General features: G+C 68.2%; 46 protein-coding genes and 1 pseudogene (2 of these 47 cut by a window edge). 31 read left to right on the top strand and 16 right to left on the bottom strand.

Features of this window, described 5'->3' with window-relative positions:
• Together AZOLI_RS32825 and AZOLI_RS30000 are read right to left on the bottom strand one after the other, a co-directional pair.
• A protein-coding gene (locus AZOLI_RS32825; protein WP_162488549.1) for a hypothetical protein crosses the window boundary here: on the bottom strand, positions 1-21 show its 5' portion. Its footprint begins 138 nt before the window's first position; only the first 21 of its 159 coding nucleotides appear in the window; it begins with the start codon at positions 19-21; its stop codon lies beyond the left edge, outside the window.
• A complete protein-coding gene (locus tag AZOLI_RS30000; RefSeq protein ID WP_014190036.1) occupies positions 8-370 on the bottom strand; it encodes a nucleotidyltransferase family protein in 363 nt (120 codons plus the stop codon). Before AZOLI_RS30000 ends, AZOLI_RS32825 begins: the two co-directional genes overlap by 14 nt.
• 190 nt (positions 371-560) lie before the next feature.
• Here AZOLI_RS30000 and AZOLI_RS29995 point away from each other — a divergent pair, with 190 nt between their 5' ends.
• Positions 561-1,934, top strand: coding sequence for a nucleotide sugar dehydrogenase (locus AZOLI_RS29995; RefSeq protein WP_014190035.1), 1,374 nt, complete (start codon positions 561-563; stop codon positions 1,932-1,934).
• A gap of 89 nt (positions 1,935-2,023) precedes the next feature.
• On the opposite strand, the gene AZOLI_RS29990 is transcribed toward AZOLI_RS29995, so the two are convergent.
• Positions 2,024-2,710 carry a DUF2076 domain-containing protein gene (locus AZOLI_RS29990; protein ID WP_244442702.1) on the bottom strand — a complete coding sequence of 229 codons (687 nt, stop codon included), beginning with the start codon at positions 2,708-2,710 and terminating at the stop codon, positions 2,024-2,026.
• Positions 2,711-3,109: 399 nt separating this feature from the next.
• On the opposite strand from AZOLI_RS29990, the gene AZOLI_RS29985 reads away from it, so the two are divergent.
• A complete protein-coding gene (locus AZOLI_RS29985; RefSeq protein WP_014190033.1) occupies positions 3,110-4,912 on the top strand; it encodes a tetratricopeptide repeat protein in 1,803 nt (600 codons plus the stop codon).
• Positions 4,913-4,984: 72 nt separating this feature from the next.
• Here AZOLI_RS29985 and AZOLI_RS29980 read toward each other — a convergent pair whose 3' ends face one another.
• The 4 genes and pseudogenes from AZOLI_RS29980 to AZOLI_RS29960 all read right to left on the bottom strand — a co-directional run bounded on the left by AZOLI_RS29980 (position 4,985) and on the right by AZOLI_RS29960 (position 8,571).
• Positions 4,985-5,563, bottom strand: a complete 579-nt coding sequence (locus AZOLI_RS29980; protein WP_014190032.1) for a hypothetical protein — start codon at positions 5,561-5,563, stop codon at positions 4,985-4,987.
• A 129-nt stretch (positions 5,564-5,692) separates the two neighbouring features.
• Positions 5,693-6,669: pseudogene (cysC, locus tag AZOLI_RS32110) on the bottom strand (adenylyl-sulfate kinase).
• Between the two features lie 56 nt (positions 6,670-6,725).
• A complete protein-coding gene (cysD, locus tag AZOLI_RS29965) occupies positions 6,726-7,577 on the bottom strand; it encodes a sulfate adenylyltransferase subunit CysD (protein WP_044553845.1) in 852 nt (283 codons plus the stop codon).
• Positions 7,578-7,704: 127 nt separating this feature from the next.
• On the bottom strand, positions 7,705-8,571 hold the full coding sequence (locus tag AZOLI_RS29960) for a sulfotransferase family protein (protein ID WP_014190030.1): 867 nt from the start codon (positions 8,569-8,571) through the stop codon (positions 7,705-7,707).
• 823 nt (positions 8,572-9,394) lie between these two features.
• Between AZOLI_RS29960 and AZOLI_RS29955 the strand changes: the two genes are divergently transcribed.
• The 7 genes from AZOLI_RS29955 to rfbA all read left to right on the top strand — a co-directional run bounded on the left by AZOLI_RS29955 (position 9,395) and on the right by rfbA (position 18,823).
• On the top strand, positions 9,395-10,213 hold the full coding sequence (locus tag AZOLI_RS29955) for an ABC transporter permease (protein WP_014190029.1): 819 nt from the start codon (positions 9,395-9,397) through the stop codon (positions 10,211-10,213).
• A 49-nt stretch (positions 10,214-10,262) separates the two neighbouring features.
• Positions 10,263-11,666, top strand: coding sequence for an ABC transporter ATP-binding protein (locus AZOLI_RS29950; protein ID WP_014190028.1), 1,404 nt, complete (start codon positions 10,263-10,265; stop codon positions 11,664-11,666).
• A 213-nt stretch (positions 11,667-11,879) separates the two neighbouring features.
• Complete coding sequence (locus AZOLI_RS33005) at positions 11,880-15,335, top strand: glycosyltransferase (RefSeq protein ID WP_162488548.1); 3,456 nt, start codon at positions 11,880-11,882, stop codon at positions 15,333-15,335.
• 3 nt (positions 15,336-15,338) lie between these two features.
• On the top strand, positions 15,339-15,890 hold the full coding sequence (gene rfbC / locus AZOLI_RS29940) for a dTDP-4-dehydrorhamnose 3,5-epimerase (RefSeq protein WP_014190026.1): 552 nt from the start codon (positions 15,339-15,341) through the stop codon (positions 15,888-15,890).
• A gap of 73 nt (positions 15,891-15,963) precedes the next feature.
• Positions 15,964-17,046 carry a dTDP-glucose 4,6-dehydratase gene (gene rfbB / locus AZOLI_RS29935; protein ID WP_014190025.1) on the top strand — a complete coding sequence of 361 codons (1,083 nt, stop codon included), beginning with the start codon at positions 15,964-15,966 and terminating at the stop codon, positions 17,044-17,046.
• Positions 17,043-17,948, top strand: coding sequence for a dTDP-4-dehydrorhamnose reductase (rfbD, locus tag AZOLI_RS29930; protein WP_014190024.1), 906 nt, complete (start codon positions 17,043-17,045; stop codon positions 17,946-17,948). Before rfbB ends, rfbD begins: the two co-directional genes overlap by 4 nt.
• A gap of 11 nt (positions 17,949-17,959) precedes the next feature.
• Positions 17,960-18,823: a glucose-1-phosphate thymidylyltransferase RfbA gene (gene rfbA, locus AZOLI_RS29925; RefSeq protein WP_044553756.1), complete on the top strand. Its 864-nt coding sequence runs from the start codon at positions 17,960-17,962 to the stop codon at positions 18,821-18,823.
• On the opposite strand, the gene galE is transcribed toward rfbA, so the two are convergent.
• A complete protein-coding gene (galE, locus tag AZOLI_RS29920; RefSeq protein WP_014190022.1) occupies positions 18,799-19,836 on the bottom strand; it encodes a UDP-glucose 4-epimerase GalE in 1,038 nt (345 codons plus the stop codon). The genes rfbA and galE overlap by 25 nt on opposite strands.
• Before the next feature lie 426 nt (positions 19,837-20,262).
• On the opposite strand from galE, the gene AZOLI_RS29915 reads away from it, so the two are divergent.
• From AZOLI_RS29915 to AZOLI_RS29900, 4 genes are read left to right on the top strand one after another with little or no spacing between them, the layout of a single operon-like run.
• Positions 20,263-21,594, top strand: a complete 1,332-nt coding sequence (locus tag AZOLI_RS29915) for a UDP-glucose dehydrogenase family protein (protein WP_044553754.1) — start codon at positions 20,263-20,265, stop codon at positions 21,592-21,594.
• A gap of 54 nt (positions 21,595-21,648) precedes the next feature.
• Positions 21,649-22,608, top strand: coding sequence for a UDP-glucuronic acid decarboxylase family protein (locus AZOLI_RS29910; RefSeq protein WP_014190020.1), 960 nt, complete (start codon positions 21,649-21,651; stop codon positions 22,606-22,608).
• A 24-nt stretch (positions 22,609-22,632) separates the two neighbouring features.
• Positions 22,633-24,468, top strand: a complete 1,836-nt coding sequence (locus tag AZOLI_RS29905) for a hypothetical protein (RefSeq protein ID WP_162488547.1) — start codon at positions 22,633-22,635, stop codon at positions 24,466-24,468.
• Position 24,469: 1 nt separating this feature from the next.
• Positions 24,470-25,498: a glycosyltransferase gene (locus AZOLI_RS29900; RefSeq protein ID WP_014190018.1), complete on the top strand. Its 1,029-nt coding sequence runs from the start codon at positions 24,470-24,472 to the stop codon at positions 25,496-25,498.
• Here the strand turns inward: AZOLI_RS29900 and AZOLI_RS32105 are convergent.
• The 4 genes from AZOLI_RS32105 to AZOLI_RS29880 form a co-directional block, all read right to left on the bottom strand.
• Positions 25,431-25,877 (bottom strand): GtrA family protein, encoded by a 447-nt coding sequence (locus AZOLI_RS32105; RefSeq protein WP_044553750.1) that lies wholly within the window; start codon positions 25,875-25,877, stop codon positions 25,431-25,433. The two genes, AZOLI_RS29900 and AZOLI_RS32105, sit on opposite strands and share 68 nt — an antisense overlap.
• A 143-nt stretch (positions 25,878-26,020) precedes the next feature.
• Positions 26,021-27,505 carry an HlyD family type I secretion periplasmic adaptor subunit gene (locus AZOLI_RS29890; protein ID WP_014190016.1) on the bottom strand — a complete coding sequence of 495 codons (1,485 nt, stop codon included), beginning with the start codon at positions 27,503-27,505 and terminating at the stop codon, positions 26,021-26,023.
• A 3-nt stretch (positions 27,506-27,508) separates the two neighbouring features.
• The gene (locus tag AZOLI_RS29885) at positions 27,509-29,725 is read right to left on the bottom strand and encodes a peptidase domain-containing ABC transporter (protein WP_014190015.1); all 2,217 of its coding nucleotides are present in this window, start codon (positions 29,723-29,725) and stop codon (positions 27,509-27,511) included.
• A 3-nt stretch (positions 29,726-29,728) separates the two neighbouring features.
• Entirely contained in the window at positions 29,729-30,139 is a 411-nt protein-coding gene (locus AZOLI_RS29880) for a hypothetical protein (protein WP_014190014.1), read from the bottom strand.
• 389 nt (positions 30,140-30,528) lie between these two features.
• Between AZOLI_RS29880 and AZOLI_RS32100 the strand changes: the two genes are divergently transcribed.
• Both AZOLI_RS32100 and AZOLI_RS29875 read left to right on the top strand, forming a co-directional pair.
• Positions 30,529-30,825: a BrnT family toxin gene (locus AZOLI_RS32100; RefSeq protein WP_014190013.1), complete on the top strand. Its 297-nt coding sequence runs from the start codon at positions 30,529-30,531 to the stop codon at positions 30,823-30,825.
• Positions 30,761-31,084, top strand: a complete 324-nt coding sequence (locus AZOLI_RS29875) for a BrnA antitoxin family protein (protein WP_044553748.1) — start codon at positions 30,761-30,763, stop codon at positions 31,082-31,084. Before AZOLI_RS32100 ends, AZOLI_RS29875 begins: the two co-directional genes overlap by 65 nt.
• Before the next feature lie 76 nt (positions 31,085-31,160).
• On the opposite strand, the gene AZOLI_RS29870 is transcribed toward AZOLI_RS29875, so the two are convergent.
• A complete protein-coding gene (locus tag AZOLI_RS29870; RefSeq protein ID WP_014190011.1) occupies positions 31,161-32,645 on the bottom strand; it encodes a mannose-1-phosphate guanylyltransferase/mannose-6-phosphate isomerase in 1,485 nt (494 codons plus the stop codon).
• Positions 32,646-32,751: 106 nt separating this feature from the next.
• On the opposite strand from AZOLI_RS29870, the gene AZOLI_RS32095 reads away from it, so the two are divergent.
• The 3 genes from AZOLI_RS32095 to AZOLI_RS29855 all read left to right on the top strand — a co-directional run bounded on the left by AZOLI_RS32095 (position 32,752) and on the right by AZOLI_RS29855 (position 36,751).
• Positions 32,752-33,921, top strand: coding sequence for an RNA-guided endonuclease InsQ/TnpB family protein (locus tag AZOLI_RS32095; protein ID WP_014190010.1), 1,170 nt, complete (start codon positions 32,752-32,754; stop codon positions 33,919-33,921).
• Between the two features lie 372 nt (positions 33,922-34,293).
• Positions 34,294-35,184, top strand: coding sequence for an S-methyl-5'-thioadenosine phosphorylase (locus AZOLI_RS29860; RefSeq protein ID WP_014190009.1), 891 nt, complete (start codon positions 34,294-34,296; stop codon positions 35,182-35,184).
• 622 nt (positions 35,185-35,806) lie between these two features.
• Positions 35,807-36,751 (top strand): replication protein RepA, encoded by a 945-nt coding sequence (locus AZOLI_RS29855; RefSeq protein WP_012978551.1) that lies wholly within the window; start codon positions 35,807-35,809, stop codon positions 36,749-36,751.
• A 259-nt stretch (positions 36,752-37,010) separates the two neighbouring features.
• Here AZOLI_RS29855 and AZOLI_RS29850 read toward each other — a convergent pair whose 3' ends face one another.
• Both AZOLI_RS29850 and AZOLI_RS29845 read right to left on the bottom strand, forming a co-directional pair.
• The gene (locus AZOLI_RS29850) at positions 37,011-37,511 is read right to left on the bottom strand and encodes a hypothetical protein (protein WP_162488546.1); all 501 of its coding nucleotides are present in this window, start codon (positions 37,509-37,511) and stop codon (positions 37,011-37,013) included.
• A gap of 144 nt (positions 37,512-37,655) precedes the next feature.
• Positions 37,656-38,339 carry an aspartyl/asparaginyl beta-hydroxylase domain-containing protein gene (locus AZOLI_RS29845; RefSeq protein ID WP_014190007.1) on the bottom strand — a complete coding sequence of 228 codons (684 nt, stop codon included), beginning with the start codon at positions 38,337-38,339 and terminating at the stop codon, positions 37,656-37,658.
• 188 nt (positions 38,340-38,527) lie between these two features.
• Between AZOLI_RS29845 and AZOLI_RS29840 the strand changes: the two genes are divergently transcribed.
• From AZOLI_RS29840 to AZOLI_RS29810, 7 genes are all read left to right on the top strand, one after another.
• Entirely contained in the window at positions 38,528-39,829 is a 1,302-nt protein-coding gene (locus AZOLI_RS29840) for a glycosyltransferase family 4 protein (RefSeq protein WP_014190006.1), read from the top strand.
• A gap of 226 nt (positions 39,830-40,055) precedes the next feature.
• The gene (gene pseB / locus AZOLI_RS29835; protein ID WP_044553835.1) at positions 40,056-41,048 is read left to right on the top strand and encodes a UDP-N-acetylglucosamine 4,6-dehydratase (inverting); all 993 of its coding nucleotides are present in this window, start codon (positions 40,056-40,058) and stop codon (positions 41,046-41,048) included.
• Positions 41,048-42,310 (top strand): aminotransferase class I/II-fold pyridoxal phosphate-dependent enzyme, encoded by a 1,263-nt coding sequence (locus tag AZOLI_RS29830; RefSeq protein WP_014190004.1) that lies wholly within the window; start codon positions 41,048-41,050, stop codon positions 42,308-42,310. The genes pseB and AZOLI_RS29830 overlap by 1 nt, the downstream gene beginning before the upstream one ends.
• A 245-nt stretch (positions 42,311-42,555) precedes the next feature.
• Positions 42,556-44,082: a flippase gene (locus AZOLI_RS29825; protein WP_014190003.1), complete on the top strand. Its 1,527-nt coding sequence runs from the start codon at positions 42,556-42,558 to the stop codon at positions 44,080-44,082.
• Positions 44,083-44,370: 288 nt separating this feature from the next.
• A complete protein-coding gene (locus AZOLI_RS29820) occupies positions 44,371-44,667 on the top strand; it encodes a hypothetical protein (protein ID WP_044553747.1) in 297 nt (98 codons plus the stop codon).
• A 99-nt stretch (positions 44,668-44,766) separates the two neighbouring features.
• Positions 44,767-47,313 (top strand): calcium-binding protein, encoded by a 2,547-nt coding sequence (locus AZOLI_RS29815; RefSeq protein ID WP_014190000.1) that lies wholly within the window; start codon positions 44,767-44,769, stop codon positions 47,311-47,313.
• Positions 47,314-47,335: 22 nt separating this feature from the next.
• Positions 47,336-47,932, top strand: a complete 597-nt coding sequence (locus AZOLI_RS29810; RefSeq protein ID WP_162488562.1) for an IMPACT family protein — start codon at positions 47,336-47,338, stop codon at positions 47,930-47,932.
• A gap of 217 nt (positions 47,933-48,149) precedes the next feature.
• On the opposite strand, the gene AZOLI_RS29805 is transcribed toward AZOLI_RS29810, so the two are convergent.
• Positions 48,150-49,106, bottom strand: coding sequence for a hypothetical protein (locus AZOLI_RS29805; protein WP_014189998.1), 957 nt, complete (start codon positions 49,104-49,106; stop codon positions 48,150-48,152).
• Positions 49,107-49,528: 422 nt separating this feature from the next.
• On the opposite strand from AZOLI_RS29805, the gene AZOLI_RS29800 reads away from it, so the two are divergent.
• The 6 genes from AZOLI_RS29800 to AZOLI_RS29775 all read left to right on the top strand — a co-directional run.
• On the top strand, positions 49,529-50,605 hold the full coding sequence (locus AZOLI_RS29800) for a M23 family metallopeptidase (protein ID WP_014189997.1): 1,077 nt from the start codon (positions 49,529-49,531) through the stop codon (positions 50,603-50,605).
• A gap of 191 nt (positions 50,606-50,796) precedes the next feature.
• Positions 50,797-53,388: a right-handed parallel beta-helix repeat-containing protein gene (locus AZOLI_RS29795; protein ID WP_014189996.1), complete on the top strand. Its 2,592-nt coding sequence runs from the start codon at positions 50,797-50,799 to the stop codon at positions 53,386-53,388.
• 135 nt (positions 53,389-53,523) lie between these two features.
• Complete coding sequence (locus AZOLI_RS29790) at positions 53,524-54,492, top strand: hypothetical protein (RefSeq protein WP_162488545.1); 969 nt, start codon at positions 53,524-53,526, stop codon at positions 54,490-54,492.
• A 206-nt stretch (positions 54,493-54,698) separates the two neighbouring features.
• A complete protein-coding gene (locus AZOLI_RS29785; protein ID WP_014189993.1) occupies positions 54,699-55,745 on the top strand; it encodes a lysylphosphatidylglycerol synthase transmembrane domain-containing protein in 1,047 nt (348 codons plus the stop codon).
• A complete protein-coding gene (locus tag AZOLI_RS29780; RefSeq protein ID WP_014189992.1) occupies positions 55,742-57,265 on the top strand; it encodes a bifunctional class I SAM-dependent methyltransferase/glycosyltransferase family 2 protein in 1,524 nt (507 codons plus the stop codon). The genes AZOLI_RS29785 and AZOLI_RS29780 overlap by 4 nt, the downstream gene beginning before the upstream one ends.
• Positions 57,266-57,552: 287 nt before the next feature.
• Positions 57,553-57,671, top strand: partial view of a tetratricopeptide repeat protein gene (locus AZOLI_RS29775; protein ID WP_014189991.1) — the 5' end (the start) only. 1,084 nt of this gene lie beyond the right edge of the window; 119 of the gene's 1,203 nt are visible here — the first part of the coding sequence; its start codon is at positions 57,553-57,555; its stop codon lies beyond the right edge, outside the window.

Raw genomic sequence — 57,671 nt, 5'->3', positions numbered from 1 at the left:
CTTGCGGTCAGTGCCGTTCATAGACGACGACACCTTCCTGATCGGCGGTATGGGACAAGGAACCGACCACGCCCCGCCTGCGCTCGAACACCGATTCCCGGCACGCGACGATGTCGACCGCGCGGTGGTAGGTCTTGCGCGCCTCGTGCTTGCCTCGCCAGGACAGCCGCTCCGGCGGCGTATCGTCATCGACGACGATGAAGAGGTCGTAGTCGCTGTCATCCCCTGCATCGCCACGGGCTTGCGAACCGAACAGGATCACCTTGCGCGGCTGGAAATAGTCCACGACCGGACGAAGAAGCTCGTTCGGCACCTCCGCTGCGGAAGCCCGACTCTCCTGCTTGCCCCTTTCCTGCCCGACCGTCGCCATGACCGCTCCCTTCAGCAACGCTCAACCATAACAAAGATTGCGCAGGACCGGCAGCCATCCGCCGCACCGAAGCACCGTGACACCATAAGGAACGGAGGGTTGCGCAAAGCCGTGCCGGCCGTCACACATTCGACTGCCGCCGGCGGGATGCCCGTCCGGGCGGCACAGTCCTTTCGAACGGAACGGCACGATGAACACAGCGGACACCGCACCCGATCTCCAGGCACCCGACATCCGGTCCCTGGAAAGCGCCTATCGCGGCCGTAGCGCGCGGGTGGCGGTGATCGGGCTCGGCTATGTCGGGCTGCCGCTGGCCCTGGCGCTGACCGGGGCCGGCTTCGCGGTCACCGGCTTCGACATCGACCCGGCCAAGGCGGCGGCGCTGAACGGCGGGCGCTCCTACATCCGGCAGATCGCCGACGGGCGCATCGCCGAGGCGGTGGCGACCGGGCGCTTCCGGGCGACGACCGACGCCGACGAATTCGCCGCCTGCGACGCCGTGATCGTCTGCGTCCCCACCCCGCTGTCGCCGCAGCGCGAGCCGGATCTGAGCTTCGTCGAGGCCTCCACCCGCCTGATCCGCGACCGGCTGCGGCCGGGCCAGCTGGTGGTGCTGGAATCGACCACCTGGCCCGGCACCACCGACGAGGTGATGCGGCCGATCCTGGAGGAGACCGGGCTGGCCAGCGGGCGCGACTTCTTCCTGGCCTATTCGCCGGAGCGCGAGGACCCCGGCAACATCAGCTTCACCACCAGCACCATCCCCAAGGTGGTCGGCGGCGACGACGAGGGCGCGCGGCGGCTGGCGGTGGCGCTCTACGAACAGGTGGTGCCGCAGGTGGTCCCCGTCTCCGGCACGCGGGCGGCGGAGGCGACCAAGCTGACCGAGAACATCTTCCGCTCGGTCAACATCGCCCTGGTGAACGAGCTGAAGATCGTCTTCGAGCCGATGGGCATCGACATCTGGGAGGTGATCGAGGCGGCGAAGACCAAGCCCTTCGGCTTCATGCCCTTCTATCCCGGCCCCGGGCTGGGCGGCCACTGCATCCCGATCGACCCCTTCTATCTGACCTGGAAGGCGCGCGAGTACCAGATCTCCACCCGCTTCATCGAGCTGGCGGGAGAGGTCAACACGATGATGCCGCGCCATGTGGTGGACCGCTTGGCCCTGGCGCTCGACCGCCGTGCCGGCATCGGGCTCAGCCGGTCGCGCATCCTGCTGGTCGGCATGGCCTACAAGAAGAACGTCGACGACAGCCGGGAATCGCCGGGCCTGCGGCTGATGGAGATGCTGCTGGAGCGCGGGGCGGCGGTCGAGTACCACGACCCCTTCATCCCGGTGCTGCCGGTCACCCGCGAGCATGCGGCGCTCGCCGGCCGGACCTCCATCGCCTGGGAGCCGGAGACGCTGGCGGGGTTCGACGCGGCGGTGATCGTCACCGACCATGACGGCGTCGACTATCGAAGCCTCGCCGCCCATTGCCCGCTGGTGGTCGACACCCGCAACGCGATGCAGACCGTGGAGGGCATCGAGGGTTTCGCCGACCGCATCGTGAAGGCCTGAAGAGAGCGGACGCCTGAAGAAATTTGGGCCGCGGGAGAAGGGCGGGTCGTCTCCCTCCCGCGGCCCCTCCCGCGAACCGGTGCGGGACCTTAGAGTTCCTCTTCGCCGCCGAAATCGCCCCAGCCGCTGTCCTCGACCGTCTGTTCGACATGGTCGGTGGCGGCGGTGGCCGCGTCGGTGGCGGCGGTCGCGGCCTCAGCCGCCACCGCCTCGCCGCCGGAGAACATGCTGGACAGCGCGCTGCCGATCAGCATGCCGCCGGCGACACCGGCCGCCGTCTGCATGGCGCCGGCCATGAAGCCGCCGCCGGCCCGCGGCTGCTGGGCATAGCCGGCGACGCGCGGGTCGCCATAGGAGGAAGTGCCGGGAGCAGCCGGCGGACGGCCCCAGGGGGAACCGGCCGGCATGGCGGCGGCAGCCGGGGCAGCCGCCGGATAAGAGGGCTGCGGGGCGGGGCGGCTGGCGCCGCCGAACAGGCTGCCGAACAGCCCGCCACCGCCGGACTGGGCCGGGGCGGCTGCGGGAGCGGGACGCTCGCGCAGCTGGCGCTCCAGCTCCTCGTTGCGGCCCTGGGAGGCGGCGAGCGCCTGCTCCATCATCACGATGGCCTGCGCCATCAGGTAGGGGGCGGCCGGCTGGCGGGCGATCCGTTCGCGGATCAGCGCCTCGGCCTCGGGATCGCGCGGGCCGGATTGCGCCTCGGCCTGATGCAGCTTGGCGAACAAGTCGTCGATGATCTGGCGTTCGGTGTGGTCCATGGCGATGCTCGTCTTCATGAAGAGGTTGACAGAAAGGTTCCGCTGCCGGCGCCGACAGCCCGAAGCGGCGCCGGGCGCGGACGGCGCGCCTGAGGGGCGGCGCGCATCGGGGAAGCGCCGAGGGCTGGGGCGGGGGCGGAAAGGGCCGGAAACCGGGGGCGGTCTCTAAAGAATGGTCCAAGGGGTGAGGACATCAGTCCCTCCAAGTGCGGTCACGCCCGTCGGCGCAAGAGCAGGTGAAGAGATCCGACATCGCGACCACGTCTAAGTCGCCAGAGGGGCCCGGATCCAGGTGTTGAGCACGTGGCCCCGTGCCGCTTTCCTGTCAAGACGGCACCCCCACAATTTGCGCAGCGAAGGGGCCGGGCCTGGAGCGGGGCCTGGACCGGCGATTTCCCCCACCCTATAAGAGTGGCCATGGCAACATTGCAGGAAGCGCTGACCGCGGCGTTGGATCATCAGGAGGCCGGCCGCTTCGACAAAGCCGACATCCTGTATCGTCGTATCCTCCGGGCATCCCCCGGCCATCCCCATGCGCTTCACCTGTGGGGCATCCTGGCGGCGCTGACCGGACGGCCGGAGGAAGCCGCAGGCCGGATCGGGCAGGCCATCGCCGTCGCTCCCGACATCGCCGATTTCCATGTCAATCTGGCGCGGGTCCAGGCCGCGCTGAACCGGCCCGACCGGGCCGCCCGCCATTACGCCCATGCCGCCGCCCTGCGGCCGGAGGAGGCGGAGACGCGCTTCCAACTGGCGGGGCTGCTCCAGGAACTGGGGCAGGCCGCGCGGGCGCGGAACGGCTTCCGCACGGTGCTGGTGCTGGAGCCGGCCCATCCCGGGGCTCTGCTGCGGCTGGCCGCCACGGAACAGGGGCTCGGGCGGGCCGTGGCGGCCGCGCGTATCGACCTGGCGCTCGCCCCCGGCGACCCCATCCTGTGGAATGAGCTTGCCAACCGGCTGAAGGGGGGGAAACGGCGGGCAGAGGCCCTTGCGCAGTCGGTGACCGGCTATGGCCGCGGGCTGGCCCTGCTGCCGGGGAATCCTGTGCTGCTGAACAACCGCGCCGACAGCTGGCTGAGGCTGGACAGGCTGGAAGCGGCGGAGGAGGACGCGCGGGCCGCGGTCGCCGCGGCCCCCGGCTTTGCCGCCGGCTGGAACACGCTGGGCTCCGTCCTGATGGCGCAGGGGCGTGCCGGGGAGGCGGCGGGCGCCTACGAACAGGCGGCCGGCATCGATCCCGCCACCGATCCCACCACCAATACCCAGGCCCGCTTCAACCGCTCCATCGCCCTGCTGACGCTCGGCCGGCTGGCGGAGGGGTGGGACGAGTATGAGCAGGGTTGGGCGGCATCCTCCGGCCGCTTCCCGCAGGTCGGCTTTCCCCAGCCGCTTTGGGACGGGAAGCCCTTGGCCGATGGCGGGCAGGGCGATGGCGCCCTGCTGGTGTGGGGCGAACAGGGGCTGGGTGACGAGGTGATGTTCGCCAGCCTGATCCCGCAGCTGGTCCGGGATGGCTTGCGGGTGGTGCTGGACTGCGACGCGCGGCTGGCCCCGCTGTTCGCCCGCGGCCTGCCGAACGTCACCGTGGTCGCGCGGACGGAACCGTTGTTGAGCAGCCGGCTGACCGCGCCGGATGTGGTCGCGCAAATCCCGGCCGGCAGCCTGCCGCGCCTGATGCGCCGGCGGATCGGGGATTTCGCCGGCCGCCAGCCTCCCTTCCTGAAGGCCGATCCCGGGCGGGTGGCGGAGCTGCGGCGGCGGATCGGGAACGGCCATGGACATCGGCTGGTCGGGCTTTCCTGGAGCAGCAAGAACGCCTCGGTCGGGCATCTGCGCTCCATCCCGCCCGACCGGCTGGCCGGCGCGCTGGACGGTGCGGATGTCAAGCTGGTCAGCCTGCAATATGGCGACGTCGCGGCGGAGGCCGCCGCCGCCGGCATCGCCGATCCGGGGCTGGATGCCTGGGCCGACATCGACGGGCTGGCGGCGCTGATCGCCGCCATGGATCTGGTGGTGTCGGTGGACAACTCGACCGTCCATCTCGCCGGCGGGCTGGGATGTCCGGCCTGGGCGCTGCTTCCCCATGCCGCCGACTGGCGCTGGATGCAGGGGTGCGACGACACGGTCTGGTATCCGTCGGTCCGGCTGTTCCGGCAGGAGGCGCCGGGCGATTGGGACGGCGTGCTGCGGAAGCTGCGCAAGGCGCTTGCGGAGAGCTGAGGGGGCCGGAATCGGAGGGGTGGGACGGCTTCGTCGCCGTCCATCCCTCCCACCTGCTGCGCCCCGCCGGCGTCAGTCCACGGTCCAGCGGCTCATCTGCGGGAAGGGGGGCAGGCCGTTGTTCCAGGCGGCGCCGACGATCCCGGAAAAGCCGGTGATCCCGGCCTGGGCCAGCATCACCGGGCCGAAATGGGTGCCGCTTTCCAGCCAGACATGGGTGGGATGGTCCCCCTCATAAGGCTCGTGATAATAGGAGCCGGGGAAGAACACGCAGGCCGGCGAATAGCCGAGATGCAACGCTGCGGCATAGGACCAGGCCTGTGCCATCAACTCCCCGCTTTCCGCCGCACGCCGCAGATGGACGGCGGCGGGATCGCCGGCCTGCTCGGCCGCCGCGACCTGCGCCCGGGCGTCGCCCTGGAGATCCCTGTTCAGCCGCGGCCAGTACGCCCGCGGCACAACGGCGATGTGCCCGGCCTCGTGCAGCACGTCGCCCGACCCGACCAGCGTGTCGGGATCGACATGGATCACCCCGGCATGGATATTGACGCCGGGCAGGAAGCCCCCCTTCGCCCCTTCGCCATACTCGACGCCGATGCCGATGCTGCGCAGGAAGCCGACCATAGGCTCCAGCGCCTCCGCGTAATACATCCGCCCTCTCCGATTGCATGAACTCGCGCGAAATCATCGCGAAACGGGAGGAAAGAGGCAACAGCAGGCTTCGTGTTTGCGACATCATGAGCATCTTCATCGCCGGGTGGGCCGGAGCGGGGGCACCGATCAAATCACCCCCCGGCGCCGCAGCTCCCCGATCACCTGGGCGACCATCTCGTCGGTGCCGTGTTCGCCGCCCTTCAGCGTGATCTCCGGCGCTTCCGGCGGCTCATAGGCGCTGTCGATGCCGGTGAAGTGGGGGAGCTGGCCGGCACGCGCCTTCTTGTACAGCCCCTTGGGGTCGCGGGCCTCGCAGACCTCCAGCGGGGTGTCCATGAAGATCTCCACGAACTCGCCCTCCTCCACCAGGGACCGCGCCATGCGGCGCTCCTCGCGGAAGGGGGAGATGAAGCTGACCAGCACGATCAGCCCGGCCTCCACCATCAGCTTCGACACCTCGGCGACGCGGCGGATGTTCTCCACCCGGTCCTCGTCGGTGAAGCCGAGATCCTTGTTCAAGCCGTGGCGGACATTGTCGCCGTCCAGGATCATGGTGCGGTGGCCGAGCCGGTGCAGCTCCTGCTCCAGCCGGTCGGATCCCAGCCGACGGCGTCCATCTTGTTGACCGCCAGCACGACATGGCGCACGCCCAAGAGCGAGACGATGGTGCTGTGGCGCCGGGTCTGGGTCAGCACGCCCTTGCGCGCGTCGACCAGCAGCACCGCGGCGTCGGCGGTGGAGGCGCCGGTGACCATGTTGCGGGTGTACTGCTCGTGGCCCGGCGTGTCGGCGACGATGAACTTGCGGCGGTCGGTGGTGAAGAAGCGGTAGGCGACGTCGATGGTGATGCCCTGCTCGCGCTCCGCCGCCAGCCCGTCGACCAGCAGGGCGAGGTCGAGCTGGCCGGCCCCGGTGGTGCCGAAGCGGCCGGAGTCAGCCTCCAGGCTGGCGAGCTGGTCCTCGAACAGGCATTTGCAATCGTAGAGCAGCCGGCCGATCAGCGTCGACTTGCCGTCGTCCACCGAGCCGCAGGTGATGAAGCGCAGCAGGTCCTTGCCGTTCTGGCGGGCCAGATACGCCTGCACCTCGTTGACGGCATCCATGGGGGCGGCATCGGCGGGGGCGGCGGGAGCGGTGGCGGGATCGAGGTCCTTCAGCATCAGAAGTAGCCTTCCTGCTTCTTCGCCTCCATGGAGGCGGCGGCGTCCTGGTCGATCACGCGGCCCTGCCGTTCCGAACCGGTGGACAGCAGCATCTCGCGGATGATCTCGGGCAGGGTGGCGGCGGTGCTGCGCACGGCCCCGGTCAGCGGATAGCAGCCGAGCGTGCGGAAGCGCACCCAGGCCATCTCCGGCACCTCGCCGGGTTTCAGCGGCAGCCGGTCGTCATCGACCATGATGAGGGTGCCGTCGCGCTCCACCACCGGGCGGGGCTTGGCGAAATAGAGCGGCACCACCGGGATAGCCTCCTGGTGGATGTATTGCCAGATGTCCAGCTCGGTCCAGTTCGACAGCGGGAAGACGCGGATGCTCTCGCCCTTGTGGATGCGCCCGTTGTAGAGGCTCCACAGCTCCGGCCGCTGGTTCTTCGGCTCCCAGCGGTGGGTGGCCGTGCGGAAGGAGAAGATGCGCTCCTTGGCGCGGCTCTTCTCCTCGTCGCGGCGCGCCCCGCCGAAGGCGGCGTCGAAGCCGTGGGCGTCGAGCGCCTGTTTCAGCCCTTGCGTCTTCATCACGTCGGTGTGGACGGCCGACCCGTGGCTGACCGGGCCGATGCCCTGGCGCACGCCGTCCCGGTTGATGTGGACCATCAGGTCGATGCCCAATTCCCGCGCCATGCGGTCGCGGAATTCGATCATCTCCCGGAACTTCCAGGTCGTGTCGACATGCAGCAGCGGGAAGGGCGGCTTGGACGGATAAAAGGCCTTCATCGCCAGATGCAGCAGCACCGAGCTGTCCTTGCCCACCGAATAGAGCATGACCGGCTTGTGGAACTGGGCCGCCACCTCGCGCATGATGTGGATGCTCTCCGCCTCCAGCCTTTGCAGGTGGGTGAGGCGGGCGGGCGGGGTCAGGATGGCGGGCAAGCTGGCCTCGGAGCCGGGAAGCTCCCTCGCCGCGGGGCGGGCATCGAGCAGCGGATCAAGAAGCATAGCCGGCCTTCTTCTGCATGTCTCCGGCCACGGCATCGAACACCGTCCGACGCTTGCGCGACCACTCGATCGGGCGCTTCGACGGATCGAAGCCCTTGGGTTTCTCGACGGGCGTCCAGCTGACCTCGCCATTGCTGCGCGAGGCGCGGGACGACCCCAGGATGGGCAGGGTCCCGATCCGCTCGAACGGATAGCGCCCCTCCTCCAGCTCCAGAAAGCGCATAACGTCGCGGACCGTGCCGTCGGGGGCGGCCACCGCATCCTCGAAGCGGACCAGCCGGCAAGCTTCGGCACTCATGCGGCTCTGCGCCTCCAGCGCCGCTTCGGTGCCGAAGCTCCATTCGCGGCAGACGTCGGCGAAGGTCCGGCCCAGGAAGCGCAGCGGCCAGGTGTCGATGGTGGACTGCACGGCTCGGCGGCCGTCGCGCAGCACGATCAGGCAGCGCTCCGCCGGGAACAGGTAGGGGAAATACCGCATCATCCGGGTGTGGGGCGACTTGATCACCACCGTCTTGTCCGCTGGAAACTCGGCTTCGATGCGGCGCAGGAAGCCGCTCACCATATAGCAGAACGTCTCCAGGTCGCCGAACGAGTCCCGGTTGCGCCGGTAGAGGCGCAGGAAGCGTCCCTCATAGGCGCGCGCCTCCTCCACCGTGTTCAGAAAGGGCAACTCCCGGATGCCGAAGGGGTTGACCACCACGTTGGGGTGCAACTCCAGCAGGCTCTGGAGATAGTTGGTGCCGCTGCGCGGCATCACCCCCTGCAGGAAGACGATCCGCGGCGCAGGCCGCGGGCCGGCGCCGCCGGCAGTGGCCGCGGCAGCGTCCTGCGGGAGCCCGCGGACCGACTGCGCCACCGCCCTCAGATGACGGGCGTTCTCTTCCCCGAACCAGGGATCGAAGAAACTCGACCGTTCCGTGCTGGGGAGTCGAAGAAGCCGTTTCCCGACAAAGCCGATCTCCTTCTGAAGTCGATGAACCGCCCCATCTCCGAAATGGTTTCGAAAAGACGCGGCATAATGATCGGCTGTCAGGGTCTTCGCATTCCGAAACACAACGGCCTCCTTTTGCGTCACCTCTGCGCTGGGCATCTCTGATTTTCCTGTTTTCCAACGGTCGATGCGTCGGTTCTGCAAATTCGGCAATCGCCGTCTCCCGCAGCCTGTTATGGTCCCACCGGATTGGCTTTTTTAGTTCTAATCCGGATCTAACCCCATGGTCTTACAAGTATGCGAGTGCGATCCCCAATGGTAGGAGGCGCATGACACAGACTCACCATTGAATTCGATGCCTCTATCTTGCAAGCAGAGAAGACACATTGGAGTAATACTTGGATTCTACTGATACGTATGCAGGATAAATCTCCTGCGCATTCCGTGGAATTAGCTCATACATTCCATAGGCTCGACTTATTTATTCAAATGTTTCTCCTCTGGATAACGGGTTGTCCTGAGTGGAATCGCCGGATCTCCGATATTTCGGGTAAACGGGTGAGGCCGAAGGTTTGTGCCACCGCCCGTTCTTTTTTCCGGGAGGATGGCCGGACCTCTGCCCTGCCGCCTGGCCTGCCGCTTGGCCGGGATGCTTTCGCTTGAACGCCGCCGGAGCGGGGGTTATGGTCGGCCCGCCGTAGACGGGGAATACTCTAAATTGTTTAACTCTCAGTCGGGAAACCCCAAGGTGGCGGGTTTCGGCACCGGTCCCTTTGCCCTTTTCCAGACCGCCTGGCACCACAGGTCGCTGATCCTGCGGCTGGCCCGGCGCGAGATCGACGCCCGCTACCGCGGGTCGATGCTGGGCATCGTCTGGGCGGTGCTGAACCCGATCCTGATGCTGGCGGTCTACACCTTCGTCTTCTCGGTGGTGTTCCAGGCGCGCTGGGGCGTGACGGGGGAGAGCAACACCGAATTCGCCCTGCTGCTGTTCTCCGGCCTGATCCTGTTCAACGTGCTGGGCGAATGCCTGAACCGGGCGCCCGGCCTGCTGCTGGAGAATGTCAGCTACATCAAGAAGGTGGTCTTCCCGCTGGAGATCCTGCCGCTGGTGTCGCTGGCCGTGGCGCTGTTCAACGCCGGCATCGGCTTCGTCATCCTGGTCGTCTTCCATCTGGCCGTCGCCGGGCTGCCGCCGCCGACGGCGCTGCTGCTGCCGCTGGTGCTGGTGCCCTTGTGCCTGACCACGCTGGGCCTCAGCTGGTTCTTCGCCGCGGCCGGCGTGTTCCTGCGCGACATCCGGCAGGTGGTGGGGGTGGGCGTCACCGTGCTGATGTTCCTCAGCCCGATCTTCTACCCGATGACCGCGATCCCCGAGCGCTTCCGCGCCATCCTGCACCTGAACCCGATGACCGCGATCCTGGAACAGTCGAAGGACCTGCTGTTCTGGGGCCGCATCCCGTCGCCGGTCGAATGGGGGCTGGCGACGCTGGCCGCCTGGGTGGTGGCGTGGCTCGGCTATCTCTGGTTCATGAAGACCCGCCGGGGGTTCGCCGATGTCGTCTGAGCCCATGTCGTCTGAGCCCATGTCGTCTGAGCCCATGTCGTCTGAGCCCATGTCGCCTGAGACTCCCGTCGTCATCCGCGCCGAAGGGCTGGGCAAGGCCTACGCCATCTTCAAGCGCCCGCAGGACCGGCTGAAGCAGATGCTGGTGCGCGGCCGGCGCAAGTACTACGACGAGTATTGGGCTCTGCGCGGCGTCGACCTGGAGGTCCGCCGCGGCGAGACGGTCGGGCTGATCGGCCGCAACGGCTCCGGCAAGTCGACCTTCCTGCAGCTTCTCTGCGGCACGCTGACGCCGACCTCCGGCCGCATCGCGGTGGATGGCCGCATCGCGGCGCTGCTGGAGCTGGGCGCCGGCTTCAACCCGGAATTCACCGGGCGCGAGAACGTCTATCTCGCCGCTTCGGTGCTGGGCCTGTCGAACGCGCAGATCGCCGAGCGCTACCAGTCCATCGCCGAGTTCGCGGGCATCGGCGACTTCATCGAACAGCCGGTGAAGCTCTATTCCAGCGGCATGTACGCCCGCCTCGCCTTCGCGGTGGCGGCGCATGTCGATGCCGACATCATGATCGTCGACGAGATCCTGGCGGTCGGCGATGCCTCCTTCACCCAGAAATGCATGCGCTTCATCCACCGCTTCAAGGAGCGCGGCACCCTGTTCTTCGTGTCGCACGATACGGGGCAGGTGGTGAACCTGTGCGACCGGGTGGTGTGGCTGGACAACGGGTCGGTGCGGGCGGTCGGCCCGGCACGGGAAGTCTGCCACGACTATCTGGCGGCGCTCTACAGCGACCAGGACACCTCGCGCGGCTTCCGCATCGGCGGGGCGCGGCAGGCGCTGCCCCAGGCCAGGCGCGAGGAGCCGGTGGAAGACGCCCGCGCCGAGCTGCTGAAGGCCTCGCAGCACCGCAACGCCATCGAGCTGTTCGACTTCAACGACAGCGGCCCCTGGTTCGGCAACCGCGGCGCCACCATCACCAACGTCTCGATCCTCGATGCCGAGGAGCAGCCGCTCAGCGTTCTGGAGGGCGGCGAGGTCATCGTGCTGAAGGTGGATTGCCGGGCCGAGCAACAGGTCCACCGCCCCATCGTCGGCTTCTACGTGAAGGACAAGCTGGGCCAGAACCTGTTCGGCGACAACACCTTCCTCAGCTACCAGCTCGATCCCGTCACCATTCCGGCCGGGCAGGATTTCGCCGCCCGCTTCCGCTTCCAGATGCCCTACCTGCCCAGCGGCGACTTCTCCATCACCGTGGCGCTCGCCGAGGGCACGCAGGAGGACCACGTCCAGCACCATTGGGTCGAGGACGCGCTGTTCTTCAAGGTCCATGCCAGCCATGTCGTGCGCGGGCTGGTCGGCATGCCGATGCTGGCGATCACGCTGGAGGCGGAAGGGGCGTCGTCGCCCCGGACAACTCCCCAGGCAACTCCCCAGGCGGCCCCCGCGACAAAATAGCGACAGGCTGCGGCTCGGCCCGGAGTGAGGCAGGAAAACCGCAGCTCCGGCCATTGTTGGGCACCGCAAAGCGGGTTCCGGTCAGCGGCTTGCATTCCGGCAGGGTGTCAGCGTATGTGTGTCGGCGGCTGTGACGGGGCCGTCCGCCGGGCCTGAAACGGCCTCCCGGTGGACCGCACCCCGCTGCGGAGCCAGGCAGAAGAAGAGGCGCAGGTGGATTCGTTTTTGAAGGACCAGGGATCGGACACTCTCCGTCGCATCTGCCGGCCGATCACGCTCCTGACCCCGGATCTCATCACGGCGCCGGCTTCCTGGCTCGGCCATGTGCCCTTCGCCTTCTGGATCGTCGACGCACTGCGGCCGGACAGCCTCGTCGAGCTGGGAACGCACACCGGCAACTCCTATGCGGCCTTCTGCCAGGCGGTCCGCCATGTCGGCCTGCCGACCTCCTGCTATGCCGTCGACACCTGGGCCGGCGACCCGCAGGCCGGCTTCTACGGCGACGACATCTACAACAAACTCGCCGCCTATCATGACCCGCGCTATGCCGGCTTCTCGCGCCTGCTGCGCATGACCTTCGACGACGCGCTGGTCCATTTCGCCGACGGCAGCGTCGATCTGCTGCACATCGACGGGCTGCACACCTACGAGGCGGTGCGCCACGATTTCGAGACGTGGCTGCCGAAGATGAGCCGCCGCGGCGTGGTGCTGTTCCACGACATCAACGTCCGCAAGGACGATTTCGGTGTCTGGCGCCTGTGGGACGAGATCACCCGCGACTATCCCTCCTTCACCTTCCTGCATTCCAACGGCCTGGGCGTGCTGGGCGTCGGCGAGGATCTGCCCGACGCGCTGCATGAGCTGTTCGCCGTGCAGAAGGCCGGCGGCGAGGGGCTGCGGGCTGTCCGCAGCTGGTTCGACCGGCTGGGCGACGCCGCCATCGAGACCGAGACCATCCAGCGCCTGGAAGAGCAGGAAAAGCACCTGCGCACCGAGGTGGCGATGGTCCGCAAGGTGCTGGACGACCAGATCGCCCACACCGAAGACCTGAAGGGCATGATCGCGACGCGCGACCGCGACATCGCCCTGATCCAGGGCTGGCTCAGCGACCATCAGGCCGAGATCCGCCGCCAGGGCGATGCGCTCGCCGAGATGGCGCAGGAACTGGCCAACCGCGATCACGAGCTGGCCGACCGCGATCACGAGCTGGCCGACCGCGAGCGCAACCTCGCCGCCCACGCCCGCGAGCTGGTCGCCCGCGAGCAGGCGATCGCCCACCTGCATGGCGTGGTGGCCAGCCGCGACCAGCACATCCACAGCCTGGTCAACTCGACCTCCTGGAAGCTGTCGGCGCCGGTGCGCAAGCTGGGCCGCCTGACCCAGAAGGCCGGGCGCTTCTACCGCCGCCGCCTGCACGCCATCACGCTGGAGCCGCTGCACGACGTGGTGCCGAGCCCGCAGGGCGGCTACGAGGCGACCGGCAGCGACCCCGCCTTCCTGCTGCGCTCCGACCGCGGCCGGCTGCCCGGCCACTGGTGCGTGATCTCCTACCGGGTCGTCCGCGCCTCGGCCCCGCTGGTGCCGGTGATCTATGTCGATGACGGCAACGGCTTCGACGAGCGGACAATGATCCGCCTGCCGGTCGACACGGTGGGCGAGTTCCGCCAGCTCGCCCTGCTGCCGCAGACGGTCAAGGCGCTGCGCTTCGACCCGGCCACCCGGCCGGTGTCCTTCGAGATCGCCGACTTCACCATCCGCGAGATCGGCAAGACCAACATCCTGCTCGACTATGTCCGGCAGAACCAGCCGGGGCGCGTGCTGGACTATCTGCGCCGCCACGGCTGGCAGGCGACCAAGCAGCGCGTCCTGCAGGAGCTGCAGCCGAACCGCTGGTCGGCCGACTACAAGTCGTGGGTGCGGATGTACGACACCCTGACGCCGGAGGACGCGGCGGCGATCAAGGCCGACATCGCCCGGCTTCCGGCGCGCCCGCGCTTCTCCGTCGTCATGCCGGTCTACAACACGCCGGAAGCCTACCTGCGCGAGGCGCTGGACTCCGTGCTGGCCCAGTTCTATCCGGACTGGGAACTGTGCATCGCCGACGACGCCTCCACCGCCCCGCACGTAACGAAGGTGCTGGCCGAGTACAAGGCGCGCGACAACCGGATCAAGGTGATCCGGCGCGAGACCAACGGCCACATCTCCGCCGCCAGCAACAGCGCGCTGGATCTGGCGACCGGCGATTTCGTCGCCTTGATGGACCATGACGACCGGCTGCCGCCGCACGCCCTCTATGCGGTCGCCGCCGAGCTGGCGCAGCATCCCGACACCGACATCCTCTATTCCGACGAGGACAAGATCGATGCCGACGGCGAGCGCTACGACCCGCATTTCAAGTCCGGCTTCAACCTGGACCTGCTGCACGGCCAGAACATGGTCAACCACCTGGGCGTCTTCCGCCGCTCGCTGATCGAGCAGGCCGGGCGCTTCCGCCTGGGCTTCGAGGGCAGCCAGGATTACGACCTGACCCTGCGCGCGGTCGAGGCGACGGAACCGGCACGCATCCGCCACATCCCGGCGATCCTCTACCACTGGCGCGTCTTCCCGGACTCCTCGGCCTTCTCCACGGTCGAGCTGCCGCGTGCCACCGCCGCCGCCCACAAGGCGCTGACCGAGCATTTCCAGCGCCGCGGAATCGATGCCACGGTGGAGACCTCGCCGGCGACCGCCCGTTTCACCCGCATCCGCTACGCCCTGCCGGCCAAGCTGCCGCGGGTGTCGCTGATCGTGCCGACGCGCGACAAGGTCGATCTGCTGAAGGGCTGCGTCGACGGGCTTCTGCACCGCACCGACTACCCGGATCTGGAAATCCTGATCGTCGACAACAACAGCGAGGAAGCGGCGACCTTCGCCTATTTCGACACGCTGAAGGACGAGCCGCGGGTGCGGGTGCTGACCTACAAGGCGCCCTTCAACTACTCCTCGATCAACAACTTCGCCGCCGCCGAGGCGACCGGCGAGGTTCTGGGCCTGATCAACAACGACATCGAGGTGATGGAGCCGGGCTGGCTGGCCGAAATGGTCTCCCATGCCCTGCGGCCGGAGGTGGGGGCGGTCGGCGCCAAGCTCTATTACGCCGACGGCACCATCCAGCATGCCGGCGTCGTCACCGGCATCTGCGGCGTGGCCGGCCATGTCCACAAGGGCCTGACCCGCGACGCCTACGGCTATTTCAGCCGGGCCCAGCTGACGCAGGACCTGTCCTGCGTCACCGCCGCCTGCCTGATCCTGCGCAAGGAGATCTTCGACGAGGTCGGCGGGTTGAACTCCGAAAAGCTGGCCGTCGCCTTCAACGACGTCGATTTCTGCCTGCGCATCCGCGAGAAGGGCTATCTGGTCGTCTGGACGCCGTTCGCCGAGCTGTATCATCTGGAATCGGCCTCGCGCGGGCCGGACACCGCTCCCGACAAGGTCAAGCGCTTCATGGGCGAGGTGGCCTACATGCAGGAGCGCTGGGGCGACAGCCTGCTGGCCGACCCCTACTACAACCCGAACCTGACGCTGGACGCCGAGAATTTCGGGCTGGCCTTCCCGCCGCGCACGGTCAAGCCGTGGCTGCGCAAGGCCTGCCCCGAGCTGCGCAAAGAGCGCCTGAAGGAAAGCATCTGAGCCATGGACGTCGTCTCCCTCGACATTCCCGACGTTAAGATCATCCGCCCGAAGAAGTTCGGCGACCATCGCGGCTTCTTCTCGGAGACCTACACCAAGAGGACGTTCGAGGCGGCCGGGCTGCACTACGACTTCGTCCAGGACAACCAGTCGCTGTCGGCCGAGGTCGGCACGGTGCGCGGCCTGCATTTCCAGCTGCCGCCCTTCGCCCAGGACAAGCTGGTGCGGGTGGTGCGCGGCGCCATCCTGGACGTGGCGGTCGACATCCGCAAAGGCTCCCCCACCTTCGGCCGGCATGTCAGCGCGGTGATCAGCGCGGCGGAGTGGAACCAGATCCTGGTGCCGATCGGCTTCGCCCACGGCTTCTGCACGCTGGAGCCGGACACCGAGGTCATCTACAAGGTGACCAACTATTATTCGGCCGAGCATGACCGCGGCCTCTTGTGGAACGATCCGGAGCTGGGCATCGACTGGCCGGTCACCGCGGACAAGGCCCGGCTGTCGGACAAGGACCACAAGCATCCGACCTTCGCCCAGCTTGGCGACTGGTTCTGACGGCGTTATTGGATTTCGGCTCTTTTTTGCCCGGTGGGGCTTTGGGCCCCGTTTTTGGCGGTAAGGTGGTTTGATGACGCGCATTCTCGTCACCGGCGGCGCCGGTTTCATCGGCTCGGCGGTGGTCCGCCAGCTTCTCGCCGAAACCGACGCCTTCGTCGTCAATGTCGACAAGCTGACCTACGCGGCCAACCTGTCCTCCCTGCCGGGGGCCGAGGGCAATCCGCGCTACGCCTTCGAGAAGGTCGACATCTGCGACGCCGCCGAGCTGCGCCGGGTGTTCGACACCCACCAGCCCGACGCGGTGATGCATCTGGCCGCCGAATCCCATGTCGACCGCTCGATCGACGGGCCGGGCGAGTTCATCCAGACCAACGTGGTCGGCACCTTCCGCCTGCTGGAGGCGGCGCGCGGCTATTGGTCGGCCCTGCCGGCGGAGCGCAGGCAAGCTTTCCGCTTCCACCACATCTCCACCGACGAGGTGTTCGGCACGCTGGGCGACGACGGCTTCTTCACCGAGACCACCGCCTACAGCCCCAACTCGCCCTATTCGGCCAGCAAGGCGTCGAGCGACCATCTGGTCCGCGCCTGGCACGAGACCTATGGGCTGCCGGTGGTGCTGACCAACTGCTCCAACAATTACGGCCCCTACCATTTCCCGGAAAAGCTGATCCCGCTGATGATCCTCAAGGGTCTGGCGGGCGAGAAGCTGCCGGTCTACGGCAAGGGCGACAACATCCGCGACTGGCTCTATGTCGAGGACCATGCCCGCGCGCTGCGGCTGGTGCTGGAGAAGGGCCGGATCGGCGAGAGCTACAACATCGGCGGCCACAACGAGCGCACCAACCTGGAGGTCGTCCGCGCCATCTGCGCACATCTGGACGAGATGAACCCGGCCGGCGCCCCGCACGACCGCCTGATCAGCTTCGTCACCGACCGCCCCGGCCATGACAAGCGCTATGCCATCGACGCCGGCAAGATCGAGCGCGAGCTGGGCTGGACCCCGCAGGAGACCTTCGAGAGCGGCCTGCGCAAGACGGTCGCCTGGTATCTGGAGAACCGCGACTGGTGGCAGGCCATCCTGAACGGCTCCTACCAGGGCGAGCGGCTCGGCCTGACGGAAGAAGGCTCGAAGGAAGAGGGGGCCGCGCTATGAAGGTCCTCGTCCTCGGCAGCAACGGCCAGCTCGGCTTCGAGCTGATGCGGGTCAACTGGGCGCCGGGCACCGACGTCGTCGGCCTGCCCTATCCCGAGTTCGACGTGACCCGACCGGGCGACGTGGAAAAGGCGGTGGCCACCCACGCGCCCGACCTGCTGGTCAACGCCACCGCCCACACCGCCGTCGACAAGGCCGAGAGCGAGGTGGATCTCTCCTTCGCCGTCAACCGCGACGGGCCGGGCGCCATGGCGGCGGCCTGTGCGGCGCGCGGCATCCCCTTCATCCATGTGTCGACCGACTATGTGTTCGACGGCACGAAGGACGGGATTTACACCGAGGACGACCCGATCAACCCGCTGGGCGTCTATGGCGCCAGCAAGGCGGCGGGCGAGGAGGCGGTGCGTGCGGCGACGCCGCATCACGTCATCCTGCGCACCTCCTGGGTCTACAGCGCCTACGGCAACAACTTCGTCAAGACGATGCTGCGCTTCGGCAAGGAGCGCGAGGAGATGCGGGTGGTCGCCGACCAGCACGGCTCGCCCACCGCCGCCGCCGACCTCGCCGCCGCCATCGTGCAGATCGCCGGGACCCTTGAAAAAATTGATGGCGGGAAGACCGGCGGCGCCGCCTGGGGCACCTACCACCTGACCGGCAGCGGCTATACCACCTGGCATGATTTCGCCGAGCACATCTTCCGGCGGCTGGAAGAGCGCACCGGCAAGCGGCCGCGCCTGACCGCCATCGGCACGGCCGACTACCCGACCCCGGCGCGCCGCCCGGCCAACTCGCGGCTGGACTGCTCCCGTGCGAAGGAGCGTCTCGGCGTCGCCTGCCCGCCATGGCAGGATAGCCTGGACCGCGTGATCGACGAGCTGTTCACCAACCCGCCGCAGGCGTGAGGACGAAGACCATGAAGGGCATCATCCTGGCCGGCGGCTCCGGCACCCGGCTCTACCCGGTGACGCGGGCGATCAGCAAGCAGCTGCTGCCGATCTACGACAAGCCGATGATCTATTTCCCGCTCAGCACCCTGATGCTGGCGGGCATCCGCGACATCCTGGTCATCACCACGCCGCACGACCAGCCGCTGTTCCAGACCGTGCTGGGCGACGGGTCGCAGTGGGGTCTGAACCTGACCTACGCGATCCAGCCCTCGCCCGACGGGCTGGCCCAGGCCTTCATCATCGGCCGCGAGTTCGTCGGCAACGATCCTTGCGCGCTGGTCCTCGGCGACAACATCTTCTACGGCCATGGCCTGACCAACCTCTTGCGCGCGGCCGGCGAGAAGACCGAGGGCGCCAGCGTCTTCGCCTACGCCGTACGCGACCCCGAACGCTACGGCGTGGTGGAGTTCGACGGCCAGGGCCGGGCGCTGAGCATCGAGGAGAAGCCGGTCAAGCCGCGTTCCAAATGGGCGGTGACCGGGCTCTATTTCTACGACAACGACGTGCTCGACATCGCCGCCGCGGTGAAGCCGTCGGCGCGCGGCGAGCTGGAGATCACCTCGGTCAACGCCGCCTATCTCGACATGGGCAAGCTGGCGGTCGAGCAGATGGGCCGCGGCTATGGCTGGTTCGACACCGGCACCCATGACAGCCTGCTGGAGGCGGCGGAGTTCGTGCGCACCATCCAGCACCGCCAGGGCCTGCAGATCGCCTGCCCGGAGGAGATCGCCTACACCTCCGGCTGGATCGACGCCGAACAGGTGAGCCGTCTGGCGGAGCCGCTGAAGAAGAACGATTACGGACGTTATCTGCTCGGGCTGCTCGGCTGACGGACCGAATGGTCCTTCAGCAACCGCTCCTCCCAGGCGAGCGCCGAGGCGACGATGGTCTCCAGGTCGGCGTGGCGCGGGGTCCAGTCCAGCGTCCGGCCGATCCGCTCCACGCCTGCGACCAGGGCCGGCGGGTCGCCGGCGCGGCGCGGGCCGATGCGCATGGGCAGCGGCTTGCCGGTCACCCGCTCCACCATCGCCAGCACCTCGCGCACCGAATAGCCGCGGCCGTAGCCGCAGTTCAGCACCTCCGACGCGCCGCCCGCCTCCAGATGGCGCAAGGCCGCGACATGGGCGTCGGCGAGGTCGCTGACATGGATGTAGTCACGCACGCAGGTGCCGTCCGGCGTGTCGTAGTCGTCGCCGAAGATCTGCAGCTCCGCCCGCTGGCCGGTGACGGTCTGGGCGGCGATCTTGATCAGGTGGGTGGCGACCTTCGACACCTGCCCCGAGCGGCCCTGCGGGTCGGCCCCGGCGACGTTGAAATAGCGCAGCGCGACATAACGCAGCGGATGCGCCGCCGCGCTGTCGCGCAGCATCCACTCCGTCATCAGCTTGGAGGAGCCGTAGGGGTTGATCGGCTTGGTCGGCGTCCGCTCGTCGATCGGCAGCCGCTCCGGCATGCCGTAGACGGCAGCGGTGGAGGAGAAGATGAAGCGGCCGATCCCGGCCTCCACGCAGGCCTCGATCAGGGCCTGGCTCTTCACCGTGTTGTTGCGGTAGTAGGCGAGGGGCCGCTCCACCGAGTCCGGCACGACGATGCTGCCGGCGAAATGCATCACGGTGCCGATGCCGTGGCGGGCGAAAGTGTCCGCCAGCAGCGCCTTGTCGCCGACGTCGCCCTCGACCAGGACCGTGCCCTCGGGCAGGGCGGAGCGCCGGCCGGTGGACAGATCGTCCAGCACCACCACGGCGCGGCCCCGGTCGCGCAGCGCCAGGACCGCATGGGAGCCGATATAGCCGGCGCCGCCGGTCACCAGCACGGTGGCGCTGTCGCTCTTCTCTCCGGTCATCATCCGCTCGCCTGCATCCAGTTGGCACGAAGCCGCAAAGATAATGGTTCGCGCCTGCAGCAACGCCGGGTTTTTCGCGGGATGGTCCGCCTCATTCGAACAGCTTCGGATGGCTCTCTCCGGAAGCCGGACGGACGGCAGCGAACATGCCCTTCCGTTCGGATATCCGACAATCGACGGTCGTCGCTTCCCGACTTCCCGGAAAAAAGATCGGTCTGCGTAAACCGCACCGGCCCGACCCATGTCCAGCACCTGCCAAGACGATCAATTCCTCGCGGCATTTCACAATCAAACCACCATGATGGCGGCCTCCGCCGGCCAATCCGACCACCGCGGTGACTTGACAGCGCTGACTGGACTTCGCCGCCGGAGGCATTGTAATTCTTCCCCCATTGAAGGGCGGCGGTCCATTCGAGGGAGACGACCATTCGTATCGCAATGATCGGAACGGGCTATGTCGGACTGGTGTCCGGAGCCTGTTTTTCGGAATTCGGCGTTCATGTCACCTGCATGGACAAGGACAAGGGCAAGATCGACCAGCTCCTGCGGGGAGAAATCCCCATCTACGAGCCCGGCCTTGACGATCTCGTGGCCAAGAACGTCAAGGCCGGACGGCTGACCTTCACGCTCGACCTGGCCGAGGCGATGAAGGGCGCCGACGCGGTGTTCATCGCGGTCGGTACCCCGACCCGGCGCGGCGACGGCCATGCCGACCTCTCCTATGTCTATGCCGCGGCCGAGGAGATCGCCGCCAACCTCGACGGCTACACGGTGGTGGTCAACAAATCGACCGTCCCGGTCGGCACCGGCCGCGAGGTGGAGGCGATCATCCGCAAGGTGCGGCCCGATGCCGAGTTCGATGTCGCCTCCAACCCGGAGTTCCTGCGCGAGGGAGCCGCGATCGGCGATTTCATGCGGCCCGACCGCGTTGTCATCGGCGCCGAGTCGGAGCGCGCGCGCGACACCATGCGCCGGCTCTACCGGCCGTTGCACCTGATCGAAACGCCGATCGTCATGACCAACCGTGAAACGGCGGAACTGACGAAATATGCCGCCAACGCCTTCCTGGCCACCAAGATCACCTTCATCAACGAGATCGCCGACCTGTGCGAGAAGGTGGGGGCCGACGTCCATGACGTGGCCAAGGGGATCGGGCTGGACGGCCGCATCGGCAAGAAGTTCCTGCACCCCGGTCCGGGTTACGGCGGCTCCTGCTTTCCGAAGGACACGCTGGCGCTGGTGCGCACCGCCCAGCAGCACGAGGCGCCGGTGCGCATCGTCGAGACGGTGGTGGACATCAACGACAAGCGCAAAAAGTCGATGATCTCGCGCATCGTGGCCGCCTGCGAGGGCTCGCTGGCCGGCAAGACGGTGGCGGTGCTGGGGGTGACCTTCAAGCCGAACACCGACGACATGCGCGACGCCCCGTCGCTGGACATCGTCCCGGCCCTGCAGGCCGCCGGTGCGCATGTGCGCGCCTTCGACCCGGCGGGCATGCACGAGGCGGCGAAGCTCCTGCCCGGCGTGGACTGGTGTGCCGACGCCTACCAGACGCTGGAGGGCGCCGACTGCGTGGCGATCCTGACGGAGTGGAACGAGTTCCGCGCGCTCGACCTCAATCGCTGCAAGGCCCTGCTCACGCGGCCGGCCATGGTCGATCTGCGCAACATCTACAATCCCGCCGAAATGGCCGCCGCCGGCTTCCTCTATTCCTCGATCGGCCGGGGCAGCGCACCGGCCGGCCGGCAAGCCGGCTGAGCCGGCCCCGCCCGTCCGCCGTCGCCCACCTCCACCCAGAAGAGAAGACCCCCGATGATTTCGCCACGCGGTTACAACAAGCGCATTCTTGTCACCGGAGGAGCCGGCTTCCTGGGATCGCATCTGTGCGAGCGGCTTCTGGCGGCCGGGAACGACGTCCTGTGCGTCGACAATTTCTTCACGGGATCGCGCTCGAACGTCGCGCACCTGCTTCCGAACCCGCATTTCGAGCTGATGCGCCATGACGTGACGTTCCCGCTCTATGTCGAGGTGGACGAGATCTACAACCTCGCCTGCCCGGCCTCGCCCGTCCATTACCAGCACGATCCGGTGCAGACGACCAAGACGTCGGTCATCGGCGCCATCAACATGCTGGGGCTGGCCAAACGGCTGGGCGCCAGGATCATGCAGGCCTCGACCTCGGAGATCTATGGCGACCCGGCGGTCCACCCGCAGCCCGAGGAATATTGGGGCAACGTCAACACCATCGGCCCGCGCGCCTGCTATGACGAGGGCAAGCGCTGCGCCGAGACGCTGTTCTTCGACTATCACCGCCAGCACAAGCTGTCGATCAAGGTCATCCGCATCTTCAACACCTACGGCCCGCGCATGCACCCCAACGACGGGCGGGTGGTGTCGAACTTCATCATCCAGGCACTGAAGGGCGAACCGATCACCATCTACGGCGACGGTCTGCAGACCCGCTCCTTCTGCTACGCCGACGATCTGATCGACGGTTTCATCCGCTTCATGGCCACGCCGGCCGACGTCACCGGACCGATCAACCTCGGCAACCCCGGCGAATTCACCATGCTGGAATTGGCCGAGAAGGTCATCCGCCTGACCGGCTCCTCCTCAAGGATCGAGCACAGGCCGCTGCCCCAGGACGACCCCAAGCAGCGCCGGCCCGACATCGCCAAGGCGCGCTCGCTGCTGGAGTGGGAGCCGAAGGTGCCGCTGGACGAGGGTCTGGAGCGCACCATCGCCTATTTCCGCGGCCGCTTCTTCGCCTGAGAAAGACCGATGAGCCCCCCTTCGATGTCAACACCCGGCCGGGCCACAGCGGTCGGCGGTGAAATGGTATCGACCAGAACGGAACCAAAAGGCAAAAATATTGTGCTCCCGCTCAAGTCGTCGCTCAAAGACAAAATCCCAAAAATCATTTTCCCGCTAATCACGCTCATTGGATTAGCGATAGCAACTCATTCCGTATACGTTTCTCTCCGGGATATGTATATATTTCCGTATTGGGATATGGCTTTCCTGCAGAAGGTTTATTTCTACAATCCCATAGAAGAATTCTTTATATTTCGTGACAATGAGCATCTTCCATTTGTTGCGATGCCTTTTTTCCTTGTGGACAATATTTTTTTCCAGGCGCGCGGGATCTTCCTGGTCATTGTCACTCTGATCCTGACCGCCTTGATCGTCGGCTTGATATTGGACGAGTTGCGCCGCGTCTGGCGGAAGGGTCATACCCTGTCATTCGCAGCGGCGGCGAGCTTTGTCGTCATCTCCATGTTCTGGCTGATCCATTTCGAGAACCTGATTTGGCCCAAGCAGATTCACATGTATCTGTCAGCGGCCTTCTTCCTGCTGGCCAGCCGGATGCTGGCCGGCATGGACGAGCAGGTTGGATCGGGTACGCCGCCGAAATGGACCAAGGTGCTGCTAATGGCAGCATTGCTCAGCGCATCGATGTTCTCGTTCGGCTATGGGGCTATCGGCTGGATCGCGGTCCTGATGCTCACCATAACCGGACGCTGGCCATGGCGGACAGTTGGCGCCTTGCTGGCAATCTTCGCTCTCAACGCCGCGGCCTATGCCGTCTGCTACAATTACTCCACCATGGAGTACCACTCCAACCCTCTGACTTCCTTCGGCTCCCCCGTCAAGCTGGCCGAGTTCACCGTCGCCTATTTCGCGAACCCGGTCTATGGCATCCTTCGCAACCGCCCAGCGGCGGCCGCGGTGTCCCTGGCCGGCTCGCTGGCAGCCCTGTGGATCCTGTTCCAGGTCGTCCTGCTGCGGCGTCGGAGCGCCAGCCGGATCGAGCTGTTTGCAAGCCTGCTGCTGCTGTTCGCCTTCGGCTCCGCGCTGATGACCGGCCTGTCACGCCTGAAATTCGGCATCGAAACAGCCGGATCGCCGCGCTACGCCATCGCACAGATGCCTCTGTGGATCGGCCTGGGGTTGATCGCCGTCACGGCATTGCGCGAACGCTTGCGGCCATGGACCCCGACCGTCGCGGTTGTCGGGCTGATCGTCGCAATCCTGTTCGTGCAGTCCCAGCTCCGCTATGCGCGCACAACCGAAAAGCTGTCGCAAGATCACTGGCAGGGGGTGTTGGCTGTCATCAATGGTGTGGCCGATGACGAAATTCTTTTGAAAACGATCTACCCCGACCGTCAGATGATAGATTTGGTCGCCCCCAAACTGGCCGAACGGCATTGGTCGGTCTACGCCGACCCACAGCCCTGGTGGCTGGGACAGCCGGCGCGCGATCTGTTCCGTGTCGAGACGCCCGACCGCTGCAACGGCAGCCTCGACCTGGTCAGCGACCTCGGTCGGCTGAAGGGCCAGAGCTATGTCGAGGGATGGGCCTGGGACAAGAACGCCGGCCACCCTTCGGACTGGGTCGTGCTGGTGGACGGCGCCGGCATCGTCCGCGGACTGGCCCGCAGCGGCCTGAAGCGCCCGGATGTGGAGCGCGCCATCTCCGCAGCGGCCGGCAGCGCTCCCGGCTGGCACGGCTATGTCGCCGCTCCGGCACCACTGGCGGGAACGGAGGCCTATGCCGTGCTGGCCGACGGCTCCTCGATCTGCCAATTGACCCGCAATGCGCCGCCCAAGGCCGGCGATGGAGTCCACTGACATGGAAAAGCCGACGCTCCGGGAGGACGGGCAGGCGACGCTCGCCATCGTCATTCCCGTGTTCAACGACTGGGAATCCGTGGCGATGCTGATCCGCGGACTCGGCCGCTCGCTGGGAAGCGACGAGCGTGCCGTCCATCTGGTGATCGTCGACGACGGTTCGACCGAGCCGGAGGCTGGGCTGAAGGAGGCGGTCGCCGAGACGCCCTTCACGGGAACCCTGCTGCGGCTGGTGCGCAATGTCGGCCACCAGCGCGCCATCGCCATCGGCCTGTGCCAGGCGGTCGAGCTGGCCGCCGACAGAGTTGTCATCATGGACGGCGACGGCGAGGACCGGCCGGAGGATGTGCCCCTCCTCCTCGCCGGCCTGCGCGACAATCCCCGCTCCATCGTGGTCGCCGACCGCCGCAGCCGCAGCGAGGGGCCGAGCTTCACCCTGTTCTACCGGGTCTACAAGAAGGTCTTCTCGCTGCTGACCGGCACGCCGATCTCCTTCGGCAATTTCAGCGCCATGGGGCTGGCGACGGCGACCCGGCTCGCCTCCATGCACGAGCTGCTGCTGCATGTCCCGGCCACCATGATCCGCTCGCGCTGCCCCATCGTCCGGGTGGGCACCGACCGGGGCCATCGCTATGCCGGACAGTCCAAGATGAACCTGGTCTCGCTGGTGGTGCACGGCCTCAGCTCGATCGCCGTGTTCAGCGAGCGCACCTTCACCCGCATCCTGCTGTTCTCGGCGGCGATCTTCGCGCTGTCCGGGCTGGCGGCGGTCATCGCCGTGCTTCTCAAGATGCTGGGGATGGCGACGCCCGGCTGGACGACGACGGTGGCCGGCATCGTGATGGTCGTCCTGGTCCAGAATGCCGCCGTGTCGCTGGGCGGCCTGTTCGTCGTCCTCAACAACAAGCGCGACTTCGCGCTGATCCCCAGGCAGATCGCCCCGATCTTCCTGGCCGAGGCGATCAGGCTCGGTGGACGTTCCGAAACACAAAATGCTGGTTCAGAAGAAACGTCAGAATTGGCGATATGACGAGGGTGAGGAACAGCGGAGCCAGGTAATGGAGGCCGAGCGTGGCCTCCATCACGTACATCGCCCCGCCGTTGAACCCCATGATCAGCGAATAGACCAGAAGGAAGCGGGGCAGATGGTGGGCGTGCCCGCCCCGCGCCCCGAAGGTCCAGGCCCAGTTCCCCAGATAGGATGTGGCGATCCCGACCACGGTCCCCAGGATGGTGGCAAGCGTCGGGCTCGCCATGCCGATTCCGTCAACCAGCAGGATCGTCGTCCCGGCATGGGCGGCTGTGGCGGTTCCACCGACGAGGATGAAGCGGACGAGACGCTGGGCCAAAAGCGCGCGGACGGCTTCCACCAGACGATGGACGAGCGGCCGGAAAGCAGCGGAAGGCATGGAAGAAGGCTCCGAAGCACCAGGGACTGAGGCGGGGATGAGGCGGAACCGCCAAGCCTTCGGCCTGCGGGGGGCGGCGAACACCCCATCGGTCCCTCTCCGACCCCGCAAGAGGCTCTACTGCATCGTCCCCTCCGCCGCAACTACGGCTCGCGGATGCTTTCGTCGAGCACGCGGATGACCGGATAGAGGAAGTAGGACAGGATCGAGCGGGTGCCGACGCGGATTTCGGCCGAGGCGACCATGCCGGGGCTGAGCCGCGTGCCGTCGGGTACCGCCTCCAGCCGGGTGTCGGCCAGGCGGATGCGGGTACGGAAGACGGCGCCGGCGGCCGGCCGGGGGGCGTCGAGGTTGGCGACGCCCCCTTGGGCGCCCTGGGGATCGTGGGTGAAGGCGTCGGCGCTGATGGTGCGGATTTCGCCGGGCAGGGTGCCGTGGCGCTGGAAGGGGAAGGCGTCCAGCTTCACCCGTACGAAATCGCCGACGCGGACCAGACCGATGTCGCGCGACGGGATCTCCGCCTCCACCTCCAGCGGCACGTCGGCGGGGACCAGGGTGACCAGCGGTTCGGCCTCGCGGATGACGGAGCCGACGGAGCGCTTGGCGACCTCCAGCACCACCGCATCGACCGGGGCGGTCAGGGTGACCAGCGAGCGGCGGCGCTCGGCCTTGGCGATCTGCTCCACCAGGGTGGCCCGCTGACGGGTCTGCTCCACCAGTTCCTCCGCCGTCTTGCGCCGCCATTCGTCGATGAAGGCGGCGCGGTCGGCCTGGATGCCGCGCAGCTCATGCGCGCTCGCCTGCTCGCGGTCCTGCAGCGCCACCAATTCGTCACGCATGCGCAGCCGCTCGACCCGCGCCTCCAGCCAGGTCAGGCGCGAGCCGGTCTGGCGTTCCTGGAGCTGGCGGCGGATGTCCTCCACCTCGCCGGCCACAGCGAGCCGCTCGGCAAGGCCGGCCTGGGCGCGTCGGCTGGCGGCGATGGCGCTGTCCAGCTGCCCGGCCTTCTCGTCCAGCGAGGCGAGGCGGGAGCGGTATTCGGCGCGGCGGCGCTCCAGGATGGCGGCCTGCACCGCAGCGTCAGGATTGCCGGCGGCGGGGGTGAAGTCGCTGCCGTCCAGCTCGGCGCGCAGCCGGCCGATCTGCGCTTCGACGCCGGCGAGCCTGCCGGTCAGGTCGGCCAGATCCGCCGCGGCGAAGGTGGGGTCGAGCGTCGCCAGCCGGTCGCCGGCCCGGACGAAATCGCCGACCTGCACATCGACGCCGCGCACCACCGCGGTCTCCAGCGGCTGGGCCACCACCAGCGGCGCGGTGGTCACCAGCCGGCCGCCGGCGGTGACGATGCGGTCGACCTGGGCGAAGCCGGCCCACAGAACCAGCGCCACCAAGAGCCCGGCCAGCATATAGAGGGTGGAGCGCGCCACCCAGGGCAGCGGCGCATGTTCGATGGCCGCCCCGTCCGGCAGATAGTCCAGCGCGAAGCCCGGCGGCGGGGCCGACGGGGCGGGCAGGGCGGCGTGGCGGCGCGAGGGGGGAGATGCGGGAGCGGGTTTGGCCGGGACGATCTCGCGGCCGGCTTCCACCGCTTCCGAGCCCCGATCCGCCCCGGGCAGGCGTGTGTCGGGCATGGTTCAGCGCCCCCGGTTCTGCTGCTGCCACAGATGCCGGTATTCGGCGCAGCGGTCGAGCAGAAGTGCATGGGGGGCGATGTCGAGCAGGCGGCCCTGCTCCAGCACGGCGATGGTGTCGCAGCCGGTCAGGGTGGAGAGGCGATGGGTGACGATCAGCACGGTGCGGCCGCGGGCGATGCGCCGCAGGTTGGCCATGACGATGGCCTCGCTGTCGGGATCCAGCGCGCTGGTCGCCTCGTCCAGGATCAGGATGCGCGGCTGGGGCAGCAGGGCGCGGGCGATGGCGATGCGCTGCTTCTGGCCGCCGGACAGGTTGCTCGCCCCCTCCTCCACCAGCGTGTCGTAGCCGTCGGGCAGGCGGTGGATGAACTCGTCGGCGCCGGCCAGCCGGGCGGCCTCGACGATCTCCTCGCGGCTGGCCTCGGGCATGGTCATGGCGATGTTGTCGCGGATGGTGCCGCGGAACAGGAAATTCTCCTGCAGCACCACGCCGATGGAGCGGCGCAGATGGGCCAGGTCCAGTTCGCGGATGTCCAGCCCGTCATAGCGGATGGTGCCGTCCTGCACCGGGTAGAAACCCTGGAGCAGCCGCATCAGCGTGCTCTTGCCCGAGCCGCTGCGCCCGACCAGCCCGACGACGGAGCCGGCCGGCACGGTCAGGGTGACGCCATCCAGCGCCGGCGGCCGGTTGCGGTCGTAGCGGAAGCCCAGCCCCTCGATTTCGATCCGCCCGATCAGGGAAGGACAGGCGCCGCTGCCCTCGCGCCGGGGCTCGGCCGGGTGGTTCATCACCTCGCCCAGCATGCGGACGGAAAGCGCGGTTTCCTGGTACTGGTGGATCAGCGAGACGATCTGGACCAGCGGCGTCACCACCCGCCCCGACAGCATCTGGAAGGCGATCAGCGCGCCGACCGACAGCTGGCGGTCGAAGACGTCGAAGGCGCCGACGGCGACCACCGCCACCATCATCGCCTTCTCCAGGAACTCCGTCACCGTGCGGGCGGCGATGGAGATGCGGCCGACCCGGTAATGGCTGGTCACCGCACGCGCCGCCTTGCGGTCCCAGCTGCGGCGCTGCTGCGGTTCCAGGGCCGACGACTTGACGGTGCGCATGCCGTGGATGGTCTCCACCAGCATGGCCTGCCGCTCGGCATCGGCGTTGTAGAGGTCGCCGAGCCGGCTGCGATAGATCGGCACCAGGGCGACCATCACCCCGGCGATCAATCCGGCGAACAGCAGCGCCACCAGCGTCAGCTTGACCGAATAGAAGAACAGCACCGGCAGGAAGACCAGCAGAACCAGGCTGTCCAGCACGGTGGAGAGCAGGTTGCCGGTCAGGAATTCGCGGATGCGCTCCACCTGCTGCATGTGGCGCACGGTGACGCCGGCCGAATGCCCGTCGAAGAAGGTGATGGGCAGGTCGAGCAGATGGCCGAAGGTGCGGTTCAGCAGGCGGATGTCGATGCGGTTGGCCGCCGCCAGCAGGATGAACTGGCGCAGGAAGCGGAAGGCCGCCTCGAACAGCAGGGCGCCCAGCACGCCGATGGTCAGCACCTGCAGGGTGGCGACGGTCTCGTTCACCAGCACCTTGTCGATCACGATCTGGAAATAGATCGGGACGGCAAGGGCGAGCGCGTGCAGCACCAGCGCCGCCGCCACCACGTCACGGAAGGCCGATTTCTGGCGCAGGATCTCCGGCACGAACCAGCGCAGGCCGAAGGGCTGGCGCGGATCGCCGAGGCCGTGGCGCGGCTTGAGGAAGACCAGTTCGCCGTCCCAGCGCTCCAGGAAGCGGTCGCGCGGCACGTCGATCACGTCCAGCCGGTCGGCCAGCGGGTCGACGACGCCGACCACCGGTTCCTCATCGGGACGGGACGGACGCGACAGTCCGACCAGGATAACGGTGTTGCCGTTGGTCAGCCGCGCCAGCAACGGGAAGACGGGGGGAAGGGACTGCAGGGCTTTCCAGTCGAGCCGGCGGGCGGTCGCCTTGAAACCGGTGGCGGCGGCGATGCGCAGCAGGTCGACGGTCGACGGCTCGCCGTTTGGTCCGCTGGGGCCGGGAGCGACGCGGGCACGCAGGGCCGACGGCGAGGCCGACAGGCCGTGATGGCGCGCCACCAGCGTCAGGCAGCGCAGCGCGGTGCTTTCGTCCGGATCGGGGGCGGCATCGGGGCCGGGCGGCGGAGCCGTGGCGGTCGTGCTGGCGTCCGGCATCGGTCAGCCGAAATTCGGCGAGCGGGGCCGTCCGGGCGGGGTGGCCGGGGTCGCGGGGCCGGTGGACGGACCGGTGGGGGAGGCGGGCTGGATCGGGGCCTGCACCGGGCTCTGGAAGGCCGGGGAAGGAGCCGGCGCGGGAGGCGGCACCATGCCGGAATTGGGCGGCAGCACGCCGGCGGCCTCCAGCCGCTGGCGCATGCCTTCCAGCGCGGACAGGCTGGCGAGGAAGCCCGGCAGGCTCATCACCACCCGCTGGCGGATGGCGGGCAGCGGCTGGCCGTTGCCGTCCTTGCGCAGGGCCGACAGGCTGAACAGGTCGATGCGGACCATGCCGTTGCCGAAGCCGATGTCGAAGACCCCGTCGGCATAGAGTTCGGGGATGCGGTCGTCGGGCGGCGGCTCGATGGTCATGATGGTCCCGGCAGCAGAAGACGGGGCGCCGCTGCGGCACCCTCGCATCCTCTTTCTACCGGAAGGCGGCAAGCGGGACCAAGCCGCCATTGTCCAGAACCGCAGGAAGACACAGCCGCCGCCTCAGCTTGGGCGGAGGGGCCTGTCGTTGTCAGGGGTCACTGCACGAAAGCGAGGGAGCAGGGCATTCACGGACAAGGCCTTGACGAAGGCTCAAAGAAAATGTATATACATTTGTGTTTCGCAATGATGCCCTCGCACTCCGCGCAACAAAGAAAAATTCAGAGAATATAGCCAAAGCACCAAAGGCAATCGCAAAATGAAGAAATATTCTACAGAATTCTTTGAAGGCAGATGGCGTATCGCTGTCTACCTGGAGAGAGTCGACTATGAACTTCGAGTGGGACGAGCGTAAACGCGAAACGAACCTTGCCAAGCATGGCATCGATTTTGAGGATGCCATCTACATTTTCGAAGGACCTGTGCGGGAGAAAAACGACCCGCGCGATCATAACGGAGAGACACGCATCATCGCCTATGGCGAGGTGGATGGCCGGTTGCTGGTGGTCGTCTACACTTGGCGCGATGACGCCCGCCGCATCATCTCAGCAAGGAAAGCCAATGGACGCGAACAACGAGCGTATCACGCGACGCTCTCTGGCGTCGCCCCGCAAGCGGACGGCTGACTGGTCGCGGGCCGACCGCCAGACCGATGCCGACCTCGACGCCGCCGTGCGCAGCGATCCCGACGCGGCACCTCTGGCCGACGAAGCATGGTTCGAGACCGCCCGCATCGTCGAGCCGCCGGCCAAGCAGGCGATCAGCATCCGCCTGGATTCGGATGTGCTGGAGTGGTTCCGCACCAACAGTGACCGCTACCAGAGCAAAATCAATGCCGTGCTCCGGGCCTACATGGAGCATGAGCGCGCCAGGAAGCGCGCCTGACCCCCACCCGACCGTCAGCGGCGCGACCGTCAGCGGCGCCCTGGGCAACCCGTGGCGCCGCTGGATTACCGATCGCTCAGTTGCGGCCGTAGACGTCCTCCAGCCGGACGATGTCATCCTCGCCCAGATAGGAACCGGACTGCACCTCGATGATGGTCAGCGGCACCTTGCCGGGGTTCTCCAGCCGGTGGACCGTGCCGATCGGGATGTAGATCGACTGGTTCTCGTAGACCATCACCTGCTCCTCGCCGCGGGTGACCAGCGCGGTGCCGTTGACCACCACCCAATGCTCGGCGCGGTGATGGTGCTTCTGCAGGGACAGGCGCGAGCCGGGGGCGATGGTCAGGCTCTTCACCTGGAAACGGTCGCCGGTGTGCAGCGACTGGTAGGAGCCCCAGGGGCGGTGGACCCGGCGGTGGCTGACGGACTCGCTGCGCCCCTCGGCCTTCAGCCGGTCGACGATGCGCTTGACGTCCTGGGCTTGGCTCCGGTCGGCGACCAGAACGGCGTCGTCCACCACCACCACCACGGCATTCTCCACCCCGACCACGGCGGTCAGGTGGTTGTCGCTGCGGACATAGCAGTCGCGGGCGCCCTCCAGCAGCACGTCGCCGACGACGACGTTGCCTTCGCCGTCCTTGCTCCCGACGTCCCACAGAGCCGACCAGGCGCCGACATCGGTCCAGCCGATCTCGCAGGGGACGACGGCGGCGCGGTCGGTGCGCTCCATCACCGCATAGTCGATGGAGATGCTGGGCGCCTTGGCGAAGGCGGCGGCGTCCAGGCGGAAGAAGTCGAGGTCCTTGGCCCCCTGCTCCAGCGCCTCGCGGCAGGCGGCCAGCACCGCCGGGGCGTGGCGCTCCAGCTCGGCCAGCAGACGGGCGGCCGGGAACAGGAACATGCCGCTGTTCCAGGCATAGCTGCCCTCGGCGAGGTAGCGCTCGGCCACCTCCAGCGACGGCTTCTCGACGAAGGCGGCGACGTTGTAGGCACCGTCGGCCTCGTCCATCGAATGGCCGCGGCGGATATAGCCGTAGCCGGTCTCCGGCCGGGTCGGGGCGATGCCGAAGGTGACCAGCCGGCCGGCCTGGGCAGCGCGGGCGGCGATGGCGACGGCGCGGCGGAAGGCGTCGGCGTCGCGGATCTCGTGGTCGGCCGGCAGGATCAGCAGCAGCGCGTCCGGATCGTCGGCCGTCACCGCGAGCGCCGCGAGCGCGCAGGCGGCGGCGGTGTTGCGGCCGGCCGGCTCCAGGATGATGCCGCGGGGGATGCAGCGCGACTGGCGCAGCTGCTCGGCGGCGAGGAAGCGGTGTTCCTGGTTGCAGATCACCAGGGGGGCCGAAAAGGCCACCTCCGCGGGCGCGCCGGACTGTGTGGAACCGGGCGCCGTGGAACCGGGTTGCGCGCTGACCCGCAGGGCGGTGTCCTGGAGCATCGTCCGGTCGGAGCAGAGCGGCAGGAACTGCTTGGGATACAGTTCGCGCGACAAGGGCCACAAACGGGACCCCGTACCGCCGGACAGCAGCACCGGGACGATCTTCTGCGCGGAATTGCCGTTCATCAGGCTCTCCGTATAGAGGGCACCGCCTCTCGGCGGCGGAGGAAGTATGCTTGCTTAGCGGAGGAACGAAAGTTGAACACAGCCGCAACTCTTGATATAAGATGCTATGAACCTAGTCGAGTGTTCCTACCGTTTTCGTTTCTACCCCACGGCGCAGCAAGCGGAGTTGCTGAACCGAACGTTCGGCTGCGTGCGTGTTGTCTATAACCGGGCTCGCGCACTGCGGAAAGCCGCATGGACGGAGCACAAGGAACGATCTGGATTCCTGCAGACCAACGCGATGCTGACGGCGCTGAAAAAGGATCCTGCTTTTGCTTGGCTGAAGGAGGTTTCCAGCGTCCCGCTTCAACAGTGTCTGCGTCATCTTGAGGCGGCTTACCAAAGGTTCTTTCTGAAACGTGCCCGCTATCCACAATTTCGCCGGAAAGACAGCCGGCAATCGGCAGAGTTTACCAAATCCGGCTTTACCTATCGCAATGGAACGCTCACGCTCGCAAAGATGACGGAACCTTTGGCCGTAATATGGTCGCGTGCGCTTCCTGGAGAACCGAGTACGGTCACAGTGATCCGGGAGCTGGATGGGCGATGGTACATCGCTTGCCGTGTTGTTGCCTCCATCGAACCTTTGAGCGGTGGCAGCACAGTTGGAATTGATCTTGGGCTGACGAGTCTGGCTGTCCTCAGCACCGGAGAGAAAATTGCCAACCCGCGTCATCTGTCCAAACACCAAAAGCGGCTGACCCGAGAGCAGCGCCGTCTGGCGCGCAAACAAAAAAGCTCCAGGAACCGAACAAAGGCAAAACTGAAGTTGGCACGCGCCCATGCAGCCGTGCGCCACGCTAGACAGGACTTCCTGCACAAGTTGTCTCGCCGGCTGATCAGCGAAAACCAAGTGATCGCGGTTGAGACACTGTCGATTGGAGGTATGCTGCGGGCAAAACGCCACAGCCGTGCCATTGCCGATGCCAGCTGGGGAGAGCTTCTCCGTCAGTTGACTTACAAAGCAACTTGGTATGGAAGGACGCTGGTGCAGGTTGATCGGTTCTATCCGTCGACTAAGACATGCAGTGCGTGTGGGACGACCGGACACGCACTGACACTGGCTGATCGAGCATGGGTATGCCCCCACTGCGGTGCTCATCATGACCGGGACCATAACGCCGCGCAAAACATTCTGGCCGCTGGACTGGCGGTGACTGCCTGTGGAGGGGATGTCAGTCCTGGGGTGCCTCGGCATCCTGGGCAGTCCTCGATGAAGCAGGAACTCACGCCGTGAGGCTTGAGAATTTGCCGTTTATGGACGGTAAAGAAAGTCAACCTGCCGCCATTCATTGTGGTGAGCCTGTGACCGGGCGCCGGAAAAGCCGAGGGTCGAAGCCAGCGGCCGGCGCCATGGCGGTTCGTTATAGACCGCGCTTTCCGCCCTCCACAAGCACCCCTCCGAGACCCATCCGACATTCCGGCCGGGGGTTACCGCCTTCAGGCAGGGCGAGGAAAATCAGGAGGGAGCGCAGGCGCCAGGACGCCGCCGGCCGGTCGAAGCGGCGGTGCGGCCGAACGGGCGGACCCGTCCTGCCTGCGGTCCGCGGTTGCTTTCCACCGGTGCGCCCGAAATAGTCGGACGAACTTCAGCAGGGGAGAGCGGGACATGAGCGACGACGCAGTTGGCGAAACGGTTCTGGGGGTGATCGGCGGCAGCGGCCTGTACGACATCGACGGGCTGGAGAACACCCGCTGGGTCAAGGTGACGACTCCCTTTGGCGACCCGTCCGACGAACTGCTGACCGGCGAGCTGGCGGGACGGAAGCTGATCTTCCTGCCGCGCCATGGCCGCGGCCACCGCATCCCGCCATCGGAGCTGAATTTCCGCGCCAACATCCATGCGCTGAAGCAGCTCGGCGTCACGGAAATCCTGTCGGTGTCGGCGGTCGGCTCGCTGAAGGAGCATCTGCCGCCGGGCACCTTCGTGGTGATCGACCAGTTCATCGACCGCACCTTCGCCCGCGAGAAGAGCTTCTTCGGCAGCGGGCTGGTCGCGCATGTCGCGCTGGGCCATCCGGTCTGCGGGCGGCTGGGCGACCTGATCGAGGAGACGCTGGCCGAGTTGGACATCCCGCGCCAACGGCGCGGCACCTACATGGTGATGGAAGGGCCGCAATTCTCCACCATCGCCGAATCGACCCTGTATCGCGGGTGGGATTGCGACGTCATCGGCATGACCAACATGCCGGAGGCCAAGCTCGCCCGCGAGGCGGAGATGTGCTACGCGACCGTCGCCATGGTCACCGATTACGACTGCTGGCACGAGGAGCACGACCATGTGTCGGTCGATGCGGTGATCCGGGTGGTGGTCGCCAACGCCGGCAAGGCGCGCGCGCTGGTCTCGGCCCTGGCGCCCAAGCTGGCGCTGCACGAGGGTCCATGCGCCCAGGGCTGCCACACCGCGCTCGACAACGCCATCATGACCGCGCCCGCCCACCGCGATCCGGCGATACTGGAAAAGCTGTCGCTGATCGTGAAGCGGGCGCTGGGCCGATAGGCTGCCGCGATCCGCACCACAGTCCGGTCGGGGCTGTCCGGCCGACCGGATTCCCCGTTCGAGACGGGGCGAGACAAGACTCCAAACCGGCCGGCCTCATCCCTCCACGGCAGCGGTCGAGGTTGGAGTCTTGTCGCGCCCCCCCGATCCATCCCTGCCCGCCGGACCCGGATCCGGGTCCGGCGACACCCGTAGCCCCGGATCGGACGGGCGGAAAGGGAGAACCCGGGCGGAAAGGGGCGCGACAGAACTCCAAACCGGGCCTCGGGCCGGATCGGCGCAGGGGGCGTGAATCAAGGAGGAGTCGTGGCCGATTCACCTCCACGACTCGGAAATGAGCGAATCGGAAGCGATTCGGGGCCGAATCGAAATGTCCCGCCTGGAGTCTTGTCGCGTCGGCCGAAAAATCCACAGGCAATGCGGACTATCCGCTGGAGTCTTGTCGCGGGAGTTCTGGAGTTTTGTCGCGCGACTCGCGATTCTCTACTGGAGTCTTGTCGCGCAAACTATTAACTGAATCAAATAACCGTACAAATAGTTTGAGCGACAAGACTCCAAATTGCTGGCACTAACCGGCCGTGATATAGGGTTCCTCGCAAAGTCGTGCCAAGGTCAGCTCGCTATGGGACAGATACACACCCTGATCACCCAGCTTGGACGCGACCAGGCGAAGGCGCTCCAAACCGATCCGGATCAGCGTTCGCTAGTCGACGTCGCCGCTGCCGTCCTCGAAGAGGAGCGGCAGGAGCTTGGCATCACCTATTCGGGTTTTGCGCTGACCGCGCTTCCCCATCGTCGTCTTCCCGACGACCAGCCGTGGGAGCGTCGCGGACATAAGATCCGCTTGCTGATCGAGCCCGGACGACTGCCGATCCGCAACGGTGGCTTTAAGCTTTACGGCGTTCCCTACGGCAGCCGCGCGCGGATGATCCTGCTGTATCTGCAGACCCGCGCGATCCAGACCGACAGCCGCGAGGTCGAGCTGGGCCGCAGCATGCACGAATGGCTGGACCGCATGGGCCTGTCGGTCGGCGGCCAGACCTATCGCGACATCCGCGAGCAGGCCTCGCGCATCGCCGCCTGCAACCTGACCTTCGCCTGGGAAGACGCCCACAGCATCGGCTTCGAAAAGGGGTCGATCGTCAAGGGCGGCATCCATTTCTCGGCCAATGCCGGGGCGGAGCCGGGCCAGGGATCGCTCTGGGAGGACCGCGTCCTGCTGTCGGAAGCCTTCTTCCGCGAGCTGAAGGCCCATCCGGTGCCGATCTGGGAACCGGCGCTGCGCCACATCCAGAACAACAGCACCAGCATCGACATCTATATCTGGCTGGCCTACCGGCTCCACAGCCTGAACCGCTCAACCCCGATCACCTGGCCGGCGGTGTTCGAGCAGTTCGGCGCCGGATACAGCCGCCTGCGCGATTTCCGGAAGCGGTTCATCGAGGCTCTGCAGCTTGCGCTTGCGGTTTATCCCGACGCACGGGTCGATGTGGAGGAACAGGGGCTGATGCTGCACCCCTCGCCGCCGCCGATCCCGGAGCGCAAGTTCGCGCAGCTTTGCCGGTGACGTAGCCTTCGGCGCGCCGGCTTGTCGGCCTTCCGGCCGGCCGGACCTGCGCTTCGTCTGCACGGCTCTTACGGCAACATTAAGTCTCTGGAACCAAAGGAACTTTTTGTCATTCCCGCGAAGGCGGGGATCCAGGAAGCGCCGCAATCAAACGGCTGAAACGGATGGATTCCCGCTTTCGCGGGACCGTGGGCTTGCAGACGGTCGAGCCTGCGGCGACGGTTTCTCTCCCCTGCGACAAGACTCCAAACTCCGCCTCTCAGGGATTGGCGCGCAGCGCCCTCGCCAGCGGGCCGAGCAGGCGGTGGAGCATTGAATCCAAAAGGCTTTCGTCCAGGCTGCCGGACAGTGCCAGAGCCTGCGGCGGCATCATGAAGAAGGGCGGGCCGCCGGCGGATCCGGTACGCTGGAGGGTCGCCGCGAGCGACAGGAGCCGCCCGTCCTGCCCCTTGTCCTCGGGCCGCAGCGTGGCATGGACCAGCAGCAGCAGGGTAGCGGGATCGGCGATGCGGGCATCGTTGGGGGCGAGCGCCGTGACGGCCGGTCCGGAGGCCAGCAGCCCCGACAGCACCGCGGCGGCCCGGCCGCACAACGCTTCGTCGGCAAGGCCGGCCGCCGTCCCGCCGTCGGCATCCACGGCGCAGAGCAGGCCGACGCGCTCGACACGCTGGAAGAAGGACAGGGGCGACATGGCGGCGGCCTCCGGGATGTGAAGGAGCAGGCTGGCGGCGAGCAGCAGCGCCGGGCGGATCCGCATCATCGCACCTCCTCGGGGTCGGCGGTGGGCCGGCATCGTCCGGCGGGCGGACAGCATATGGGCGCAAGGCGGCAGGGACGGAACGGATCCTTCCTGGAAGGGCCGAGAAGGGTAGAGAAAGGCCGAGGGGCTCCGAAGGGGGACTGCTCAGGCCGACACCGGCTCCCGGTTCATCAGGAGACTGTTGACCGCCTGCTCGGCCAGTGCCAGACGGAGCATCGGCTGGCCGTACAGGTCCGCCGGGACAAGCGAGCGGGCACGGTCGTCGCTGACCACGTCCACCAGCAGGACGATCCGCTGCTCGTCCGGGGCGTTCTCCACCTGATGGGGGAAGGTGAAGTCGCCGACCCACGGCGTGCCGGCCGGATAGGCGGCCGGGCTGTCGCCGATCCAGGTGACGGCGGCGGGCGGGGCGATGATCGGCACGATCAGCCGGGCTTCGGACAGGTGCAAGCCGGCATTGTCGTAATGCCAGCGGAGCAGGCCGCCCGGCTCCTGCCGATGGACGTAGCAGGACAGGATGCGGCAGCCCAGCCCCTCCAGCAGGGTGCGGGCGCTCGGCATCGTATCCAGCGCCGGGGTCGGTCGGCCGGTGGCGCGCCGGCCGTCGGGGCCGAGCCCCTCCTCGACCAGGGTGATCGACGACCAGCTGCCGTCGCCGGCCATGAACATCCGCCCCTTGTCCCCCGTCGCCGCGTCGAGGGCCGCGAACTCGCGCTGGAGCGGGGCCGGGTCGGCACGGACGGTCAGGGGAGCATGCAGCATCAGGCCGCTGCCGACGGTGACCTGCTGCCAGGGATGGAGGGGACCCGGCTGGATGGGGTGCTGCATGGCGGGAAGGGCGTGCGGTTGTGGTTTCTTTAGGTTATTAAACTTTTCTGCAGGGGGATGCCACCCGTTCCCTCATGCCGCCCCGTCATAGGGCTGTCGGCCGGGCTGTGGTGTTATCCATCGACAGCGGCGCCGGATGCCCGCAGGCTATGGCCCCCCTTCCCCGTTTTCCAGGCAACGCCTTATCCATGCGGATCCTGTTCGTCCACCAGAACACCCCTGGCCAATACAAGCATCTCGTCCGTCATTTCGCGGCGGATCCGGCCCATCAGGTCGCCTTCATCGGCAAGACCAGGCGCGAGCTGCCGGGCGTGCGCATGGCGCTCTACCGGCCGACGCGCGAGCCGGGCGAGGCCACCCACCCCTATATCCGCATGTTCGAGGGGCAGGTCCTGCACGGGCAGGGCGCGGTGCGCGCCGGGCTGGCCCTGCAGAAGGCCGGCTTCACCCCCGATGTGATCTGTGCCCATCCCGGCTGGGGCGAGGCGCTGTTCCTGAAGGACCTGTTCCCGGCCGCCCGCCTGCTGCTCTATTGCGAGTTCTTCTACCGGGCGGACGGCTCCGACGTCGGCTTCGACCCGGAGCGGCCGGTGACGCTGGAGACGCGCTGCCGCATCCGCACCAAGAACACCGCCCTGCTGACCGGGCTGGATGCGATGGACTGGGGCGTCAGCCCGACGGAGTGGCAGCGTCGCCAGCATCCCGACGCCTTCCGCCCGCGCATCTCGGTGATCCATGACGGGGTCGACACCGCGCATTGCCGGCCGGATCCGGCCGCCACCGTCACCCTGCCCGATGGCCGCAGCCTGTCGCGCGAGGACGAGGTGGTGACCTATGTCGCCCGCAACCTGGAGCCCTACCGCGGCTTTCCCACCTTCATGCGGGCGGCGGCCGAGCTGCTGCTGCGCCGGCCCAGGCTGCACATCCTGGTGGTGGGCGGCGACGAGGTCAGCTACGGCGCCCCGCCCGAGGGCGGCGGCACCTGGCGCGAAGCGATGTGGCGGGAGACGATGCTGGACGCCGCCGGCGCGCCCAGGCAGGAGGCGGCGCGGCTGCATGTGCTGGGAAAGCTGCCCTATGAGGACTATCTGTCGGTCCTGCGCGTCTCGCGCGCCCACATCTACCTGACCTTTCCCTTCGTCCTGTCCTGGTCGATGCTGGAGGCGATGGCCTGCGGCGCCGTCATCGTCGGGTCCGACACGCCGCCGGTCGCCGAGGTGATCGAGGACGGGGTGAACGGGCTGCTGACGGATTTCTTCGATCCCATGGCGCTCGCCGACCGGGTGGAGACGGCGCTCGACGACCCGGACCTGCGCGCCACCCTGTCGGCCGCCGCAAGGCGGACGGCGGTGGAGCGCTACGACCTCGCCACCGTCTGCCTGCCGGCGCAGATCCGCCTGCTGGAGGATGTGCAGGCCGCCCGCCCGCCCGTCCATGACCTGCCGCCGGGGTCCCGTCCGTTGAGGACCTTGCACCGGGGGACGGAGTGAATTAACCCGATTGTCAGAAAGCACCGGTTACGGTCGGGTTCCATTTCGAACCCGATGCCGCGCCCGTTCCGGACCATCCGGACGGCGGATCCCGGCCCGGTGGCTTCGAGCGATGCGGCTTCAACGGACGGAACCGGCGGTGACGACACATTCCAGCAAGGCCAGCGACCCCAAGCCATGGCATCCGGATCCCGACGCCGGCACCGGGCTCGAGGCCGGCCTGCGCATGCTGGACGGCCGGTCGATCCTGGTGACCGGAGGAACCGGCTCCTTCGGCCGCCGCTTCGTCGAGACGGTGATGCGCCACGCCAGGCCGCGCCGGGTCATCATCTTCTCCCGCGACGAGTTCAAGCAGTACGAGATGCAGCAGCGCATGCCGGCGGAGTGGGCGCCGACGCTGCGCTACTTCATCGGCGACGTGCGCGACCGCGAGCGGCTGGAACTGGCGATGCGCGGCGTCGATTTCTGCGTCCATGCCGCGGCGCTGAAGCATGTGCCGGCCGCCGAATACAACCCGATGGAATGCATCCACACCAACGTCTACGGGGCGGAGAACGTGGTGCGGGCGGCGCTGTCGACCGGGGTGCGTCGCGTCGTCGCACTGTCGACCGACAAGGCGGCCAACCCGATCAACCTCTATGGTGCCAGCAAGCTGGCATCGGACAAGATCTTCATCGCCGCCAACAACCTGTCGGGCGCGCTCGACACCCGCTTCGCGGTGGTGCGCTACGGCAATGTGGTGGGCTCGCGCGGCAGCGTCGTGCCGCTGTTCCGCAAGATGATCGCCGGGGGGGCCGACCATCTGCCGGTCACCGACGAGCGGATGACCCGCTTCTGGATCACGCTGCAGCACGGCGTCGATTTCGTGCTGTCCTGCTTCGCCATGATGCAGGGCGGCGAGATCTTCGTGCCGAAGATCCCCAGCATGCGCATCGCCGACCTCGCCCGCGCCATGGCGCCGGACCTGCCGCAGAAGATCGTCGGCATCCGGCCGGGCGAGAAGCTGCACGAGGTGATGATCACCGAGGACGATTCCCGCCAGACCTACGAGCTGGCCGACCGCTATGTGATCGAGCCGGCCTTCACCTTCTGGCAGCATGCGCCGTACGAGCGGCTGAACGCCCGCCCGGTGGCCGACGGCTTCCGCTATGCCAGCGACGGCAACGACGACTGGCTCGACGGCGAGCGGCTGCGCGCCCTGCTGGCGGAAGCCCCCTGATGACAGGGCCCCTGCCGGGGGATCTGCCCTTCCTCCCCTATGGCCGCCAGTCGGTGGAGGAGGAGGACATCGCCGCGGTGACGGCGGTGCTGCGCGGCGACTGGCTGACCCAGGGGCCGGCGGTCGCCGCCTTCGAGCGGGCTTTGGCCGCGCGGGTCGGGGCGGCTGAGGCGGTGGCCTGCGCCAACGGCACCGCGGCGCTGCGGCTGGCCTATGCCGCACTCGGCATCGGTCCGGGCGACGCGGTGGTGGTGCCGTCCAACACCTTCCTCGCCACGGCTTCCGCCGCCCGCCATTGCGGGGCCGAGGTCGCCTTCGCCGACGTCGATCCCGACAGCGGCCTGATGGGCGTCGCCGAGGCCGAGGCCGCCGTCGCGCGGGCGCGCAAGGCCGGCTGGCGCGTCCGCGCGCTCGCCCCCGTCCATTACGCCGGGCAGACCGCCCCGATGGCCGCCCTTGCCGCGCTTGCGCAGGCCGAAGGGCTGGCGCTGGTCGAGGATGCCTGCCACGCCATCGGCACGGTCGATCTGTCCGAGGGACGCGAGAGGCCGGTCGGCGCCGGCCGGCCGGAGGTGGAGGCCGGATCGCTGACCGTCTTCTCCTTCCATCCGGTCAAGACCATCGCGGCGGGGGAGGGCGGGGCGGTCACCGGCAGTGACCCGGCGCTGATGGCGCGGGTGCGGCGCCTGTGCAACCACGGCATGATGCGCGTGCCCGAAGCGGGGGAGGGCTTCGCCGATCCCGACGCGGGCCTGGATGCGGAGGGCAACGCCAACCCCTGGTACTATGAGATGGCGGAGCCCGGCTTCAACCACCGCCTGTCCGACATCCATGCGGCGCTGGTGCTGAGCCAGCTCGGCCGGCTCGACCGCCTGATCGGGCGGCGGGCGCGGCTGATGGCGCTCTATGCCGAGCGGCTGGCCCCGCTGGCGCCGCTGGTGAGCCCGCCGGCCCAGCTCCCCTGGTGCCGGCCGGCCTGGCACCTGTGCGCGGCGCGCATCGACTTCGAGGCGGCGGGGCGGACCCGCTCGGCGGTGATGGCCGCCCTGCGGGCACTGGGCGTCGGCACCCAGGTGCACTATATCCCGGTCCATCGCCAACCCTACTGGCGCCGCCGGTACGGCGACCTCGACCCGTCCGGCGTCGCCTTGCCCGGCGCCATGGCCCATTACGCCCGCACCCTGTCGCTGCCGCTGTTCCCGGCCATGGCCGACGGCGACGTCGACCGGGTCGCCGCGGCGCTGGAGCAGGCCCTGTCCTGACGGCCGTTCCCGGATACGGGAGGTCAGGATCCGGACTGCTTCGTCAAAGCGATTCCGTTAGCGTTTTGGACAGGATGGACGGATAACAATGGCGTCGTCAGGAGGGCATAGGCCTAGGTCCAACGGCTGAAGAGCCGCATGGCCGTGGTCGGGTCATCCCGAACGCCGCTCCACAGTGCTTCGCGTACGGACCTCCGAATTTGCTTCGCAACACGCTCTGGAATCTGCTTGGCGAGGGGCTCCCCATGTTGGCGGCCCTCCTGTCGATTCCGTTGCTCATCTCCGCCGTCGGGATGGAACGCTTCGGCGCGCTGACCCTGATCTGGGCGCTGCTCGGCTATCTGGGGGTGCTCGACCTCGGGCTCGGGCGGTCGCTGGTGCAGGTCGTCGCCGACCGGATCGGCCATGCCGGTCATGCGGGAAGTCCGGAAAGCGAACCCGGAGAGGACAAGGCCGGACAGGACAGGATCGGAGAGGACAGGGGCAGCGTCGGCACGGCGGGCATCGCCGGTCCGGCCATCGCCCTGATGGGAGCCATCGGCCTCTTGACCGGCGGGGCGGTGGCGCTGGGCGCCGGGCTGCTGGCCGACCGCTTCCAGCTCGATACCGGCACCTCGCCGGACGAGATCCGGTCGAGCCTGCTGATCGCCGCCGCCATCGTGCCGATCGCGCTGGTCTCCGCCGGCCTGCGCGGCGTGCTGGAGGCCTACCAGCGCTTCCGCCCGATCAGTCTGGTGCGGATGACGGTGGGGGTGCTGAATTACCTGAGCCCGCTCTGCGTGCTGCCCTTCAGCCAGAGCCTGGTGCCGGTGATCGCCGCCATCGCGGTGGGGCGCTTCATCGGGCTGGTCGGCTATGGCGTGCTGGCCGTGCGCCAGATGCCGGACCTTCTCCATCCCGGTCGCTGGGGCCGTCCGAGCCTGCGCGGGCTGTTCACCATGAGCGCCTGGATGATGCTGAACAACCTGATCGGTCCGGCGATGCTCTATGCCGACCGCTTCATCCTGCTCAGCCTGGTGCCGGCGGCGATGGTCGCCTTCTACACGACGCCGTTCGAGCTCTTGTCGCGGCTGATGGTGATCCCCGGCGCCCTGTCGCTGGCGCTGTTCCCGCTGGCCTCCAGCCTGTTCCGGCGCGATCCCCCGGCGCTGGGCCGCATCCTGGACGCCGGCGGCCACCTGACGCTGGCGGTGTTCCTGGCGATGCAGGCCGCCACCATCGTCGGCGGCGAGACGGCGCTGGGGCTATGGCTGGGTCCGGCCTTCGCCGCCAACAGCGCCACGGTCCTGTCGATCCTGATGCTGGGCGTCTTCTTCAACGCCACCGCCTATGTGCCCAACACCCTGATCCAGAGCGTCGGCCGCGTCGACGTGACCGCCCGGCTGCAGCTGGCCGAGCTGCCGGTCTATCTGGGTGTGCTGTGGCTGCTGGCCGAGCGTTACGGCGCCGTCGGCGCCGCCGCGGCCTGGAGCCTGCGCACGGCGGTCGATTGCGGGCTTCTGCTGGTCCTGCTGCCGCGCGTGGCGCCGGGCACGGGGGCGGTGGCGCTGACCATCGGCCTGCGCGCGCTGCTGGCCGGGGCGGCGGGAACGGCCGGGCTGCTGGTCGGCGGGCCGGTGGGTGCGGCGATCAGCCTGACCGGCCTGCTGGCGGTCGGGCTGGGGGTGGCCGGCCGGCTGCTGCGCACGCGGTCCTGGGAGAAGCTGTCCGCCCCGCTGCGAAAGTCCCGCGCCGCCCGTCTGATCGACGGAACCGCGGCGGACCGCACGTAGTATGACGTGACGGCTTTCGATGGCGACCCATCGAAAGCCGTTGCCTCAATCGCCGGCGCGGGCATCCGCCCGCTTGGCTTTCGCGGGCATGTGCCCGCGGGGCTGCGGTTGCGGCCCTCCAGCGGCATCGGTCATGGGACCGGTGCCGCCGGTGACATCACCTTTTCAGGACACGGCCGGGTGGTCCGGGCGTGCTCGACCGTCACGGTGCGCGGGTGGTTCCTTTGCCGCCGGAAATGCGCTATGTGAGCGGAAACTCTGTGCAACGCTGGTTGGAGTTCGAAGGCCATGGCCGAGGGTACTGTGGACTATTACGCGATGGTCGAAGAGGCTTGGCAGCTCAGCGACACCGCGCGCGACTATGTGAAGAACGCCGGCCGCGAGGTGGACAACACCGAGCTGTGGGAAAAGGTGTTCGCCTCCTCGCCGCTGATCGACCTGGAGCGCACCCGCGCCGAAGGCGGGCAGCCGCTGCAGAAGATCTTCTTCAAGAACCCCTACGGCCTGCAGTACCGCGCCGACCACAAGGACTGGATCCCGTTCCGCCACGGCGCGCTCGATCCGGCCTATCTCCAGGTGATCTGAGGGCCTGGTCAGCTGACGGCCCGTTCCGCCGACCGTTCCCGAGCCTGACAGGCCGGGAGCGGGAGTGCCGGGACGAGGGGCGCGAGCAGGGGAGCGAGCATGGCGCGGCTGGTGGCGGGGCAGGGCTTCGCCCTCGATCTGGATGAGGCCCGGCTGGCGAACGGCTTCGTCGCCGATGCCTTCACCACCGTGCCGGCCGTCTCCTCCATCGCCTCCGGTGCCGGCAGCCTGACCGTCACCCGCACGGTCGCCGGCCGGGCGCACGCCACCCAGCTGGATTATGCCGCTTCCGGCAGCGGGTCGACCGCCGCCGTCCGCTTCACCGGGTTGAGCGACCGCGATGCGGGCGGGCTCTTGCGCTACCGGATCGAGGGGTTCGACGTCGCGCTGAACGGCGGGACGCTCGACCGGCTCGGCACCCGCATCTTCCAGCAGATCGACGGTTTCGCCGGTGCCGACGCCAACGACAGCGTCTATCTCGGCGTGGCCGGCGGGCGCAGCTTCGACGGCGGCGGCGGCGTCGACCGCGCCATCTACACCGCCGACCCGCGCCGCTATGCCCGGCAGGACGGAATCTACCGCGCGGAGACGCCGGTGGTGGTGGCGCTCGACGGCAGCGGCCGGCGCTATGCCGTGGTGTCGAGCCGCAACGCCGATACGTTGACCGACGTCGAACTGGTCACCATCGACGGCCGCACCGCCGCCCCGGCGGCGCTCGCCTTCGACGCGCGGAGTTACCTCGCGGCCAACCGCGACCTCGCCGTCGCCTTCGGCGACAATGTGGTGGCGGCCGCCGCCCATTATTCCTGGCACGGCCGGAACGAGGGGCGCAGCCTGGGCGGCTTCGATGCGCTGGGCTATCTGGGCGCCAATCCCGACGTGCTGCGCGCCGTCGGCGTCGACGCCGGCGCCGCCGTTCAGCACTATCTGGCCTATGGCGCCCGCGAAGGGCGGACGGCCGGTTTCGACCCCTACGGCTATCTCGCCTCCAACCCCGATGTGCTGGCCGCCTATGGCGCCGATCCGGCGGGGGCGCTGACCCATTATGCCCAATATGGCCTGCGCGAAGGGCGGACGGCGTCCGGCTTCGACGCGCTGGGCTACCTCGCCTCCTATTCCGACCTGATCGCCGCCTTCGGTGCCGACAGCCGGGCCGCGACCCGCCATTACCTGAGCAACGGCCGGCAGGAGGGGCGTGCCGTCACCTTCGACGCGGCGGCCTATCTGGCGGCCAATCCCGACGTCGCCGCGGCCACCGCCGGCAACGCCTTGGCCGCCGCAGCCCATTACATCGCCTATGGCCTGCGCGAAGGGCGGGCCCTGCGCCCTGCCGCTGCTTCCGCCGCTTCCGCCGCCGCCCCGGTGGCGGATCTGCCGCCGCAGGCGGCCCCAATGGGCGCTGCCTTGGGAGCGGCCTTGGGAGCCGCGGCGGCAGCGGTCGCGGTGACCGGCACGGCCGGTAACGACACGCTGAGCGGCAGCGCCGCTTTCGATGCGTTGGGCAATCCGATATCGGACGCGGTGGACGGGCTGGGCGGCATCGACAGCTTCGTGCTGACCGGCGCGCTCGCCTCCTATTCGCTGGCCATCGATGCCAACGGCAACCTCGTGGTCAGCGGCCCCGACGGCACCGACACGCTGACCGGCATCGAGATGCTGCAGGCCACCGACGGGGTCTATCCGGTGGGGTTGCTGGTCGGCTTCTCCCAGCCGTCGCTGACCGGGCTGACCGCTTCGTCATCGGCATCCTCGGGCGACGACTATCTGGTGGGCGGGGTGCAGCGCGACGCCATCGGCGGCGGGACGGGCAACGACACCATCACCGGACTTCTCGGCACCGACACGCTGTTCGGCAATGCCGGCAACGACCTCCTGCTGGGGGGCGACGGTGCCGACCAGCTGGAGGGCGGGGCGGGCAACGACCTGCTGTTCGGCGGGGCGGGGGACGATCTGCTGCGCGGCGACATCATCGACGTCACCGGCAACGACACCCTGCTGGGCGAGGACGGCAGCGACTGGCTCGATGCCGGGGCCGGCAACGACTGGCTGGACGGCGGCGTCGGCAACGACACGCTCTATGGCGGGCTGGGCGGCGACGTGCTGCGCGGCGGTGGCGACGACGACATTCTGTTCGGCGACATCTATTCCGACCGCAACCGCGAGATCGCGGTCAACGCCGACGACACCGCCACCGTCTATGAGGACGTTCTGCTGGGCGGCGCCGGCAACGACACGCTGGTCGGCGGCTATGGCGCCGACCTGATGGACGGCGGGGTGGGGGTGGATGTCTTCTCCATCCGCAACCTGAACGAATCCACCCTGGCGGCTCCCGACGTCATCATCGCCTTCAACGGAGCCGTGGTGGCGGAGGAGGCCCTGCAGGGGCTGGCGAGCTACGCCACCGTCGGGGCCGAGGGCGACCGCATCGACGTTTCGGAGATCGACGCCATCACCGGCACCACCGACAACGACGGCTTCACCTTCGTCGAGACCGCCGGCTTCACCGCGGCCGGCCAGCTGCGCTACCAGGCGTCCGGCGCGGTGACGCTGATCGAGGGCGACGTGAACGGCGATGGGGCGGCCGACTTCCGCATCCAGGTCAACATCGCCAACTACAGCTTCTCCGCCTTCGACTTCGTCCTGTAGGCGCGCGGCGGCCATCCTCATGATGTTCACCCTCACCAGGACCGAACGGTTCGAGCAGGAGATCAAGAAGAGCCGCTTCCTGGCCCACGCCGCCCCGGCCGGCAGCGAGGAGGAGGCCCGCCGCGTCATCGCCGCCGGCAGCAGCCCGGATGCCGGCCACAATTGCTGGGCGTTCCGGATCGGCGACATCTACCGCTTCAGCGACGACGGCGAGCCCGGCGGGACGGCGGGGCGGCCGATCCTGCAGGCGATCGAAGGGCAGGGACTGGACCGCGTCGCGGTGGTGGTCAGCCGCTGGTTCGGCGGCATCCTGCTGGGCGCGGGCGGGCTGGTGCGCGCCTATGGCGGCACGGCGGCGAGCTGCCTGAAGGCGGCGGAACGCGAACCGATCGTCGACTACGCCGCCCTGTCCGTCGCCTGTGCCTTCGCCGACGAGGCGCGGATCCGCTCCAGCCTCGGCCCCTTTCCCGGCACCCAGGTCGAGACCACGGGCTTCACCGCCGACGGCGTCCAGCTTCGCGTCACGCTGCCCCGCGACCTTGCGGAGGATTTCACCCGCATGGTCACCGACCTGTCCCGCGGTCAGGCGGCGATCGGGCCGGCCGGGGATCGCGGCTGAACGGAAGCGAGGCTGTTTTTCCATAAGGATGCTTATGTGTTTTTAATGTCATGAAATCATGACAATTGATGATGTGTTCTTGGTTTGGAAACTTGTCGCGGTGCCGGCGGGCCTGCCGTCCGGCGGACAGGGTCGAGAGACCATTTGGAAAGGTTTGGTCTTGAACGCTCTGCGTTATGCCAGCGGTCCCGGTGCCGTTTTCCGTTGGCCCGATGCGTCAGCGGCCGCCGGGAGTCCTGGCGCGGTCCGCCTTCGCCATGGACGGCAGGGCCACGTCGATCACCAGCCGGTGGCCGCGGTCCTTGTCCGGAGGCAGGGTGGAGACGGCGAGCAGGCGCACGGGGCCATCCTCGCCCGTGCCGTCGTCGTCGCTGAACAGCAGGCGGGTGCCGCTGCCATCCCGCTCGGCCCGATAGCCGAGCGCCGTCGCCGGCAGGCGGCCGGACGGGGCGGCCTGCCACAGCGTGCCGGGCAGCCTCACCTCCAGCCGGCCGTCGGGGCGCCGCACCGGCGTCTCGTAACGCGGGTCCTGGTCGAGGTCGAGCACGACGCGCAGCCCGTCCCCGCCGTTGGCGGTCCGGATCCGCTCCACATGACGCTGGGATTCCGGACGCTGGGGGCCGGACGGCGCCGCGGGCTGGAACCTGACGGGCTGGGCTGAAGAGTCGGGGACCGGCTTGACCGCGGGCCGCAGGACCTCCACCGCGGGTTCCGTCCGGGCGGGTGCCGCGTCGTCCCGGGGATCGGGCTTTACCGCCGGGACCGGCGCTGCCGGAATTGGAATTGCCGGAGACGGGGGCGCGGCGGGCTGCTTTGGCGGCAGGACGGCAGGTTGGGCGGCCGGCTTCGCATGAGGGACGGCCTTGGCCGCGTCTTCCCTGCCCGGTTCCGCGAAGCCGCCGGGGCGGCCTTCAGCGCGGCCATGCTGGACGTAATGGGCATAGCCGCTGGAAATCTGCCCGGTGCGGACGGCGGCGGCCACGTCGGGATTGGCGGCCAGATAGCCCCGTTCCCGCCAGCCGGTCGGCGGTGCCAGGGTGCTGTCGACCGGCGGCGTGCGGCGCAGGCCGGACATCAGCGACTCGTGCAGGCCCAGCCCTTCCACCGCCAGCGACAGCCACATGGGCGTCAGCAGCAGAAGCAGAAGGCGCAGCAGCTGGGGGATCTGCGACAAGGCGGGCGCGTCCGGCAAGGAGGGAAACGGCACCGGTCCCGTCGGCCCGGCGTTCCCCGCATGCCTACTCCCAAGCGCGCCGTCCGGTCCAGGAAAAGCCGCCAGCCGATCCGGCACGAGCCCCCTCCCCCCTCCCCTCCAATGGCCAGCCAGATCGGTCAGCCGGATGTCGGTGCCGCCGGCGCACAGGTCGGCGACCAGCCGCTGTCGATGACGACGACCGTCCTGCCGCTGCCGGTATGGGTACTGTGCGCCATGCTGTCGATCCCCGCTGTCTGCCGTCGATGAAGATGCGGGACGGATTGTGGGTGCGCTACCCTTATGCGCCGTCGCATAAGGATGGGTCTGGCCCTCTCCGTCCCGCATCCCATCTGTAGAGGGATGGCCGGGCAAGATGGAGCAGTGCCGTGCGAGGGGTGTGGATGAGGGTGCCGGTCCATTATAGCTGGGGGTTCGCCGCCCTGCTGTTCCTGTCGTCCGCCGGAGCCGCCCAATCCCCTGCCGCCCCTCCTCCCGCCCTTCTCCCCGGGGCGCCGGCGCTGGAACTCCCGGTGCGCTGCCGGGTCGGGGCGGACTGCTTCGTCCAGAACTATGTCGACACCGATCCGGGGCCGGGGATGCGGGACTTCGCCTGCGGGCGGCTGACCTATGACGGGCATAAGGGAACCGATTTCCGCCTGCCCGACCTGGAGGCGATGCGGCGCGGGGTGGCGGTGGTGGCGGCGGCTTCCGGCACGGTCGCCCGCGTGCGCGACGGCATGGAGGATGTCAGCATCCGGCAGAGCGGCGGCTCCCCCGCCGGGCGGGAGGCCGGCAACGCGGTGGTGGTCGACCATGGCAACGGCTGGGAAACCCAGTACAGCCACCTGAAGCGCGGCAGCATCGCGGTCAGGCCGGGCGACCGGGTGGAGGCGGGCACGCCGCTGGCTCAGATCGGTCTGTCCGGCAACACCGAATTCCCCCATGTCGATTTCGGCATCCGCCATCACGGCCGCACGCTCGACCCCTATACTGGCAAGGAGGCGGGAACCGGGGAGGCGCCCGCCTGTGCCGCCGATCGGGGCGCCGTGCCGGTTCCATCGGACACGCTGTGGAGCGACGATGCGCGCCGGACGCTGGCCTACCGGCCGAGCGCCCTGCTCGGCGCCGGTCTGGCGCCCGAGGCGCCGAAGGCCGAGGTCGCGCGGGACGGCGGCTATGGCGGGGGCAATGACGGCAGGCCCCTGCCGGCCGGCACGCCGACGCTGGGCGTCTGGGCGGAGCTGATGGGCGGACGGCAGGGCGACCGGGTGACGCTGGAGGTGGCCGGCCCCGACGGCCGCCGCCTGCTCCGCAGCGAAGGGGCGGTGCCGCGCCCGCTGGCCGTGCTGTTCTTCGGCACCGAGGTGAAGAAGCCCGCCCCCGGTCCCTGGACGCCCGGCCCCTACCGGGTGACGGTGACGCTCCGCCATGGCGACGAAACGGTGCTGCGGGAGGAACGGCGGGTGGAGTTGCGCTGAATGGGGGTCGAGCCGGATTCGGCCAAGACAACGGGAAGGCTGTTGCAAGTGACAACTGCCTGCTGCTGAACATTTGTCACGAAATTAACACGGGATCCCTGCGCAAAAGTGCATATCCGAAAGGATGAGAGTACCTCCTTATTAAGTGTTTTCGCCGTGAGATTGCCCTGTATCGGCAAGGCAATCCGGCAATGACAGACACTCAGCAGGCTTTCTACGTCGCGACCAACGGCAACGATTCCTGGTCGGGGCGTTTGGCGGCACCCAATGCCGACGGGACCGACGGTCCCTTCGCCACGCTGGAACGCGCGCAGGGCGCGATGCGGGCGACCGGCATCCGCGACACCTATGTCCGCGGCGGCACCTATGCCATGGCGCGCACGGTGACGCTGACCGGGGCCGACAACGGCGTCCGCATCATGGCCTATCCGGGCGAGACGCCGGTCTTCAGCGGCGGCGAGCGGGTCGGCGGCTTCACCGCCATCGGCGGCGGGCTCTATGCCGCGGCGACCTCCGCCACCGGGCTCGACCTCTCCATCGGCGGGGTGCGGCAGAAGGTGGCGCAGACCGGCGACTGGAATGCCGGCGACGCCCGCTCCGGCTGGTCGATCCTGGAGGAGGCTTCCGGCGGCGCCAGCAGGACCAGCCTGCGCGTCGGGGCCGGCGACGGGGCGATGGCGGCGGTGCTGGCCGCCGGGGTCCAGCCCGGCACGATGGTCCAGACCTTCGACACCGAACGGCTGTCCGACACCATCGTCGGCGTCGCCTCCACCGATGCCGGCAGCCGGACCGTCACCTTCACGCAAGGGGTGAAATACGCCCTGCGCAGCGGCGGCACCTATCGCCTGCTGAACGACGACGCCTTCATCCGCGATGCCGGCGAGTTCGCCTGGCAGGCCGAGACCGGCCGGCTGGTGGTGAAGCCGCAGGACCCCGGCACCCTGCTGTCCCAAGGCGCGGTGGTGGCGCGGCTGGGCACGCTCCTGTCGCTGAACGGGGCGAGCGGCGTCACCCTGCAGGGGCTGACCTTCGCCGACACCAGCTGGGACGGCTCGGCCCTGACGCTGACCAATGCGTCCGGCAACAGCATCGCCGGCAACCGCTTCGTCAATGCCGGCACCGCGATGACGCTGACCGGATCGTCCGGCAACGTGATCGAGGCCAACCGGCTGGAGCATCTGGGGGCCGGCGGCATCGAGCTCGCCTACGGCAGCAACGGCAACCGGATCAGCGCCAACAGCATCGACGGCATCGGCGAGGTGCTGAAGGACGTCGCCGGCATCCAGCTCTACGGCACCAGCGGCACGCTGATCTCCGGCAACGACATCCGCAACAGCACGCGCTACGGCATTTCGATCAAGAACTGGGACGGCGCCACCGTCAACACCGACACGGTGGTGGAATTCAACCGCATCTACAACACGATGACCGAGACCGCCGACGGCGGCGCCATCGAGATGCTGGGGCGGTCCAACGTCGACACCCGCACGATCATCCGCGGCAACGACATCCGCGGCGTCGGCGGGCTGGCGACCGACGGGTCGGGCTGGCTCGACCGCCACAAGAGCTTCGGCATCTATCTGGACGACATGGCCAACGGCGTCACCGTCCAGGACAACTTCATCCAGAACACCGGCTGGGCCAGCGTCTTCATCCATGGCGGCGATGCCAACAGCGTCGCCAACAACTTCGCCGTCCTGTCCAACCCGCGCGAACGCTTCATCCGGCTGGAATGGGTGCCGAGCGGCGGCGCCATCGGCCTGCTCGCCAACAACAGCGTCACCGGCAACGTCATCTCCTCCTCCACCGGGACCGATTACTGGGAGTTCTGGACCCCCGGCTCCTACAGCGTCACCGGCAACCTGCTGCAGGGCACGCGCGGGCTGAACGGCGGCGACAGGGTGTCGTCCAGCCTGTTCGTCGACCCGTCGGCCGGCGACTTCCGGCTCGGCAGCGACGCCGCGGCGGGGCTCGGCATCCATGACCTGGATTGGGCGCGGATGGGCAGCGCGCCGCTGACGGTGCCGGGGATCCCCGCCCCCGGTGCGGGTGGTGGCTCCGGGAGCGGTTCCACCGCCGCGACCGGCACGGGCGTCCCGTCGGGTCCGGCCTTCTCGCCGCTGGCCTACATCGCCTCCTACGCCGACCTGTCGGCCGCCTTCGGCACCGATGCCGCGGCCGGCGCCGCCCACTACATCGCCAACGGCAGGAACGAGGGCCGGACGGTCGGCTTCGACCCGCTGGCCTACATCGCCTCCTACGGCGATCTCGCCAATGCCTTCGGGCCAAACGGCGATGCCGGTGCGGCCCACTACATCGTCAACGGCAGGAGCGAGGGGCGGACGGTCAGCTTCGACCCGCTGGCCTACATCGCCTCCTACGGCGACCTCGCCGATGCCTTCGGCACCGACCGCAGGAGTGCCGGGATCCACTACATCGCCAACGGCAGGCGCGAGGGGCGGACGATCAGCTTCAACCCGCTCGCCTATCTGGCGGCCAACAGCGACGTGGCCGCCGCCTTCGGCACCGATGCCACCCAGGCCGAACTGCACTACCTGACCTATGGCCGGAAGGAAGGGCGGATGACCGGCTTCGACGCCTCCTCCTATCTGGCGGCCAACGCCGACGTGGCCGCGGCCACCGGCGGCGACCTGACGGCGGCGATGCGCCATTACATCGTCTTCGGCCGGTTGGAGGGCCGGGCGCTGAGCCCCGCCTCCGCCCCCCGCGCGGCCGGGCTGCTGCCGGAAAGCGCCATGCTGGCAGCATCCGGGATGGGGTGAGCATGGCCCGATCCCAGGTGAGGATGCTCCGGCTCCGGCCGGAGCTCTTCCTTATCCCAGGTTGTGCAAATTAATGGATCATTAGTCGATAACGGAATTATCCTTCTTCAGACATATCCTGTCGGGAGGGGGAGCATGGTCACGAAGGTTGCGCAGGAGGGCGCCATGTCGGCGCTCTCGTTGCTGGCGAAGCTGAAAGCCGCACCGGCTTCCCAGCTTCCCTCCGCCACTCCTTCCGCAGCATCTCCCGCCGCGGCCCCCTCGACCGCGTTGCCGGCCCCGGCAGGGAAGAAGCCGGTGAGCGATACGGTGTCGCTGTCGTCACAGGCGGTTTCGAAGATGAACGGGGTCGCCGACACTCCGGCCAAGCCGCCGGTGCAGCTGAAGATCGCAGGCGATGTCAGCTTCGCGGATTTCCGGGCGATGAGTGCGCGCGTCGAAAAGGTCATGGAGTATCACTCGGCGCGCATGGACTTCGTGCGAGACGCCATGAAATCCCTGCGCAGCCAGTTCGGTTTCGAGGCGGAGGGCGAAAACGCCGGCAATGTCTCGTTGAGCGGCGAGATCGGCAAGGTGGTCGAGCGGCAGGCGGCGTCGAGAGGCGGCGCCATGCCGGAAAAATCCCAGGAGGTGAAGGAGTGGGAGGCCGAACACCGGTCCGAGGCGTCGCCACCGCCGGAGGGCTGGGACACGACATCCCTGATCACGCTGTTCCTTCCGGGATCCCAGGGAACCGACGACAAGCAGGTGGAGATCTGGCTGGACAACCGGGCTTTCGAGAAGCTGGGCGCCATGTCGGCCGACGAGGTCAAGGCCGGTCTGGTCGACATGTTGAAGGGGCCCGATGCCGCTGCGTCCCAGGCGGCGGTGGACAATGGCGCGTTCGGCGCCGCGATGCGGCTGGACAGCCAGCACCATCCGGAATTCCAGCAATCCAAGGCCCGGCTCGGCTTCTTCGATCCCGAGCAGGGGACGAACGCCCAGCCCTGGCTGATGATCCAGTCGCGAAGCGAGCCGGGCTATGTCCAGGAGAATGCCGGCAAGCTGGTCGATACGGTCATGTCCATCCTCAAGGAAGGTGCCGCCGGGCGCGCCGCCGGCTGAGGCACCGGTTGCCTTGCGTCATTTCTCCTCTCCCGCCTGCCCTCTGCCGTTGGTTGGGTGACAAGCCGGGCGTGAGCCGTTAAAACGGCCCGTTCGGCGCCGCTGTCCCGCGGCACCCGGATTTCCATGCGGGGATGATGGCTCAGGCTCTTCTCGACACCCCCTTCGCCCAGCGGACCGGGCCCGGCCCGTTGGGCGAAGGCCCATTGGGAGAAGGTTCAGGCAAGCCGGCCGGCCGGCGGTGGCCGCTGCTGGTCAAGCTGGCGGTGACGGTCGTGGTCCTGGGCGCGCTCGCCGCCGGAGCCGACTGGCCGGGCATCCTCGCGCGCCTGTCGGGCGCCGACCCGCTGCTGTTCGCCGCCGGCTTCGCCGTAAAGGCGCTGACGCTGCCCTTCGCCTCGCAGCGGTGGCGGGCGGTCGGACGGGCCGCCGGATTCAAGCTGACCCGCTGGACCGCCTTCCGCCTGCAGATGGCCAGCGGCTTCCTGGGGCAGATCCTGCCGGGATCGGTCGGGGCCGACCTGCTGCGCGGCTGGTTCACCTGGCGGCTCGGCCATCCGGCCGGCCCGGTGATGCTGGCCCTGCTGGTCGACCGTCTGATGGCGCTCCTGGGCGTGGTGCTGATCGGGCTGGTCGGGCTGCCGCATCTGGCCGCGGTGGCGCCGCCCGCCGTCGCCGGCACCGTGCTGGCCGGTGCGCTGGTCCTGGCCGTGGCCATGGGGCTGCTGTTGCTGGCCGGCCGCCTCCCGCGCGACCGGCTGCCGATTCCGAAGCGGCTGCGCGACGGGGCGCCGGTGCGGACCGCCTGGGGGGCGGTGGCGCAGCTGCGCGCCATGGCCGGCAACCCCGCCGCCTGGGCAGCGCTGGGTCACAGCGTCGGCGTCCATCTCGCCACCATCGCCGCCACCATCCTGTTCGCCCGCTCGGTCGGCCTGCCGCTCGGCTGGCTGGATGGGCTGGCCATCGTGCCGGCCGCCATTGTCGCCGCAGCATTGCCCGTCTCGCTCGGCGGCTGGGGCGTGCGCGAGGGGGCGATGGTCGCCGGTTTCGCGCTGCTCGGCTTCGACGCCGACGCGGCGCTTCTGGTCTCGCTGCTGATCGGGCTGTCGATCGCCGTCCTGTCGCTGCCCGGCGGCCTGTTCTGGCTGCTGCTGCGCAACGAGACCGCCTCGCAGCCCGATCCTGTCGAACCCGGCCCTGCCCAGCCGGGTATCGCCGCGCCCGCTGCCCTTTCCACGGATTCCTCCCGATGACCGACCAGCCCCTGCCGACGCTCGACCGGACCGCCTCCCCGGAATCCGCCGCCCTGGAATCCGCTGCCGCGCCCCGCACCCTCTCCCCACGGCAGGAGCGCATCCGTGGGCTGTTCGATGCCATGGCCCCCCTGCGCGACCGCTGGGCCGAGCGCAACCGCGCCTTCCATGAGGCCGACCGCGCCTATCTGCGCTTCCTGATCCCGGAAGGGGCGGCGGTGCTGGAGATCGGCTGCGGCGTCGGCGACACGCTGGCGGCGCTGAAGCCGTCGCGCGGCGTCGGCATCGACCTCAGCCCGGCGACCATCGCGGTGGCGAAGGCGCGCCACCCGGAGCTGGAGCTGATCGCCGCCGACGCCGAGAATCCGGCGACCATCGCCGCCGTGGAAGGTCCGTTCAGCCACATCCTGCTGTCGGGCACCATCGGCTTCCTCGACGACATCGAGGAGACGCTGCGCCTGTTGCGCCGGGTCGCCACCCCGAAGACCCGCATCGTCGTCAGCTATCACTCCCGCGTCTGGGAGCCGATCCTGTGGGCGGCGGAAAAGCTGGGGATGCGCATGCCGCAGGGCCAGCAGAACTGGCTGTCGACCAGCGACATCGTCAACCTGCTGGATCTGGCCGGCTGGGAGCCGGTGCGCCGCGAATGGCGCCAGCTGATCCCGAAGCGGCTGTTCGGGCTGGGCACGCTGGTCAACCGCTACATCGCCCCGTTGCCGGGCATCCGCCGGCTGTGCGTGCGCAACTATGTCGTCGCCCGGCCACAGCCCACCGTCGAGGCGGTGACGGTGGACGGCAAGCCGGCCTCGGTCACCGTGCTGATCCCCTGCCGCAACGAGCGCGGCAACATCGAGAACGCCATCCGCCGCCTGCCCCGCTTCGCCCCCGACATCGAGGTGATCTATGTCGAGGGCAACAGCCAGGACAACACCTTCGAGGAATGCCTGCGCGTCCGCGACGCCTATCCCGACTGGGACATCAAGGTGATGAAGCAGCCAGGCAAGGGCAAGGGCGACGCGGTGCGCGCCGGCTTCGCCGTGGCGCGCGGCGACATCCTGATCATCCTGGACGCCGACCTGACGGTGCCGCCGGAAACCATGGGGAAATTCTATCAGGCCATGGTGTCGGGGCGCGGCGAGTTCGTGAACGGCACCCGGCTCGTCTACCCGATGGCGCCGGAGGCGATGCGCTTCCTGAATTTCCTGGCCAACCGGGCCTTCGCGCGCATCTTCTCCTTCCTGCTGAACCAGCGATTCACCGACACGCTGTGCGGCACCAAGGTGCTGTGGCGCAAGGATTACGAGACCATCGTCGCCAACCGGCATTATTTCGGCGACTTCGACCCCTTCGGCGACTTCGACCTGATCTTCGGCGCCGCCAAGCAGAACCTGAAGATCGTCGAGGTGCCGGTGCGCTACGCCGACCGCAGCTATGGCGAGACCCAGATCTCCCGATTCACCCATGGCTGGCTTTTGGCCCGCATGGTGGTCTTCGCCTGGAAGAAGCTGAAGGCGTTCTGATGCCCCCAGGGTATGGCGGGTTCAGTGCGGCGTTGATGGGGGACCTCGCGGTTCCACCGGAAATCGCCTGTGCGGTTTGGCGCAATCACTGTACCAGAGCGATCCCTTGCGCATTATCCGTTGAGCTGTTTACCTTGGCCCTGTTGAATTCTGCGCGATCGATAGGTCTGTGGGATTGACGAAGATACGCTGCGGCCGGTGGAGCCTCTCTCGGGGAACGGAATGCACTTTCTCGACAATCTTAGATATTTGAAAAAGCAGGGTTCCGGTAGCATGGCGAGAGAGCGATGAACGAAGCTGACATCGAGATTTGGCGCCGAAACATTCGGCAGGATACGCTCTTCCGCTACCACTACGCTATGGCCGATGCTCTGGAGCGCAATGGGGACTTAAGCGCTGCCATCGC

The sequence above is a fragment of the Azospirillum lipoferum 4B genome, from assembly GCF_000283655.1.
GTDB classification, from domain to species: Bacteria; Pseudomonadota; Alphaproteobacteria; order Azospirillales; family Azospirillaceae; genus Azospirillum; species Azospirillum lipoferum_C.
The sequence above is the reverse complement of the archived record's forward strand: the minus strand, read 5'-3'. Positions and strand labels throughout refer to the sequence as shown.

Coding starts and splice junctions, on each gene's coding strand:
- AZOLI_RS30000 (WP_014190036.1), bottom strand. CDS start 370: ATGGCGACGGTCGGGCAGGAAAGGGGCAAGCAGGAGAGTCGGGCTTCC.
- AZOLI_RS29995 (WP_014190035.1), top strand. CDS start 561: ATGAACACAGCGGACACCGCACCCGATCTCCAGGCACCCGACATCCGG.
- AZOLI_RS29990 (WP_244442702.1), bottom strand. CDS start 2,710: ATGAAGACGAGCATCGCCATGGACCACACCGAACGCCAGATCATCGAC.
- AZOLI_RS29985 (WP_014190033.1), top strand. CDS start 3,110: ATGGCAACATTGCAGGAAGCGCTGACCGCGGCGTTGGATCATCAGGAG.
- AZOLI_RS29980 (WP_014190032.1), bottom strand. CDS start 5,563: ATGTATTACGCGGAGGCGCTGGAGCCTATGGTCGGCTTCCTGCGCAGC.
- cysD (WP_044553845.1), bottom strand. CDS start 7,577: ATGCGCGAGGTGGCGGCCCAGTTCCACAAGCCGGTCATGCTCTATTCG.
- AZOLI_RS29950 (WP_014190028.1), top strand. CDS start 10,263: ATGTCGCCTGAGACTCCCGTCGTCATCCGCGCCGAAGGGCTGGGCAAG.
- rfbC (WP_014190026.1), top strand. CDS start 15,339: ATGGACGTCGTCTCCCTCGACATTCCCGACGTTAAGATCATCCGCCCG.
- rfbB (WP_014190025.1), top strand. CDS start 15,964: ATGACGCGCATTCTCGTCACCGGCGGCGCCGGTTTCATCGGCTCGGCG.
- rfbD (WP_014190024.1), top strand. CDS start 17,043: ATGAAGGTCCTCGTCCTCGGCAGCAACGGCCAGCTCGGCTTCGAGCTG.
- rfbA (WP_044553756.1), top strand. CDS start 17,960: ATGAAGGGCATCATCCTGGCCGGCGGCTCCGGCACCCGGCTCTACCCG.
- galE (WP_014190022.1), bottom strand. CDS start 19,836: ATGACCGGAGAGAAGAGCGACAGCGCCACCGTGCTGGTGACCGGCGGC.
- AZOLI_RS29910 (WP_014190020.1), top strand. CDS start 21,649: ATGATTTCGCCACGCGGTTACAACAAGCGCATTCTTGTCACCGGAGGA.
- AZOLI_RS29905 (WP_162488547.1), top strand. CDS start 22,633: ATGTCAACACCCGGCCGGGCCACAGCGGTCGGCGGTGAAATGGTATCG.
- AZOLI_RS29900 (WP_014190018.1), top strand. CDS start 24,470: ATGGAAAAGCCGACGCTCCGGGAGGACGGGCAGGCGACGCTCGCCATC.
- AZOLI_RS32105 (WP_044553750.1), bottom strand. CDS start 25,877: ATGCCTTCCGCTGCTTTCCGGCCGCTCGTCCATCGTCTGGTGGAAGCC.
- AZOLI_RS29890 (WP_014190016.1), bottom strand. CDS start 27,505: ATGCCCGACACACGCCTGCCCGGGGCGGATCGGGGCTCGGAAGCGGTG.
- AZOLI_RS29885 (WP_014190015.1), bottom strand. CDS start 29,725: ATGCCGGACGCCAGCACGACCGCCACGGCTCCGCCGCCCGGCCCCGAT.
- AZOLI_RS29880 (WP_014190014.1), bottom strand. CDS start 30,139: ATGACCATCGAGCCGCCGCCCGACGACCGCATCCCCGAACTCTATGCC.
- AZOLI_RS32100 (WP_014190013.1), top strand. CDS start 30,529: ATGAACTTCGAGTGGGACGAGCGTAAACGCGAAACGAACCTTGCCAAG.
- AZOLI_RS29875 (WP_044553748.1), top strand. CDS start 30,761: ATGGACGCGAACAACGAGCGTATCACGCGACGCTCTCTGGCGTCGCCC.
- AZOLI_RS29870 (WP_014190011.1), bottom strand. CDS start 32,645: ATGAACGGCAATTCCGCGCAGAAGATCGTCCCGGTGCTGCTGTCCGGC.
- AZOLI_RS32095 (WP_014190010.1), top strand. CDS start 32,752: ATGAACCTAGTCGAGTGTTCCTACCGTTTTCGTTTCTACCCCACGGCG.
- AZOLI_RS29860 (WP_014190009.1), top strand. CDS start 34,294: ATGAGCGACGACGCAGTTGGCGAAACGGTTCTGGGGGTGATCGGCGGC.
- AZOLI_RS29855 (WP_012978551.1), top strand. CDS start 35,807: ATGGGACAGATACACACCCTGATCACCCAGCTTGGACGCGACCAGGCG.
- AZOLI_RS29850 (WP_162488546.1), bottom strand. CDS start 37,511: ATGATGCGGATCCGCCCGGCGCTGCTGCTCGCCGCCAGCCTGCTCCTT.
- AZOLI_RS29845 (WP_014190007.1), bottom strand. CDS start 38,339: ATGCAGCACCCCATCCAGCCGGGTCCCCTCCATCCCTGGCAGCAGGTC.
- AZOLI_RS29840 (WP_014190006.1), top strand. CDS start 38,528: ATGCGGATCCTGTTCGTCCACCAGAACACCCCTGGCCAATACAAGCAT.
- pseB (WP_044553835.1), top strand. CDS start 40,056: ATGCTGGACGGCCGGTCGATCCTGGTGACCGGAGGAACCGGCTCCTTC.
- AZOLI_RS29830 (WP_014190004.1), top strand. CDS start 41,048: ATGACAGGGCCCCTGCCGGGGGATCTGCCCTTCCTCCCCTATGGCCGC.
- AZOLI_RS29825 (WP_014190003.1), top strand. CDS start 42,556: ATGTTGGCGGCCCTCCTGTCGATTCCGTTGCTCATCTCCGCCGTCGGG.
- AZOLI_RS29820 (WP_044553747.1), top strand. CDS start 44,371: ATGGCCGAGGGTACTGTGGACTATTACGCGATGGTCGAAGAGGCTTGG.
- AZOLI_RS29815 (WP_014190000.1), top strand. CDS start 44,767: ATGGCGCGGCTGGTGGCGGGGCAGGGCTTCGCCCTCGATCTGGATGAG.
- AZOLI_RS29810 (WP_162488562.1), top strand. CDS start 47,336: ATGTTCACCCTCACCAGGACCGAACGGTTCGAGCAGGAGATCAAGAAG.
- AZOLI_RS29800 (WP_014189997.1), top strand. CDS start 49,529: ATGAGGGTGCCGGTCCATTATAGCTGGGGGTTCGCCGCCCTGCTGTTC.
- AZOLI_RS29795 (WP_014189996.1), top strand. CDS start 50,797: ATGACAGACACTCAGCAGGCTTTCTACGTCGCGACCAACGGCAACGAT.
- AZOLI_RS29790 (WP_162488545.1), top strand. CDS start 53,524: ATGGTCACGAAGGTTGCGCAGGAGGGCGCCATGTCGGCGCTCTCGTTG.
- AZOLI_RS29780 (WP_014189992.1), top strand. CDS start 55,742: ATGACCGACCAGCCCCTGCCGACGCTCGACCGGACCGCCTCCCCGGAA.